At 49.7% G+C, this 57,671-nt stretch carries 47 protein-coding genes and 1 tRNA gene (1 of these 48 running past the window's edge); 10 read left to right on the top strand and 38 right to left on the bottom strand.

Features of this window, described 5'->3' with window-relative positions:
- A protein-coding gene (ntdP, locus tag EKM73_RS07820; RefSeq protein WP_125701406.1) for a nucleoside tri-diphosphate phosphatase crosses the window boundary here: on the bottom strand, positions 1–438 show its 5' portion. Its footprint begins 114 nt before the window's first position; 438 of the gene's 552 nt are visible here — the first part of the coding sequence; the start codon lies at positions 436–438; its stop codon lies off the left edge, out of view.
- A gap of 168 nt (positions 439–606) precedes the next feature.
- Between ntdP and EKM73_RS07815 the strand changes: the two genes are divergently transcribed.
- Positions 607–852, top strand: a complete 246-nt coding sequence (locus EKM73_RS07815) for a YdeI/OmpD-associated family protein (RefSeq protein ID WP_125701405.1) — start codon at positions 607–609, stop codon at positions 850–852.
- Between the two features lie 167 nt (positions 853–1,019).
- Here the strand turns inward: EKM73_RS07815 and EKM73_RS07810 are convergent, their stop codons facing one another.
- Both EKM73_RS07810 and recX read right to left on the bottom strand, forming a co-directional pair.
- Positions 1,020–2,198 carry a serine hydrolase domain-containing protein gene (locus tag EKM73_RS07810; protein ID WP_125701404.1) on the bottom strand — a complete coding sequence of 393 codons (1,179 nt, stop codon included), beginning with the start codon at positions 2,196–2,198 and terminating at the stop codon, positions 1,020–1,022.
- Between the two features lie 35 nt (positions 2,199–2,233).
- Positions 2,234–3,034, bottom strand: a complete 801-nt coding sequence (gene recX / locus EKM73_RS07805; RefSeq protein WP_125701403.1) for a recombination regulator RecX — start codon at positions 3,032–3,034, stop codon at positions 2,234–2,236.
- Between the two features lie 196 nt (positions 3,035–3,230).
- On the opposite strand from recX, the gene EKM73_RS07800 reads away from it, so the two are divergent.
- Positions 3,231–3,683 (top strand): flavodoxin, encoded by a 453-nt coding sequence (locus EKM73_RS07800; protein WP_125701402.1) that lies wholly within the window; start codon positions 3,231–3,233, stop codon positions 3,681–3,683.
- A 165-nt stretch (positions 3,684–3,848) separates the two neighbouring features.
- On the opposite strand, the gene EKM73_RS07795 is transcribed toward EKM73_RS07800, so the two are convergent.
- From EKM73_RS07795 to wecB, 3 genes are read right to left on the bottom strand one after another with little or no spacing between them, the layout of a single operon-like run.
- Positions 3,849–4,760: a YihY/virulence factor BrkB family protein gene (locus EKM73_RS07795; RefSeq protein ID WP_125701401.1), complete on the bottom strand. Its 912-nt coding sequence runs from the start codon at positions 4,758–4,760 to the stop codon at positions 3,849–3,851.
- A gap of 24 nt (positions 4,761–4,784) precedes the next feature.
- Complete coding sequence (locus EKM73_RS07790; RefSeq protein WP_020089709.1) at positions 4,785–5,636, bottom strand: nuclease-related domain-containing protein; 852 nt, start codon at positions 5,634–5,636, stop codon at positions 4,785–4,787.
- Positions 5,629–6,762 (bottom strand): non-hydrolyzing UDP-N-acetylglucosamine 2-epimerase, encoded by a 1,134-nt coding sequence (gene wecB, locus EKM73_RS07785; RefSeq protein ID WP_125701400.1) that lies wholly within the window; start codon positions 6,760–6,762, stop codon positions 5,629–5,631. Before wecB ends, EKM73_RS07790 begins: the two co-directional genes overlap by 8 nt.
- 551 nt (positions 6,763–7,313) lie before the next feature.
- Between wecB and EKM73_RS07780 the strand changes: the two genes are divergently transcribed.
- Complete coding sequence (locus EKM73_RS07780; RefSeq protein WP_125701399.1) at positions 7,314–8,255, top strand: glycosyltransferase family 2 protein; 942 nt, start codon at positions 7,314–7,316, stop codon at positions 8,253–8,255.
- A 262-nt stretch (positions 8,256–8,517) separates the two neighbouring features.
- On the opposite strand, the gene EKM73_RS07775 is transcribed toward EKM73_RS07780, so the two are convergent.
- The 4 genes from EKM73_RS07775 to EKM73_RS07760 all read right to left on the bottom strand — a co-directional run bounded on the left by EKM73_RS07775 (position 8,518) and on the right by EKM73_RS07760 (position 11,087).
- Positions 8,518–9,873, bottom strand: a complete 1,356-nt coding sequence (locus EKM73_RS07775; protein WP_125701398.1) for a gluconate:H+ symporter — start codon at positions 9,871–9,873, stop codon at positions 8,518–8,520.
- Between the two features lie 160 nt (positions 9,874–10,033).
- A complete protein-coding gene (locus EKM73_RS07770) occupies positions 10,034–10,486 on the bottom strand; it encodes a universal stress protein (protein WP_020090358.1) in 453 nt (150 codons plus the stop codon).
- A 91-nt stretch (positions 10,487–10,577) separates the two neighbouring features.
- Positions 10,578–10,838 carry a hypothetical protein gene (locus tag EKM73_RS07765; RefSeq protein ID WP_125701397.1) on the bottom strand — a complete coding sequence of 87 codons (261 nt, stop codon included), beginning with the start codon at positions 10,836–10,838 and terminating at the stop codon, positions 10,578–10,580.
- A 24-nt stretch (positions 10,839–10,862) separates the two neighbouring features.
- Positions 10,863–11,087 (bottom strand): hypothetical protein, encoded by a 225-nt coding sequence (locus EKM73_RS07760; RefSeq protein WP_125701396.1) that lies wholly within the window; start codon positions 11,085–11,087, stop codon positions 10,863–10,865.
- A 311-nt stretch (positions 11,088–11,398) separates the two neighbouring features.
- Between EKM73_RS07760 and EKM73_RS07755 the strand changes: the two genes are divergently transcribed.
- Positions 11,399–11,935, top strand: a complete 537-nt coding sequence (locus tag EKM73_RS07755) for a hypothetical protein (RefSeq protein WP_125701395.1) — start codon at positions 11,399–11,401, stop codon at positions 11,933–11,935.
- Positions 11,936–12,378: 443 nt separating this feature from the next.
- Here the strand turns inward: EKM73_RS07755 and EKM73_RS07750 are convergent.
- The 3 genes from EKM73_RS07750 to EKM73_RS07740 all read right to left on the bottom strand — a co-directional run bounded on the left by EKM73_RS07750 (position 12,379) and on the right by EKM73_RS07740 (position 14,880).
- Positions 12,379–12,451, bottom strand: a tRNA-Arg gene (locus EKM73_RS07750).
- A 56-nt stretch (positions 12,452–12,507) separates the two neighbouring features.
- Entirely contained in the window at positions 12,508–13,863 is a 1,356-nt protein-coding gene (locus EKM73_RS07745; RefSeq protein WP_125701394.1) for a DEAD/DEAH box helicase, read from the bottom strand.
- A gap of 15 nt (positions 13,864–13,878) precedes the next feature.
- On the bottom strand, positions 13,879–14,880 hold the full coding sequence (locus EKM73_RS07740) for a Gfo/Idh/MocA family protein (protein WP_125701393.1): 1,002 nt from the start codon (positions 14,878–14,880) through the stop codon (positions 13,879–13,881).
- Positions 14,881–15,047: 167 nt separating this feature from the next.
- Between EKM73_RS07740 and EKM73_RS07735 the strand changes: the two genes are divergently transcribed.
- A complete protein-coding gene (locus EKM73_RS07735) occupies positions 15,048–15,425 on the top strand; it encodes a DUF4828 domain-containing protein (RefSeq protein WP_125701392.1) in 378 nt (125 codons plus the stop codon).
- Positions 15,426–16,028: 603 nt separating this feature from the next.
- On the opposite strand, the gene EKM73_RS07725 is transcribed toward EKM73_RS07735, so the two are convergent.
- The gene (locus EKM73_RS07725; protein WP_125701427.1) at positions 16,029–16,790 is read right to left on the bottom strand and encodes a GH25 family lysozyme; all 762 of its coding nucleotides are present in this window, start codon (positions 16,788–16,790) and stop codon (positions 16,029–16,031) included.
- Between the two features lie 72 nt (positions 16,791–16,862).
- On the bottom strand, positions 16,863–17,771 hold the full coding sequence (locus tag EKM73_RS07720) for a MurR/RpiR family transcriptional regulator (protein ID WP_125701391.1): 909 nt from the start codon (positions 17,769–17,771) through the stop codon (positions 16,863–16,865).
- A gap of 205 nt (positions 17,772–17,976) precedes the next feature.
- Between EKM73_RS07720 and gntK the strand changes: the two genes are divergently transcribed.
- The 3 genes from gntK to EKM73_RS07705 all read left to right on the top strand — a co-directional run bounded on the left by gntK (position 17,977) and on the right by EKM73_RS07705 (position 22,904).
- Complete coding sequence (gntK, locus tag EKM73_RS07715; protein ID WP_125701390.1) at positions 17,977–19,527, top strand: gluconokinase; 1,551 nt, start codon at positions 17,977–17,979, stop codon at positions 19,525–19,527.
- A 166-nt stretch (positions 19,528–19,693) separates the two neighbouring features.
- Positions 19,694–21,052, top strand: coding sequence for a gluconate:H+ symporter (locus tag EKM73_RS07710; protein ID WP_125701389.1), 1,359 nt, complete (start codon positions 19,694–19,696; stop codon positions 21,050–21,052).
- Positions 21,053–21,572: 520 nt separating this feature from the next.
- Positions 21,573–22,904: an APC family permease gene (locus tag EKM73_RS07705; RefSeq protein WP_225421344.1), complete on the top strand. Its 1,332-nt coding sequence runs from the start codon at positions 21,573–21,575 to the stop codon at positions 22,902–22,904.
- Positions 22,905–23,495: 591 nt separating this feature from the next.
- Here EKM73_RS07705 and fucP read toward each other — a convergent pair.
- The 19 genes from fucP to EKM73_RS07610 all read right to left on the bottom strand — a co-directional run bounded on the left by fucP (position 23,496) and on the right by EKM73_RS07610 (position 48,200).
- Positions 23,496–24,857, bottom strand: a complete 1,362-nt coding sequence (gene fucP / locus EKM73_RS07700) for an L-fucose:H+ symporter permease (protein WP_125701387.1) — start codon at positions 24,855–24,857, stop codon at positions 23,496–23,498.
- Between the two features lie 65 nt (positions 24,858–24,922).
- Positions 24,923–25,318 carry a D-ribose pyranase gene (gene rbsD, locus EKM73_RS07695; RefSeq protein ID WP_020089555.1) on the bottom strand — a complete coding sequence of 132 codons (396 nt, stop codon included), beginning with the start codon at positions 25,316–25,318 and terminating at the stop codon, positions 24,923–24,925.
- A gap of 363 nt (positions 25,319–25,681) precedes the next feature.
- Positions 25,682–27,214 carry a gamma-glutamylcysteine synthetase gene (locus tag EKM73_RS07690; protein ID WP_125701386.1) on the bottom strand — a complete coding sequence of 511 codons (1,533 nt, stop codon included), beginning with the start codon at positions 27,212–27,214 and terminating at the stop codon, positions 25,682–25,684.
- Between the two features lie 686 nt (positions 27,215–27,900).
- Positions 27,901–29,199 carry a pyrimidine-nucleoside phosphorylase gene (locus tag EKM73_RS07685; protein ID WP_125701385.1) on the bottom strand — a complete coding sequence of 433 codons (1,299 nt, stop codon included), beginning with the start codon at positions 29,197–29,199 and terminating at the stop codon, positions 27,901–27,903.
- 41 nt (positions 29,200–29,240) lie between these two features.
- Positions 29,241–30,197 (bottom strand): sugar-binding transcriptional regulator, encoded by a 957-nt coding sequence (locus EKM73_RS07680; protein WP_125701384.1) that lies wholly within the window; start codon positions 30,195–30,197, stop codon positions 29,241–29,243.
- A gap of 94 nt (positions 30,198–30,291) precedes the next feature.
- Positions 30,292–30,999, bottom strand: coding sequence for a purine-nucleoside phosphorylase (gene deoD, locus EKM73_RS07675; protein ID WP_020089551.1), 708 nt, complete (start codon positions 30,997–30,999; stop codon positions 30,292–30,294).
- Positions 31,000–31,022: 23 nt separating this feature from the next.
- Positions 31,023–32,210 (bottom strand): phosphopentomutase, encoded by a 1,188-nt coding sequence (locus EKM73_RS07670; protein WP_125701383.1) that lies wholly within the window; start codon positions 32,208–32,210, stop codon positions 31,023–31,025.
- A 29-nt stretch (positions 32,211–32,239) separates the two neighbouring features.
- Entirely contained in the window at positions 32,240–32,929 is a 690-nt protein-coding gene (deoC, locus tag EKM73_RS07665; RefSeq protein WP_125701382.1) for a deoxyribose-phosphate aldolase, read from the bottom strand.
- A gap of 351 nt (positions 32,930–33,280) precedes the next feature.
- Positions 33,281–34,648 (bottom strand): 23S rRNA (uracil(1939)-C(5))-methyltransferase RlmD, encoded by a 1,368-nt coding sequence (gene rlmD / locus EKM73_RS07660; protein WP_125701381.1) that lies wholly within the window; start codon positions 34,646–34,648, stop codon positions 33,281–33,283.
- A 63-nt stretch (positions 34,649–34,711) separates the two neighbouring features.
- Positions 34,712–35,725 (bottom strand): diacylglycerol kinase, encoded by a 1,014-nt coding sequence (locus tag EKM73_RS07655; RefSeq protein WP_125701380.1) that lies wholly within the window; start codon positions 35,723–35,725, stop codon positions 34,712–34,714.
- A gap of 17 nt (positions 35,726–35,742) precedes the next feature.
- Positions 35,743–37,164 carry an Asp-tRNA(Asn)/Glu-tRNA(Gln) amidotransferase subunit GatB gene (gatB, locus tag EKM73_RS07650; protein ID WP_125701379.1) on the bottom strand — a complete coding sequence of 474 codons (1,422 nt, stop codon included), beginning with the start codon at positions 37,162–37,164 and terminating at the stop codon, positions 35,743–35,745.
- Positions 37,164–38,633, bottom strand: coding sequence for an Asp-tRNA(Asn)/Glu-tRNA(Gln) amidotransferase subunit GatA (gatA, locus tag EKM73_RS07645; protein WP_125701378.1), 1,470 nt, complete (start codon positions 38,631–38,633; stop codon positions 37,164–37,166). Before gatA ends, gatB begins: the two co-directional genes overlap by 1 nt.
- Before the next feature lie 3 nt (positions 38,634–38,636).
- Positions 38,637–38,945: an Asp-tRNA(Asn)/Glu-tRNA(Gln) amidotransferase subunit GatC gene (gene gatC, locus EKM73_RS07640; protein ID WP_125701377.1), complete on the bottom strand. Its 309-nt coding sequence runs from the start codon at positions 38,943–38,945 to the stop codon at positions 38,637–38,639.
- Between the two features lie 435 nt (positions 38,946–39,380).
- A complete protein-coding gene (locus EKM73_RS07635; protein WP_164508894.1) occupies positions 39,381–40,553 on the bottom strand; it encodes a CamS family sex pheromone protein in 1,173 nt (390 codons plus the stop codon).
- Positions 40,553–42,586, bottom strand: coding sequence for an NAD-dependent DNA ligase LigA (gene ligA, locus EKM73_RS07630; RefSeq protein WP_125701375.1), 2,034 nt, complete (start codon positions 42,584–42,586; stop codon positions 40,553–40,555). The genes EKM73_RS07635 and ligA overlap by 1 nt, the downstream gene beginning before the upstream one ends.
- Positions 42,587–42,609: 23 nt before the next feature.
- Complete coding sequence (gene pcrA / locus EKM73_RS07625; RefSeq protein WP_125701374.1) at positions 42,610–44,835, bottom strand: DNA helicase PcrA; 2,226 nt, start codon at positions 44,833–44,835, stop codon at positions 42,610–42,612.
- A 448-nt stretch (positions 44,836–45,283) separates the two neighbouring features.
- Positions 45,284–46,459 (bottom strand): ATP-grasp domain-containing protein, encoded by a 1,176-nt coding sequence (locus EKM73_RS07620; protein WP_125701373.1) that lies wholly within the window; start codon positions 46,457–46,459, stop codon positions 45,284–45,286.
- 107 nt (positions 46,460–46,566) lie between these two features.
- A complete protein-coding gene (locus EKM73_RS07615; RefSeq protein WP_125701372.1) occupies positions 46,567–47,142 on the bottom strand; it encodes a xanthine phosphoribosyltransferase in 576 nt (191 codons plus the stop codon).
- A gap of 149 nt (positions 47,143–47,291) precedes the next feature.
- The gene (locus EKM73_RS07610) at positions 47,292–48,200 is read right to left on the bottom strand and encodes a 1,4-dihydroxy-2-naphthoate polyprenyltransferase (protein ID WP_125701371.1); all 909 of its coding nucleotides are present in this window, start codon (positions 48,198–48,200) and stop codon (positions 47,292–47,294) included.
- Between the two features lie 105 nt (positions 48,201–48,305).
- Here EKM73_RS07610 and EKM73_RS07605 point away from each other — a divergent pair, with 105 nt between their 5' ends.
- A complete protein-coding gene (locus EKM73_RS07605) occupies positions 48,306–49,283 on the top strand; it encodes a polyprenyl synthetase family protein (RefSeq protein WP_125701370.1) in 978 nt (325 codons plus the stop codon).
- 762 nt (positions 49,284–50,045) lie between these two features.
- Here EKM73_RS07605 and cydC read toward each other — a convergent pair.
- The 4 genes from cydC to EKM73_RS07585 form a co-directional block, all read right to left on the bottom strand.
- On the bottom strand, positions 50,046–51,782 hold the full coding sequence (cydC, locus tag EKM73_RS07600) for a thiol reductant ABC exporter subunit CydC (protein ID WP_125701369.1): 1,737 nt from the start codon (positions 51,780–51,782) through the stop codon (positions 50,046–50,048).
- Positions 51,779–53,515 (bottom strand): thiol reductant ABC exporter subunit CydD, encoded by a 1,737-nt coding sequence (cydD, locus tag EKM73_RS07595; protein ID WP_125701368.1) that lies wholly within the window; start codon positions 53,513–53,515, stop codon positions 51,779–51,781. Before cydD ends, cydC begins: the two co-directional genes overlap by 4 nt.
- A gap of 174 nt (positions 53,516–53,689) precedes the next feature.
- Positions 53,690–54,700, bottom strand: a complete 1,011-nt coding sequence (cydB, locus tag EKM73_RS07590; RefSeq protein ID WP_125701367.1) for a cytochrome d ubiquinol oxidase subunit II — start codon at positions 54,698–54,700, stop codon at positions 53,690–53,692.
- Positions 54,693–56,147, bottom strand: coding sequence for a cytochrome ubiquinol oxidase subunit I (locus EKM73_RS07585; protein ID WP_125701366.1), 1,455 nt, complete (start codon positions 56,145–56,147; stop codon positions 54,693–54,695). Before EKM73_RS07585 ends, cydB begins: the two co-directional genes overlap by 8 nt.
- Before the next feature lie 287 nt (positions 56,148–56,434).
- On the opposite strand from EKM73_RS07585, the gene EKM73_RS07580 reads away from it, so the two are divergent.
- Complete coding sequence (locus EKM73_RS07580; protein WP_125701365.1) at positions 56,435–57,382, top strand: NAD(P)-dependent oxidoreductase; 948 nt, start codon at positions 56,435–56,437, stop codon at positions 57,380–57,382.
- Positions 57,383–57,671: the final 289 nt, after the last annotated feature.

Here is a 57,671-nt window from a genome sequence, read left to right as displayed (position 1 = left end):
CTTCAAAATCTGATCGGTTTCTTCGCCATACTGCCACCGTTGACTGAAATCTTGATATTCATCAACGTCGAGCAAGCGTTTCTCACCATCTGGAAAGACCTTTACGTCGAGATCATAATCAATATATTTGAGCGCTTCTTTATCCAAAACATACGGGGAAGCCAGATTACAGTAATACGACACCCCGTTATCCCGAATCATCGCAACAATATTGAACCAGTAATGCTTGTGGAAATAAACGATAGCGGGTTCTCTTGTCACCCACCGCCGCCCATCGTCTTCAGTGACCAACGTGTGGTCATTAACCCCGATGAGGGCATTTTCGCTTGTTTTGAGTACCATCGTGTCGCGCCAAGTTCGATGCAAACTTCCGTCGTGCTTGTAGCTTTTGATCGTAATGAAGTCGCCTTCCTTAGGTCCTCTAGCTTCGCGCGTCATGTATTAACCCTACTTTCTAAGTAACGGGTAACTATAAAAATTCAATCAATATTATACCAGATTCGGCCGTATTAATGAATAGGCACCGCCACATTCCTGAACAAAATCCTTGGGTGACCCGTAAATTTAAGATAAACTCAAAGAATCAATGACCGAGGTGAATACTTAATGACGCAAGCTCCCCTGAGTACTTTTGAACCCATGATTCCTCAAGTCGCCGACCTTTTGGCCGATGACCCCAAACTGACTGCCTTCTTTGCCGACCTGACCGTTGGTTACCAACGCGAATGGGCCCGCTACATCTTCGGTGCTAAAGCGGACGACACGAAAGCCCGCCACATCGCCGATATGCGAAAAATTCTGGCTGCCGGCTACAAGTCCAAACGCGCCTATGGCAGTTGGCCTAAAGATTAATCTAGGACTCTTTAGAGTGATTCCAACCCGCTTCTTATGATCAGCCTGTAGACTAAAAACAGACACGATAGCCGCCTCTGCCACCCAAGTTGGTATTCGCGGTACTAGCGTGTCTGTTTTTAATTTTGCCCAAATCTAAATAATCTCATCAATCAATAGCAACGCACTTACTTACCGAGCTCACCAGCCTGCAAGAGATTCCAAATCTGAATGGCTGGTGTCTGTGACAGCTGGTTGACCCGGTAGTAATTACTCAGAAGTACCACACCATCCGTGCCGTCCTTGCTCAGCAGTGAGGTCGCTTCATACCCGTAAGCGAGGCCGTGAGTCCGGACGTAGCCTGGGTAGACATACATCCCGCCACCGTACATGGAAGCCGTTCCCGGTGCCAACAAGACGTTGACGTCACTTTCCGGATAAAGCTTGCCTTGCAACATGTTGCGCTGAGCCGTGTAGAGGTCGCGTGCAGACATGTAGACCTGTCCCGTACCGAACTGATAGAACATCGACGCCTTGGATTCCCCAAATTGAGACCCATAGTTGGCGGTCACATCCGCATTGTTGGCATTCTGATACCCCTGTGAGTACGTCGCCTGATCCGCCATGTTAAAGACGAATCCGGTGTGCTTCAGCCGCCAAGCATCGGTAATGTTCTGCGTGAAGTAACGCCGGTAACTCTCGCCACTCGTCTTCTGAATGATTCCGGACAGCAGCATGAAGTTAACAGGCGAGTAATCCCACTTGCCAATCTGGGCTGGTCGGCTGACCACATTGGTTAGAATAAAGCGAATCATGCCCTTTTCCGAGTGGAGCTTGTTGGGAAAAGCAGGTAGTGTCAAGCCACTCTTCATGTCCAGCATATCCCGAAGCGTAATCTCATTGGAACCGGCAATCGTCGGGTAGTATTTCGACAGGGGGTCGGTCAGTGACAGCTTGCCCTCACTGGCGAGCTTCATGATCAGACCCGCCGTAAATGACTTCTGAACGGACGCCAGCTGGTACACGCTGTGAGCCCCGTTCTTCTTGTGGGCCGCTGCATCCGCGTATCCCCAGCCCTTTTGATAGATGACCTGCTTGTTATGAACCACTAATGCAGTTCCCACAAAACGATTGGCTCGGAGAACCGCATCGATTTCCCGGGTGGCCGCCGTTGGCTTCGCCTTGACCACGACCTTCTTCACAACCGGCTTTTTCTTCTTCGGCTTGACTTGCCGGACAATTGAACTGCTACTCGTCTTCGTTTCCGCCTGCGTCTTGGCCTGGTTATTGAACCACCAAGCTAGCCCCCCGCTGAGACCCAAGACCGTGGCAAATGCCAGCACCGTTCCCATCACTTTCGAATTCATGGTAACTCCCCCTTACCCTTTACTTCCGTACGGACCTATTCAGCCGATTCCCCTAAATCAGCCAGCCATTGACTAATGTCATCCAGTTTGAAGCCCTTGCGATACAACATTTGTTTTGTTTTATACTGCCGCTCCGAGGGACTGAGTGCTCGGTAACGGCGCAGAAATTTTTCACCCTGCTTGGCTAGTAGCGCCTGCTGCTCGTCCACGTCCGGCGTCAAATCCACAGCATCGAGCATCGCCTTGATCTCATCGCCGCCAAAGCCCCGGGCCATTAATCCCTGGCGCATCTTCTGTTCCTGATTACGCGACGAATTATGCTGATAACGCTTCGCTAACTTCTCCGCAACGGCCGTCCCCACGGTCACTTGCTCTTCCGGCGTATACAGGGTCAAGGCAGCGTCAATCACCTTTTCACCAACACCTTTCTGCCGCAAATGTTGGCGAATCACCCGCGGTCCCTTGTCACCCGTATGCATCACCGTACGCACGTAACTGGCAGCGTAATGGGCATCATCAACCAGTGTAAACTCGCGCAGCTTCTTTAACGTCTGTTCGATGGTCTCTTCGGGAATCTCCAACGTCACCAACTTGTCAGCAACTTCCCTCTCGGTTCGTAGCTGGTGGGACAAGTAATCCAGCGCGCGATTGTAGGCCTTCGCCACATCATCGGCAGCCGTCAGTTGTTCTTCCAGTTCCTTGTCGATTTCCATCCCCTTGTACAGACGGAAGTCGACCAACACACTCTCACTCACGGGAAACGCATAGTGCCCGTCAACATAAATGTTGAAGCGGCCACTGCGTTTCTGCGCTTCAATCATGGTAATTTCGGCCATTCAGGTCACATCCTTTTCTCGTCTTCTGTCATCATTTTACCAGTTCTCGCATCAAGGTGACGACCCCAACCGCGGTTTAGTTAGTCAATCATCTTTTCGACAGCACCATCATCCCCACACGTCACCATCTCTAGTCACCATCACAATAGCCTGCTATAATTAACGGCAATCAATACATCTAAAGGAGTGAACGATTTTGCTAAAAGCACACGTGGTCTTTGCCACAATTACCGGCAATAATGAAGACGTTGCCGACATCGTTACCGAAAAATTAGAGGATTTGGGCTGCCAAGTCACTGAAACCGAAATCTCTCAGACCGACGCCGCCGAATTCAATCAAGCCGACCTCTGCGTGGTCTGCGCCTACACCTACGACGAGGGTTCCCTACCGGACGAGGGTCTCGACTTCTATGAGGACCTGCAGACGTTAGACCTGAGTGGCAAAACCTTTGGGGTCGCTGGCTCTGGGGACACCTTTTACGGGGAGTACTATAACACGACCGTCGACCACTTTGAAGCAGCTTTCGCCAAAACCGGGGCCACGCAGGGCGCTCCTAGCCTCAAAATCAATCTTGAGCCCGATCAAGCAGCTATCGAAGAACTCGATACATTTGCTACCCAACTGGTCGCCCACACGCAACAAGCTTAATCACTAGCAACGATATTCAGTGACATCACCACAATGCTACCGAGTCTAAAAGCTACGACTCATCAAACTTTTCGGAGTTGACGAGTCGTAGCTTTTTGATTGCTTTTAACGAATAGCTTTCTGCATCGCGTTTGCCAGCCTGAGCAATTCACTTGGCAAACACATTTAATCACCTTTGTTGTTACGCTTAAGCCGATTTCGCAGAATGTAGGTAAAGACCGCTTGTTCTTCAATGGTTCCCTCAACCAAGTCCTGAATGGCGGCATTTAGCACCGCACCAAACATCAGGATTAGGGCCGTAAAGTCCAACCAGAACATCAAGACAATAAACGTTCCAATCGTCTTATAACTATCGATATTGTGGACGAAAAATTTTAAATACCAACTAAATGCCTGTGAAAGCAGTAACCAACCTAATGTCGCCGTTAAAGCTCCAGGCCAAACATAGCGTAACTTCAATTTCACGCTGGGAACGAAGTAAAACAGAATCATCAGAATAAAGAACGTCATCACAAACGTGACCGGCCACTTCGCCGCATTGACGTACGCCAGAATTTGCGTTGGCAAATGCAAGAGTGGTGTCAGCCGCTCCAACACGATCTGTCCCACACTAAAGAACAACATCATTAAGAATAGAAAGGCAATCAGTGCCACCATCCAGAAGAATGCCATCACTCGATTGACGATGGCATTTTGCTTGCGCACGACCCCATACGCCCCGTTGACCGTCCGCTGAAATGCCGCAACCGCCCGAGATGACGACCAGATAGCGACGATTACCCCGATTGACAGCACACTGCCGCTTCGGTTATTCAGGAATGAATGGATGATCGGTGCTAGTAGATCGTAGACGTTTTCCGGAATGAACGGTTCGATACTGTTCATCACCGTACTTGTTTCAATATGAAAAAAGGGCAATAGACTTGCTAAAACCAATAATGCTGGAAATAATGACAAAAGGGTATAGTACGCTAATACTGCCGCCGAGTCGGAAACATTCGCCATTTGATAGTGTTTACTGATGGTTTGGATGATCCGGTTGATTCCCGCTAAATGCGGGCGCCATTTCTGCCACACGAGCCATGGCCCCTTTCACTAGATTTAGAACGACCCGTAATCCTCGGCGAATTTCAGGGTACCAATCATTTTCTCCAAGGTCTTACGACTGAACCGGACCCGTTTGGCCTGACGAAAGGCTTCAATAAAGGTCGCCAAATCGTCATAATTAGCCACCGCCGTACAGTTGTAGGCATCATGGGCGTTCAGTTTTGTCTTGTTTCCAACCACTAACGAGTTACTGTGATTGTAACGGTCGTAGTAATTATAGTAAACCAACGGCTTCACAAAGTCGATGATTCGATCGTTCTTATTTTCCAATTGACGGTGCATCGTAATTTCACTATTGATGTAGCGCACCAGCAATTTAGAGGACAACTCCGCCTGGGTAGCCGGATTACTGATTCCAGTGTGGAGCGTGATCGACCGTTGTCCGCGACCTTCTTGTTCCAGACTCATCGTGTAGCCTTGCGTCAAGGATTCGTTTTCTTCCGACAAGTTAGGCAAGAAGAAACGATCCAAGTGATTGGCCAGGGCCTTCGGAACTTCTTTCTCGCGCCCGCTCAGGTTGACGCCGGAGAAGTCATCCAGACTGGATGAAAAGATTTCTTCGGACAGATCATGAAAGATCATACCGCGCCAATACTTACTTTCCACGTTAATTACGCCAAAAGAAGTCACTAACAGATTGTCGATCTGCATGACCCGCCACGAGTCTCCCTCATTCATTTCCTGAGTCACAGGATTCTTAACCTTGTTGGCAAAGTGCACGTTACGCAGAATCTTATAGTCGAAACGTTCGTGATGTTTTGCAGCGCTCTGATGAATCTCCCGCATAATTTCATACAACTGTTCAGTCGTCTTTATTTCGGCTCGATCGTACGCCGTTTCACCCATTAGCATTTCCTCCATTGAATTTTTCTTGAATCGCCGCCAAAATGTATTCTGACGCGTGACCATCCCCATAAGGGTTTTCGGCCTGCGCCATCTTATCGTAAGCAGCTTGGTCACTTAATAAACTTTCCATTGCTGCCGTGACACGCTTAGGGTCGGTTCCCACCAGCTTCAGCGTTCCGTTGGTGACCCCTTCCGGTCGTTCAGTGGTGTCCCGCAAGACCAGTACCGGCTTGTTCAACGATGGTGCCTCTTCTTGGACACCACCGGAATCGGTCATGATGAAGTAACTCTTAGCCGACAAATTGTGGAAATCAACCACGTCTAACGGATCGATCAGGTGAATCCGATCCATGCCACCCAACTCCTCGTGAGCTACCGTTTGAACGGCCGGACTCAAGTGAACTGGGTAGATCACTTCCACGTCAGGATGCGCCTCGACTTCTGCCCGCACAGCCTTAAAGACGGCGTGCATCGGTGCCCCTTGATTCTCGCGACGATGCATCGTCATCAAGATCAGTCGGTGACCAGGCTGTACTTCGTCTAGAACCGCGTGATGGTAGTTGGCATCCACCGTCTGCTTCAAGGCATCGATCGCCGTATTCCCCGTCACATAAATATGGTCAAGTGGATGGGCTTGCTTCAACAAGTTTTCCTTAGATAACTCGGTCGGCGCAAAGTACAGGTCGCTCAAGATGTCGGTCAGTTGCCGGTTCATTTCTTCTGGATATGGTGAATACTTGTTCCAGGTCCGCAATCCAGCTTCCACATGGCCCAACATGGTCTGGTGGTAAAAGGCACTGATACTAGCCGCAAACGTCGTGGTCGTGTCGCCATGGACCAGCACAATGTCGGGTGCTGCTTCCGTGATAATGCCATCGAGCTTAGTCAGCACCCGCGTGGTAATGTCACTGAGCGTCTGCTTCGCCTTCATGATGTTCAAGTCATAGTCCGGCTTGATTTTAAAGATGTCCAACACTTGGTCAAGCATCTCACGGTGTTGTGCCGTCACCACCGTAATCGGTGTAAATTCAGTTGGCCGTTGTTGCATGGCTAGAATGATTGGGGCCATCTTAATGGCTTCCGGACGGGTACCGAACACCGTCATTACTTTGATTGGTTTTGTCACTATGTTCCCTCCAAATTAACGTTGATTGATTAGGGTCAATTATAGCAGAACGCCGCCCGCCATGTTACGGATTAACCGCTTTTCACCGTGAATTATCAGAATCCCGCAGGAAAACTTGTTACTGGACGCATTAATTTGTAGCCATCGCGTCTCACCCTTATATTTGCAGTGCCCAACCATCGTTACATTAACAATCTCAGACCTACAACTAGCTTCTCCATATCCAATCGGCTAGACTAATAAGCGACAGTGACCTGTGTCGAAATATTTGAAGGGTTACAGAAGACTTTACCCGAAGATGGCGGCAATCACAATCCTTTTCGTATCTAGTGAAACAATAGTCATTGTAACCGACTAATTCGGCATCCATTTATTTGAAATAACACTCAAAAAAGTGATGCAAGACCTGTGTGCCGCAGTTTACACGTCTTCCTCGACCCATGCCCGTCATCTCCCCTGACAGAATTGACTTCTGCCTGTAAGAAAAATTTAATGGTAAGCCCCCAATATTTGAGGTAAGATGGTATCGTTGTGTGAAAGGAATGTCTGCGATGAAAAAGCTTAGTCTGGTCGTTCCTTGCTATAACGAGGAGGAGTCTATTCCATTATTTTACCGAACCGTTAGCAAGGTGATCGATTCCATGAATACCCCTACTCCAACGGTAACGCCGGAGTATATATTTGTGGATGATGGTTCCAGCGACCACACCTTAGAAGAAATGAAGCAATTACACCAAGATCATCCGGAGATCGTCCACTTTCGGTCGTTCTCCCGGAATTTTGGGAAGGAATCGGCGCTCGCCGCAGGGTTACAAGCCACTACCGGGGATATGGTGGCCGTGATGGACGTCGACCTTCAAGATCCACCAGAGCTCCTGCCAGAAATGGTTGATCTGATTGAAAACAGAGACTACGACTGCGTTGGAACCATCCAACAGGAACGTCGCGGTCAGAGCCACATTCGGGCCTTTCTCTCCCGGAGTTTCTACAGCATTATCAATTGGATCTCAGACGTGCGGATTGAGCCCAACGCCCGCGACTACCGGTTAATGACCCGGCAATTTGTGGATACGGTTCTCTCACTACCTGAATTCAATCGCTTCTCAAAGGGTATCTTCAGTTGGGTCGGCTTCAAGACGACCTACCTGACCTACGAGAGTCAGCCCCGCGCGGCCGGCACGACGCATTGGAATCTGCGGCAACTATTTGCCTATTCCATTGAGGGAATCATTGATTTCTCCAATGCGCCATTACGGTTAGCCACGTGGGTCGGCAGTTTGTCGTTTTTTGCCTCGATTGTCGCCCTGATTTTCGTGATCATTCGGGCCCTGACCGTTGGCGGTTCCGTTGCCGGCTGGCCTTCCATGGTCGCTATCTTCTTGGCAATCGGTGGAATTCAACTGTTCTGTCTCGGTATTCTGGGGCAGTACATCAGTAAGATCTACCTGGAAACCAAGCACCGGCCAAAGTACATCATTCGTGAAGAAAAGTAGAATGCTTAAGGGAATCAGTCGTGGACTGGTTCCCTTTTTCTGTGTGCTCGAAAAAATGATGTATCGTGTATTTTTCATCTAGACGCTCTCTCCACAATCATTCGATCCCATGCGACAATCGAATCCTTATATCTTTCAATCTGCATACTGTCTATCTTCAACTTACCGTTCTAGAACAGTGCATCGCAGTAGGTGACCATAACCTTCTGCAAAGTAAAAGCCCCATCACCTGAATTTTCCGATGATGGGGCTCATTTCAAATCTAGTTAATAATTGCGTTCATCAGCATAACCATGCCCAAACCAACGACAGAAATAACGGTTTCCAACGTCGTCCAAACCTGGAACGTCTGCTTAACACTTAAATCAAAGTATTCTGAGAACATCCAGAATCCAGCGTCGTTCACGTGTGAAGCGGCCAATGACCCGGCACCAATGGCCAGAGCGACCATGACGGGATCGGCACTCAACGTGGTCATCAACGGTAAGACCAGCCCAGCGGCGGTCATCCCGGCCACCGTAGCGGAACCCAAAGAGATCCGCAAGATAACCGTGATCAACCAAGCCAACAGGATTGGGGAAAGGCTGGAGTGCATCATTAATTGTTGCACGGCCTTCCCGACCCCACCATCGATCAGAACTTCCTTAAAGGCAGAGCCCCCGGCAATAACCATCAGTAACATGGCAATCGACTTGATGGCATCTTCCAGGGTCGCACTGATTTCCTTCATCGTTCGTTGACGGTGGAAACCCATGGACCAAATGGCAAACAGCAAGGCCAATACCATGGCAATGACGGGGTTCCCCAACATCGCCACAATGGCATCGAGACCGTGTGGATTCTTGGGTGCTGCCCCACCATCGACTGACAGCTGGTAAACCGTCGCCGCAGCCATGAAAATAACTGGGAACAGTGACGTTACAACGGACAAACCAAATCCAGGCGTTTCGTCGATATCAAATTCCTTAACTTCCCCGAAGGCAGGTAAAGAACGTTTGATGACGAATAGGTCTGGATTGAACCGCCGAATCACGCGCGTCCAGATAGGACCAGCAACGATCACACAAGGAATCGCCACGATGATCCCAATCAGCAACATTTCACCAATGTTGGCGCCCAAGACCGTCGCAACGGCCGTAGGTGATGGTTGTGGCGGCAAGAATCCTTGCGTGGCGGACAGTGCCGCGGCCATGGAAATCCCCAGATAGAGGAATGGCACTTCGGCTTCCAACGCAACCGCAAAGACGATTGGCGTAACCAGAACTAACCCGACTTCGAAAAGTAAGGAAATCCCGATCAGGAAGGAAGCGACTACGATGGCCACTTGTAAGCGTTTCTTTCCAAACACGTTAATCAAGGTCCGGGCGATCCGGTAAGAACCCCCGGCATCGGCAACCAACCGGCCAATCATGGCCCCGAAACCAAACACGATAATCAGTTCGCCCATGGAGCTACCGATTCCGTCCTTGATGGAGTTGGCGATGTTGGCTGGGTTCATGCCCAACCCTAATGCCACTAAGATCGACGTGACAATCAGTGAAACGAAGGTATTCAATTTTACTTTAATAATTAAAAAGAGTAACAGTAAAATACCCAATAATAAAACGACGAACTGCATGCTTTTCTCTCTTTTCCTATGCTCGATTCAGATTCTCCCACCCAGTCGGAGTTGGGTGAATCATTTTGCATAAGGTACATTGTATGAAAAAAAGTTTCCCAATGCAAGGGCTTACTTGTATATTATTTTCACATGCAGTTGGTTAAAGCCTTATCTGACGCTATCGAACAATCATTACGGAAACTGGAGAATATTTTGCCATGTAGGCTGCCTGGCTCCCAAAATACTTCCGAACGCCAGTCTGAGACAATGACCCAATGACCAATAAATCTGGTTGCACTTCCGGAATAATTGTCTTCACGATGGTTTCACCGGGATCCCCTTCCCCGATAATAATGGTGACTTTATTAATGCCGAAACGTTCGGCTAATTTTTGATATTGTTGTAAGTGTTTCTGTAAGTCCGCCCGTTGCCCGTGCACATAGTTTTTGCTCAAGGCTTGGTAAATATTCATGTTATCCGATTCCAACACGGAACAAATGACCAGCTCACAATCGTCAAACTTGGCCCGATTCATCGCGTAGCGGAAGGCTAGCTGTGCATCAGGTGAATCGTCTACCCCAACTAAAATTCGACTAAATTTCTTAGGATTCATTGATTCTGAATTTTCCATCGAAAATCCTCCTCTTGTTTGAATATCTTTATTATAAAGGAAAACGGTACCAAACGCGAAAATTACTAGAAACTTTCCGTTCAATACCGTTTTAATTTTTAGTAACTGGTGGGTCGTTACGGCCCATCACTTGTTTGAGTGCACGTAGGCCCCAGAAGATCAGCGTCCAAATAACCCAGTATGCGACTAGAATTCCCACAAATAAGGCCCAGACCCGCCAGTCGTGATACCGCCATAACCAGACGACCGTCAAGTTGCGGTGCTGAAACAGGCCAATCAAATCCTTAAGGACCCCGAAAATCAACGACAAGGCTAACCAACTGCGGGCGTCACCCATGGCTTTACGAAACATCTGCTTCCTCCCCAGGAATCATGATTAATCTTTCTTGTTACCCTTCCCCTGAAACATGCCCCAGCTCTTCATCCAGCCAATCAGGAACATGACAATGTAGAACGCTGCGGCCACCGTGGAGAATACGGCAAAGACTTTCTGAATGATCCCCACCCCACCAGAGGCTTGGGCACCGCTGAAGAACCAGAAGTACCAAGACAGAGCTGACCAAAAGATAGCTCGTAGTAATAACTTAAAACCAACACCCATGTTAAATGACCCGCTCTCTTAATAATTATTTCTTCTATATGTATAGGGACAACCTAATTCATAACATTTTATATTACGTTATCGTTAGTGATAACAAAACTTATCTTATATTCTGGCACGAATAATTTTAAATGTAAAGCGCTTTTATTAACGGCGACCGCGACTTCGCCAACCGTGTTATTCCGTTACACTATTTATAGCCTGGTCAGGACTCGAACCCTCACAAACCATTGCTAAAGGAATTAATTAAAAAATAATAATGATATATAGTAATAAGTTTGATATGATTAACCTAAAAGGAGGTCATTATTTTGCATTTAAAGAAGCTGTTGCTCTTCACTATCTCCTCATTGGCCTTACTCCTCCTAACGCCCACCAATGCGGACGCCAAAACATGGCATTATTCTGTCACACCATCCAATTCATTCTCTCACAAAACGTATGCCCAAGCGTATATGTACGGCAACAACGAGTATATGGCACTCTACAAGACTAAGCAGAACGCACAGACTCAAGACACCGATACTGGCCGAATCATCAGCAACAGTAAGAAATTCTATGCCCGGAAGACTTCAAGTAAGCGCGTCTACGAGGTCATCTATCGGCATCAGTATTATTACGTCAATACTAATGACACCCGACTTTACCGTTACAACACGTGGCGCAGCGGTCACAAACTGATTTCGACAGTCAAGCCCAATCAGCCTAACAAGGTCATGTTGAAGGCCAAGACCCAGGTCTACCGCAATCAATATTGGCTGTATAACTATAGTGGTCAGAATTTACCGCTCTACAACTGGTATCGCCTTGCTGATACCGGCAAATGGGTGGTTGATGCTTCGAAGTAGCCAAGTCAACTGAACATTAGAGATTACCAAAAGAGCTAGGATAACGTTCGTTGACGTTGTCCTAGCTCTTTTCTTGTGGTTGTTAATCGGTTTCAGTAATTCTCTATTGCTGAAACGTGTGCCAGAAGGCAGTCAGTTCCGCTTAACCCCGCTAAGCCAAAAATCCAAACCCGGGATTCCCGTCTTATTGCCGTGCGCCAACGCTCTATTGCTGAAACGTGCATCCCCAGGCAGCTGGTTGCGCTTAACCCCGCTAAGCAAATAATCCAAGCCCAGGATTTTTTACTTAGCGACGTGCTCCGACTCTCTGTTGCTGAAACGTGCGCCAGAAGGCAGTCAGTTCCGCTTAACCCCGCTAAGCCAAAAATCCAAACCCGGGATTTTCACCTTAGCGACGTTAATGCTCACTGACTAATCGCCTTCTGGCGCACTCTTTTCTAATATGTCCCCACCCGGACTCGAACCGGGATCATTCGCTTAGGAGGCGAGTGCCCTATCCTGTTGTGCTATAGGGACAATATCAATAATCCGCTTTTAAGTTTACCACGGATTATTTGATTTCAAAAGGTTAATTACTGTTGTGATTGTTGTGCATCGCGGTCGCGCCACTTTTTACGCATACCCTTATTCTTGGTATGGCGGTTCTTATGCTTCTTTTTCTTAGAAGGATTGGGTTCCTGCTTGGCACGCGGAGCATTGGCACTGGCCTTGCCCGTTGGCTTTTCACCTGCGGCTGCTGGCTTACCCGCACCCTTAGGCGTTTTGGCCGATGCAGCGGCACTTGGCTTGGCGGTTGCTGCCGTTGCTTGTGGTGTCACCGCAACTGGTTTCTCAGTCGTCAATGTTCGCCCACTGAAGTACAGCGGTACCAAGTCATAGTCGGTATCCTTCAAGAGTTTCTTGAGGTCCCGTAAATCATGGTCATCCCCGAGACTGATAACCTGTCCCGGTTCGCCCATCCGACCCGTCCGGCCAACCCGGTGAACGTATTCGTTCACGGAAGTTGGCAGATCATAGTTGATAACGGCCGGCAGCTTAGGAATATCGAGCCCCCGTGCCGCGACATCCGTCGTCAACAATAAGCGTGTCCGACCTAACCGGAAGTCCTGCAAGGCCTTTTCCCGTTGCACCTGACGAAGATCACTGGTCAGACTCGCCGCAGACATGTGCTCATGATAGAACCGCGTTGCCGTCTGCCGTAAGGTGTTGGCTTGTTTGAAGAAGACCAATGCCCGGAAGTTTGGCATCGCGAGCATCCGCTTCAGCATCTGGTCACGCTTACCCATACCGACTTGTAAAAGGCCATGCCGGACGACGCCCTGGGTATTATCCTCCTGACGGACGTCAATCCGGGTCACAGACTGTCCAAACCATTGCTCGAGTTCGTGAAGAATTGGCGTATCCGTTGCGGAGAAGAAGCCCAATTGAACATCGGCTGGCATGTCCTGGGCGATTGACCGCACCGTATCCAGAGTATCCCCCGTCAACAGGTCATCGGCCTCATCGACGATCAGTAGGGAAACCAGGTGTAGCTTTAGTTTCCGGTCGCTGACCAGATTCAAGACCCGGCCCGGCGTTCCGACGATGACTTCTGGCCGTTTTTTCAAGCGTTCCGTTTGGCGTTTGACGTTGGCCCCCCCGGTCAGGGCAACCACCTTCAAATCCAACAGTTTGGCCCAATCACGCATGACCCGACTGGTCTGAATGGCCAGCTCCTGGGAGGGTTCCAACACAATCAGTTGGGTGCCGTCCCCGGGTAACAGGTTGGCTAAGGCCGGTAGCGTAAACGCCACGGTCTTCCCCGAACCCGTTGGCGCGAGGCCCAAGACGTTCTGGTCTCCCGCTAGCGGCTCATAAACTGCCGTCTGAATTGCGGTCGGTTCAGTGTAGCCCAAGTCTTTAAAATGAGCCTCGAATTGTTTTAGCATTTATTTTCCTCTTTCTTAGTGTTGATCGGCTGGGAACTTCAAGTTAGCGGAGACCCGCAGATCGAATAATACTTGGTTGACCGTCAAACTCCACTGTAACCAGCGTTGGTAATCGGCCACGTTCTGCTTATCATCTGGTGCTTCCAGAATCCGGGCAAAGTCCTCAGCTTCCGGTAACATTGGGTTGGCCAATTCGGCAGAGCTCAAGTCGGTGGCCTTACCACTAGCATCACGTTCTTCAACGTGGGTCAATTCGCCAGCACTGTCGATGGTGATAGTTTCCTTCAGCCCGTAAATTTCGGATAAGGCGTAAGAGTTGCTGGTCTTCCCGAAGTTCACGGTCACATCGAAGTCACCATAGCGTAGCATTGCCAAGCCCTTACCATCGGCACCGGTTGCAATGATCGTTGGGAAAAAGGCCACGTGTTCAGGTTGGCCAAACAACGCGATGGCCAAGTAAATTGGGTAGACCCCCAAGTCTTGAAGTGCCCCACCGGAGAATTCCTTGGTGAAGACATTTGGTTGTTCACCATCCAAAACCTTATCGTAACGAGAGGAGTACTTCATGTAAGTCAAAGCGGCCCCTTGAACAGTTGGGAGTGCCATGAGCGCCTTACTGATGGCCTTGAAGTTTGGTGTGTGGACGTGCCGAGCCGCTTCAAAGTATTTCACGGCTGGATGCTGCTTGAGTTCGGCCATGATTGCAGCCATTTCCCGTCGGTTACTGAAGGCTGGCTTCTCAACGATGATGGAAATATCCCGGTCAATTGCAGCCATGGCTTGCTTAAAGTGCAAGCTGTTTGGTGACGCAATGTAGACCACATTCAAGTTGGCCTGGTCTAACATGGTTTCATAATCGGTATAGCTCTTCTCGGCCTGGTTCTTCTGAGCGAAGGCGTCCGCCGTTTCTTGGTGCCGGGAGTAGACCCCAGCCAGCGTGTAGCGTTTCGATAAAGCTACCGCCTCGACCAATTGTTGCGTAATCCAGTTCGTCCCTACAGTTCCAATGCGAATCATTGCAATCCCTCCATCGATTTTCTAGCGTTAACTTTATTCTAACAGTCGCATCGCGTTAGGCATAGCAATAGAATTAATTTTCTTTGAAATCTGGGAGAAAAAGCCCCAGTTTTCTGTCCAGAAATGTTATATTGAGAGTAACTAATAATTCAAGGGAGGGATTACCGGTGAAAGGTCGAGAACTCGCATTATTTGGCGTTTCACTCGTGGCTGGTTTAACAGGTGGATTCTCATTACGTAGAAAGAAAAAGCCCCAGCCCAGTGAGTCGCCGTTGTTTTATGTCGGTACGTGGCAGTTCGTTGACCCCCATAACCAGCGACGTCACCGGTTAGAAATTAGTCCTAATCTTGACGTGCAGATCGATAACCATCAGCTACAGGTGTCCGTAAAGAACCTCAACGACCAACAGCTTACCTTTCAGGATAAGTTTGGCTATCACTTAACCATTCACGCCAACGAACACCAACCAATTTCCTTTTTCGATGAAGCCGACGATTGTACTTACGCGATGAAACCACTGGCATCGACAGATCAGCCTTCATAGACTGGTACCCATGTCGTGTGTTAAATACTTAACGAAGCCGTAGCCCCAGATTTGGAGGCTGCGGCTTTTGTTTGATTTGTGTAAAATCGGATAAAAATTGTCACCTGCGGCTGGCAGGGGTTCTGCCGCTATGGGGACCGCTTGCAGCCAAAGTACGGGCTTCCAGCTCGGTTTGAAACCTCGCCAAATTCAGGCGAGTTTCCAAACACGTCCCACGCAGTAAGGCCGGGAAGAATCAACCACCCGGTCTAACACCGTTGTCACGGCTGGCGCCACCCCTGCCCTCCTCCGGCTAAGTAAGTTTTTGCCGTTTAACGCAAATAAAAAACAGTAGCCAAGCTGACTACTGTTTCAATACATATTAATTTTCAAGAACACCAAGTCTTGCAATTATCCTGCAGTTTAAGGCGGAAGTCGCCCCTGAAGATGCTCAGCCGTGGGAATTATCTAAGTGGCGACATAGCCACTTAGATAATTGGTGTCTTTGAAACGCGCTTCTTTGCGGTTCAAAGACAAGCTCAGAGACCGCTCTTTGGCTCTGAGCGTCCGCCCACAGCGTCCCGGCATCTTCAGGGGCGACTGAGAGCCGAAATTTAGGATAATTTACTTGGTAAAGGCGTGCCAGTCGCGGCGGGTACCATTGAACACCGACTTAGCCACCGGCAGATCCTGCCCATTCTGGGTAACCTTCCCGTTGGCATCGTATTCGATCAGCTTGACCTGTTGCGAATGCCCTGACAGCTTACCACCGGCGGTCCAATAGTCCTGGTTGGGCAAGACTGGCCTTACAAATTGTGTCAATACGGACTTGCTAGCAAAGATGACTACGCCCTGATGGTACTGGCTATTGAGCAGCTGTACCAACGTTTTGAGTTTCTGCCCCTCTGTTGCCATTTCCGTATTGCTACTGTTATATTTACCGTAGTAACTAACCGCTACCATAATAGGTAAGGTTCCTGAATTTCTCTTAACTGTTCTTTTAAAGTGATTGAACTGGCGTTGTGCCGAAGTGGTGAAACTAAAGGTGTGGGCCACCCCAACCTGAATGTCTGCCCCTTGGGACCGCGAATAATTATCGCTAAAGTCATCGTCGGTATAGGTCGCTCCCGACGTCGCTTGCAGGTAGACAAACGTTTCACTCTTTGCCAACTGCTGAAAGTCTAGGTAACCACTGTCCTGATTGACCGTGACCCCGCGAACGGGATAGCTGGCCACCTGAGCGCGCTGGTGAGCGTCCCATCGGAACCAGCCCCAGCCGCCCCCAAGAATGAGCAGGACTAAGGCCAACACGATAAACCAGCGGCGATACCGGTGGCGGCGCCGAAACGTGTTGTCATATATGGGTTGATAGTCGCGTCGTTTCACCGTCAATCACCATTCTCCTTCGTCAGGTATTCACCCCCTATTGGAGGTATGCCGTCCATTATACCATGACTGCTAGGAATCGTAACGGGTCTGTTCGATAACGTCTCTGACCCGGGTCAAAACGGGTTTAGTACGTGAAGAACTGCGCAAGACGGTCATCATAAAAAGACTGTCGAGGATCGTCATTTGCGAAATCAACGAGTACATCCCCTCTGAACGGTACTTGACCTCATCCGTGAGGGAGAGAAATGTGACCGCTGCTGCCTGAGCCAGTTCGGAACCGCTGTAGCTGGTAATGACGATAATGGCCACCCCGTTACGTTTGAGCTCCCGTACAATCTCCAAGGTCTCATGGTTTCGACCTGAGTGAGAAATCACAATCGCACAGTCCTGGGCCGTCATTCGGGCCGCCTGCATCAGTTGAATATCGTAGTCGGGATGGTAAGTCACGTTCAGTGGTGTCCGCAAGAACTTGTGGTAGCCATCGAGAGCCGCTACAGCAGAGCCGCCCAAACCAAAGAAAGCCACCGTCTTAGCATTGATAATTTTGATAACAGCTCGCGCCAAATCATCCTCGTTCAACGCTTCGTTTGTTGCCCGTAAAGAATTTATGGAAAAGCGAAAGGTTTTGTTCGCAATCGTTGCAAGTGAATCCCCCTCGGCTAATTCTGGAAAACTATTCTGTTGCGGCGTCATCTCGGCTGCGGTATGGGCCAGAGCCATCGTAAATTCCCGATAGTTCGAGTAGTCCATCCGCTTGACGAAACGGGAAATGGTCGCGGTCGAAACCCCCGTGGCACTCGCTAATTCCTTAATCGTCATTTCACTGACCACGGCTGGGTTATCCAACGCCAACTGGGCCACCTTTTTTTCCGTTCGAGACAACTGATCATACGTCCCCCGAATCTTTCCAATGGTTGAGCGTGCGATAGTCGCCGCCCCCTTCCGATAATTTTCAAAAAGATTACCTTTTGTAAACATTTTACAACATTTCACTTGAAATGTGAAACTTCTTTTCATATAATAGTCGAAGCGGAAATTTTACATCTGCGCACTGAACGCTACCGTTTAACAGGTGTCTTGGTGTTTCACGAGCATTGTCGTTGCGTTCTAACGGACGATGCGGTATCGTTCAAAGCAGGATGATTTTTTCATTTAATAATCGCACCACGAAAGGAAGAGCACAATGGACTACATGATTGGGGTCGATATTGGCACGACCAGCGTTAAGACCGTTCTGTATGATACCACGGGTAAGATGCAGGGCTACTCCAACAACCTTTATCCCCTCTACCAGGATGTACCGGACATGGCTGAAGAAGATCCAGAAGAAATCTTCTCCGCCATCATTGATGGTTTGACGACCGTCTTACGGAAGGCAGACTTGAAGAACGGCGACCTACACGGTGTCTCCTTCTCCGCAGCAATGCACAGCTTGATTCTGCTAGATGAGAATCACAAGCCACTGACGCGGGCCATTACCTGGGCAGATAACCGGGCCGTAAAATACGCTGATGAACTCCGTGAGAACGGCGTTGGTAAGCAACTTTACGAAAAGACTGGGACGCCAATTCACCCAATGACCCCCCTGAGCAAGTTGATCTGGTTACGCAATGAACAACCAGACCTCTTCAAACAAGCACGTTGGTTCGTGGGTATCAAGGAATACGTCATCTACAAGTTATTTGGCGTGTTGCAAGAAGACTACTCCATTGCCAACGCTACGGGGCTCTTCAATATCTTCAACATGGACTGGGACGACCAAGCCTTGGAAGTCGCCGGGATTACCCGCGACCAATTGCCAAAGCTGGTTGATACCACTGATCAAATTACCGGCATGAAGGCTGATTACGCCGGCGTTATCGGTATGGACGCCAACACGCCATTCGTCATGGGGGCTTCCGATGGTCCCCTGGCTAACTTGGGGGTTAACGCCATCGATCCCGGTGTCGTTGCCGTAACCATCGGGACTTCCGGTGCCGTGCGGGTCGTTACTGACAAGCCCAAGATCGATCCTAAGGGCCGGGTATTCTGTTACTACCTGTCCAAAGATCACTGGGTCGTTGGTGGGCCAGTCAACAACGGTGGGATCGTCTTCCGTTGGGTTCGTGACCAACTCTTCGCACCAGAAAAGTTGACCGCAGAACAGATGCACGTGGATTCTTACGACCTCTTAACTGAGATTGCTGAAAAGATTCCAGCCGGTTCCGACGGTCTGATCTTCCATCCCTTCCTGGGTGGCGAACGGGCCCCAATCTGGGACGCCAACGCGCGTGGTTCCTTCTTCGGTCTGACACGGACGCACTCGCGGGCCCACATGGTGCGGGCTGCCCTCGAAGGTATCGTCTACAACCTCTACACGGTCATGTTGGCCCTGGAAGAAGTTGTCGGCAAGCCTTCTAGCATCCAAGCAACTGGTGGTTTCGCCCGTTCTGCTCTCTGGCGCCAAATGTTGGCGGACATCTTTGAACAAGATGTGACGATTCCTGAGAGTCCTGAAGGGACTGCCTTGGGTGCCGCAACCCTAGGGATGTACGCCTTGGGTATGATCGACGACCTCTCCGTTGTGAAGAACTTCATCGGGGTCGCTAACGTTCACCATCCAAACCCAGACACCTACAGTGCCTACCGGGCCTTGGTGCCAATCTACATCCGTCTGAGTCGGCAACTGCAATCTGAATACAAGAACATTGCCGAATACCAACGGACACATGTTGATATTTCCAAAGAGAAATAAGTAAGCCCCTGAAATTTTCAGAAAGTAAGCTAACATACAATTAAATTTATGAAACGTTATTGTGGCGATTTCAAGATGAATCGGTTACAATGATGTTTGCTTACAGTGAAGAGCCGGTGCTGATGCATCGGCTTTTCAAAATTCTAAAAATGAAAGGGCTTACCTTATGGAACTTATAGCTTTAGTCATCGGGGTCATTTTTTTATTGGTTTTAATCATCAAGTTTAAGATCAATACTTTCGTCTCCCTGATTTTGACCTCCGTTCTTACAGCGATTCTGCTGGGGATGGACTTAACCAAAATTGCCACGACCGTGGAGGCTGGGATTGGGAGCCAACTTGGCGAACTCTCCTTAGTCTTCGGATTTGGTGCCATGCTGGGTCGGTTAGTCGCCGATGCCGGTGGGGCCTACGTTATTGCTACCACGTTGATTGACAAATTCGGGAAGAAACGCCTGCAAATGGCCATCATGCTCGCTTCATTTATTCTGGGTATCGCGCTCTTCTTTGAAGTTGGGATGGTTCTGTTGATCCCAATCGTCTTTGCCATCGCTATTGAAGCCGATGTGCCAATCCTTTACTTAGGGATTTCCATGGCGGCTGCACTGTCCGTGACCCACGGATTTCTGCCCCCTCACCCAGCACCTGTTGCCATCGCGGCGATCTTGAACGCTAACGATGGGAAGGTTCTGCTGTTCGGGTTAGTCGTCGCCATTCCGTGTGCCATTGTTGCCGGGCCTATGTTTACCAAGCTGGCCCAACGTTACGCCCCCGCCGCTTTCGAGCGTAAGGGGAACCTGTCGTCACTGGGTGAAATCAAGACGTTTAAACCGTCCGAATCACCCAGCTTTGGGCTCTCCGTGCTGACATCTCTGTTCCCCGTAATCCTGATGGCCATCACGACCATCTACAAGATGACGGTCGACGGTGGCGCAACGCCCACCAAGAATGCCTCCCTACTCGACCAAATCGTCGCGCTGATTGGGGACCCCGCAATTGCCATGCTGATCTCACTAATGGTAGCGATGTTTACCATGGGTTGGGGCCGGAACCGCAAGACCTCAGAAATCATGGAATCCATCGAAAACGCTGTGAAGTCGATTGCCATGTTGCTTCTGGTTATCGGGGGTGGTGGCGCCTTCAAGCAAGTCCTGATCGACGGTGGTGTCGGTAAGGAAGTCGCTAAGATCTTCATCGACTCCAACATGTCCCCACTGATTCTGGGGTGGCTGGTCGCCGTTGTTCTCCGGGTAGCCTTGGGTTCCGCAACCGTGGCCGCACTGACTGCCGCTGGGATTGTTGCGCCACTGATGGCACAAGCTGGCGTTGATCCCGCATTAATGGTGCTCGCTATTGGAGCTGGGTCATTGGCCGCCTCTCACGTGAACGATGCTGGGTTCTGGATGTTCAGAGAATACTTCGATTTGACGGTAAAGCAGACCCTGAGTATCTGGACCGTGTTGGAAACCGTAATTTCCGTCGTGGGTATTCTGATTGTCCTGCTACTGAACATGGCTTTCCACTGATCCGTTTATTGGTCAAAAATAAAGGTTATAAATTAACGTCTATTTCTGCAAATGGTTGGCAATCCAAACTATTGGATTGCCAACCATTTTCGTTCGTCCGATACACTGGGAAGAGCCGATTTCAAAATAATTATTTAAATATCAACGACCATCCTCCTTTCAAGTATCGACTTACAATCGCTTATAATAAAATTCATACCCTGGTCTATATTGCTTATGGATTGCCGTTGTGGCATACTGGCAAAAAGCCTAAGTAATGATCAATCGGAAGTAATTCATCTCATGCTAATGTTCACCCTGTTCCGCATCACGCCAATGATGATTGGCCTGCCGTTAATCGGCAACGGGCTTGGTGATTACTGGCTTCTTCACCAACGCATCAGATGCTGAGTTCACAAAATACTGCATCTTCTCATAATTGCCTATTTTCTCCCTAAAAAACTCCCGCAATCCCATACGATTCCTAAAGTTCCGTGCTATAATGGTTAAATCTAAGCATTTGAGAGGAAAAGGAGTCTTTATTTTGGCAAAGGAGTTACGCCGCGAAATCGGCACGTTTACCGCCCTCGCCACCGTCATGGGAACTGTCATCGGTGGAGGGGTCTTCTTCAAGACCGCTAGCGTGGTGGCCGCCAACCATTCCGCTAACATGACCCTGGTCGCCTGGATTCTTGGGGGCCTGTTGACCATCTGTGCCGGTTTGACCAGTGCAGAATTAGCTGCCGCCATTCCCCGAACGGGTGGCGCCATGCGCTATCTAGAGTACACCTACGGCAAACCAGTGGGCTTCCTGATGGGCTGGGCCCAGATGTTGGTCTACTATCCAGCAAACATTGCGGCGCTGTCGATTATTTTCGGCGTTCAGTTCGTGAATCTCTTTCACTTGGACAGTGCCTGGAAGCTTCCCGTCGCGATTATCTGCGGTCTGAGCATCACCGGGCTTAACTTTCTCGGTGCCCGGGTTGGTGGTCGCGTTCAGTCGATTGCCCTGATCTTTAAATTAATCCCCATCGTGGTAATTGTGGTCTTCGGGCTCTTTGCCCCGGCACACACCGCTATTCAATTCTGGCCCATCACGACTGGTGATCACATTGGTTTCGGTGGGGCCTTCGCTTCCAGCCTACTTGCCACGATGTTTGCCTACGATGGCTGGATCAACATCGGGAATATCGCCGGTGAAATGAAGCATCCCGAACGCGACTTGCCGCGTGCAATCGTGTTGGGTCTAGCCCTGATCACCGTGGTCTATACACTGATTAACTTGGTATTCTTACGTACACTCCCAGTAGACATGATTGCCGGCAATCAGAACGCTGCGGCCGACGCGGCCATGAAGCTCTTCGGCCAATTCGGAGGTAAGCTCGTCACCATCGGCATTCTGATCTCCGTCTATGGCGCCATCAACGGCTATACCATGACCGGGATGCGGGTACCTTATGCGTTAGCAACCGAGAACAGTCTACCATTGTCGAAATACTTTGGTCGTCTATCACGTCGGACCTACGTCCCCTACTTCGCCGGCATCGTTCAGTTTGGGATTGCCCTCTTGATGATGTTGATGGGTAGCTTTGATATTCTGACCGACATGTTGGTCTTCGTGATGTGGCTCTTCAACTGCCTCATCTTCGTGGCCATCTTCATCCTGCGCAAACGCGAACCGGAGCTCGCACGACCATACAAGGTCCCCGGATTCCCCATTGTCCCGCTGATAGCGCTCGTTGGTGGCATCTTCATTATCGTCACCACCCTCGTCACGGAAATCGGCTTAGCCGTCACTGGACTGGCCTTAACCTTGATAGGTTTACCGATTTACTTTATCCATCAACGTCGGCGCCAGAACCGCGTTGAATAACGTTAAAACGAGTCAAACCGCTAGTCATGATTCTCAATTGAGACGATGACTAGCGGTTTTTGATTACCTTAATTGCTCTACCGTAAACTGTCTTCATTGATGGTGCTGCGGTGCTCTAAGAAGCTATGAGGATAGGTTAAGGATCTTAATGTTTCAACGCTAGTCCAAGCCGTGAGGGTGGTGAAAATCGACTCAGCCGTGGGACTCAGCAATCCAGTCAATTTACGTTAATTCTGATTCATACATGGGGCCTTATTTCTAATACATGCAGAACCTACTGGCTGGTTATTGGCGATATTATCTTCAATTCGACACACTACCTTTAGCCGCAGGAGGACAGAGATGGAGGCAGCTGTGTCAGTGGCGTTAGACACGATGTTCTTCCGGGTCTTACCCCACGGGACGCACTTGGAAACTCGCTGAACTTGGCGAGGTTTCAAGTCGAGTCGGAAGCCCGCCCTTGGGCTGCAGACGGCCCCACAGCAGACGGAATCTCTGGCAGCCGTAGGCGAATGGTTTGGCCCATTGAAGCATAAAAAAAGCCAGTCGGTAGAGGGACCGACTGGCTAATGTTAACTGATAAATTTAAAATTAGTGTTCTTGCATTTCTTCTGGGTGCTTCTTTTCGAAACGGTGTTCGATGAAGAAGTACAACGTGATCAATGCGTAGCAAAGCGTTGGGACAACGAATGAGAACTGCATTGAACCAGAGAAGTCAGAAACCAAACCTTGGATGGCTGGGATAATGGCCCCACCGATCAAAGCCATAACGATGATGGCCCCACCAGTTTCCGTGTAACGCTTTTCATCGATAGCATCCAACGTGTGGGTGTAAATCGTTGGCCATTCTGGACCGAAGAAGAAGCTGGTCAGGATAGCCGTGTAAACGGCAACCATGCTAGGAATCGTAAAGGTAACGATTAATGACAACGTCCCTAACAGGGAGAACCAAGTCAAGACACCAGTGATGGAGAACTTGCTCATGAAGACGTTAGCGACCAGCTTACCCACGAACCAAGCAATGTAGCTGTAGATCATGAAGGTTGAAGCTGCACTATCGGTAATGTGGTGATCCAAGTTCAAGGCCAAACGAATGGTGAAGGACCAAACCGTCGTCTGTAAACCAGCGTAGAAGAATTGGGTTAATACACCCTTCATGTAACGCTTGTTATGAGACAGGTACTTGATCGTTTCGCCCAAGCTAGGACGGTCTTCAACGGCTTCGTCAGAACCCTCAACCGTCTTGGTAGCCTTAGCGCGAGGCATTGGTGATAAGGCAAAGATGATGAACATCACAACCAGCACAATCAAGATGTACTTGTAAGGACGCAACGTCAATTGCAGCATCTTTTCACCGTAAGCTAACCGGGCGGCACCGTGCATCGTGCTCATCTTGTTAGCCAAGTTATCAACGGAACCGAAGATCAGGTACTTCCCTAAGACGATCCCCATGATGTCACCAAGTGGCACTAAGGTTTGAGAGAAGTTCAACCGCATCGTGGCGTTGGCTTTCGGTCCAAGCATTGAGCTGTAAGTATCACAGGACGTTTCCAAGAAGCTCAACCCGATAGCAATCGCGAAGATAGCGACTAAGAACATACTGTAAGTTGCCAGGTGAGAAGCTGGGAAGAATAAACCACAACCCACGATGTAGAAGATTAGCCCGGTCATAATAGCAAATTTATAACTGTTCTTTTTAATAATTAATGAGGCTGGAATGGCAATCAAGAAGTAACCACCATAGAAGGCACTTTGAACGAAGGCCGTAGCAGCATCGTTCAACATGAAGACCGTCTTGAACTGGGTGATTAAGATATCGTTCAAACTAGCGGCCGTCCCCCACAATGGGAAGATCAGTGACACTAGGATAAATTGGAAAAGCGGGGTTTTGCTCAGATAGCCATCAGCTAACTGGGTCCAACCGTGCTTTGATTCAACTGCGTTTGCTTGCATGGTAAAGACTCCTTTGTAATGAATTTAAAGTTAAGTAAAACGTTTTATTAAGCCTAAACGATAAATTAGAACGTTACGCCTGATTCAAGAATGATATTAGAGAATGGCGTCATTTCACCAGTCCGGACGAAGGCGTGCGTTTGCGCTAAGTCCTTCTTCAACTGACTGTGAGGCATGTATTCAATCTCGACGTTAGGCAACAATTCCTTGATGGCAGCCAATTGTTCTGGGTTTTCCGTCTTAATTTCATCGGCTAAGTAAATCTTTTGAACTTCAAGTTCAGCCAAGATGTTCTTCAATACGTCTTGGAAACTTGGGAGTTGCTTGGTTAAGGCCAAGTCAATTTTCTTAGTCCCCATAGGAACAGGCATCCCTGCATCACCGATACTTAACCAGTCCATGTGGCCCATGCCGGCAATTACCGTAGATAATTCGGAATTAATAACGGTCGTCTTTTTCATCAGATATTTCTCCTTTTTAACTAAATTGATCACTGGTACACGTGCAACCCTTTTCCAACTAATTCTCGAATCAACCGGTTGTCCGGCTCTATTTGACAAATTAATTGACTAAAAATCGTATGTAAACCGTTTTACGTTTAGCGACATCGTTTACATTATCATAAAGTTAAAAGGCTTTCAAGGCCCATTTACCAACTTGTGAAGCAATTCATTTTCAGAAAGCGGTCAAAAAAAGCCAACCCGGTTACCCGTGGTTGACTCATTTAGGTGCAACTAATAGCGTAATAACTGGCATCTCAAAATGAAAACATTTTTCATAAGATTGCTAAAATTTGCTATTTTATTTCCAAATTTTTTTTAAATTTATTTTGATTGTCCATAATTTAATGGTGTAGGACGCTCCGGCAGATCCGGGAACAGTTGCCGCAATAACGCCTCCGGTTCCTTGCCCACCGTATCCCGCTCTTGCAGGACTTGCGTGATGCCGTCGAAGGTAAACATGAACATATCCTCACCATCCTCATCACGAACCTGATAGAACTTCACGCCCAATTGAAGAGCGACCATGATCAGACGCTGGGTGTCTTCACCCAGGCGTGGCATCTGCGGCAACAGTTGATCCGCGGTAATCCGCTTGTGATACCACTCTCTGGCAACCCGTTGACCATACGCCATCAGACTCCCCTGCTTGACGTGCGTCAACAATTTGGCCGCCGGCGTCAGTTCGGGATGCATCAGCACCTCTTCCAAATCCTCAATGGCACCCCACTGCTCATTGTGGGCCTGCAGTTGATCGGCCATCGCCCGCATTTCACGGAAAATACGCTGACCGTTAGCCTGAAACTGCGTAGTTTCGAGAGGATGTTCCAATGCAACGGCTTGATTCCGTTGCCGCCCCGTTGCCAATAATTCTAGAACATTGGCCGCGGGTAACGGTTGAGTCATCAGATAAATCATAAATATCTTCAAAAAGTACAACGCATGCCGGCTGACGCCATTGGGCGTGAACGATGTGTTGTCAAAATCCCGGAGCTCCAGGTACTGAATCCCGCCGGTTAGGAAATCCTGGGCATTAGCTCGTCCCTTCAAACGAACCGGACCATAGAATTCGTGGGCCGAAAAATACGTTCCGGCATCGATCATCCGCTGCAATTGCGCCAAGTGATCTGGCAACGAGGCGTAGGTTACCTGCTCCTCTGGCCGGTTGACGAAGCCAAAGCGACTGTTGCGAATACTCCGGACGGGATCGGCTAATTCTGGCGGCGTCGTTTCAAAGAATCCCTTCTCGGCAATTGGACTAGCCCCAAAGAGGTACGTCAACAACCACTGGTACCGCACGAAGTTCTGAGCAATACGGAAATACAGGGCATTCTTGAAGGCCACCAGCGACTCAAACTCGTCAGTATAGTGACTAAAGAGGCGGTGAATCACGGGATCGGGAATACTGTAGTTCACGTGAACCCCGGTCACACAGCCATGTTGCAGGCCATACTTCTTGACCAGGTATTCCCGATAAGGCTTCATCGCTGGCCGATCGAAATGATCCGCAATAAATTGCAGGTCGCTATCGTCCATGACGGGCGGCATACTCAGTGGCCAGATGCGGTCATTCCCCTCGAGGGTGCGGTAAGCCACCGTTTGCAAGGTATCCAACTGATCCAGGGTGCCCCCAATATTAGGATTGGGATCGGTGATGACCTCCAACTGACTTTCACTGAAGTCCGTTTGGAAGTATGGGTGAAAAGTCCGTGAGCCAAATTTGCTGGGATGCGGACGACGACTCAAACGGCCATGCTGATCAATTCGCTGTTCTTCAACTTCTAATCCCACAAGGCTGTGATAAAGCTGTTCTGATAAGTTTTCTTCATGAATAACCGCTAATAAATTGTCCAGCATGGCGGTAACATCCCCTGACGTTCAAATGGTTTTACTGATACCTAAAGTTTACCCAAAAAAAGCCGTACTGTCACTGATATTGTCCGTTTTCAGTGAATTTAAATTTGTTGGTTTTCTTGACTATACTCTTTTCCAAGTTTTCGTTAAATTATCCTGAAGAAATCGACCAAAGCTTTGCCGATTTTTAACCTATTCAGGACGTCACAGCTGATATTGAGAACATCATTCACTTATCTCGATGACAAAGTATTTGCAATGTTGGCCTTTCTTCCTATTAATTACTCGTGTATTAAAACGATTATTTGCGTTATTTGGTTATTCAGTGAGACAGATTCTCGAAAAAATACATTAGTACTAAATAAGGGCGTAAAAAAGAAGCCAGCTCGCAGGAGTTGGCTTCTCAGTTACGTGTGTGGTTGTTAAGTTATGCATGACTGGAAAATCTGAGATTTAGAAACTTGGAACTGTTCGAGGCGTGGTGCCAAGTTAGCTATCGCGTTAATCCAAGAAAGGTGCTCAGCCCTTGTTATTCCTGAATTTAGATAAGCTCGCCCTTCATGCCACGTTGCCGAAACGTGCTCCAGCAGGCAGTCAGCTCCGCTTAACCCCGCTAGGCCAAAAATCCAAACCCGGGATTTTTAACCTAGCGACGTTAATGCTCACTAACTACCGCCTGCTTCCACACTCTACCTCACAGTCTCATGAATCAGCGTCAGTGGTTCGGCTGAGTCACTGATTTCAATGTTGGCGTATAACAGATCCTTGATGTCATCGACGTTTTCGCGGTCGCTGTAGATGGTCAGTAGTGAGTCGCCAGCGGCTACCTTGTCGCCGACCTTCTTGCTCATCATGATCCCAACGGCGTAGTCCAACTTGTCGTCAGCCTTTTGCCGGCCACCGCCAAGTAACATGCTGGCAACACCCATTTCGTCAGCTTCAACCCGACTAACCACACCGGCTGTCTTGGCTGGTAATGGAATCTTGTATTTGGCCTGTGGCATGATTTCTGGATGGTCAACAACACTCCGGTCCCCGCCTTGGGCGGCAACCATGTCACCGAATTTCTTCAGGGCAGAGCCATCCGTAATCGTGCCTTCACACATCTTACGTGCTTCCGCCATGCTGTCGGTCTTGCCAGACATCACAACCATGTAGGAGCCAAGCGTCAGTACCAAGTCGGTAATGTCGGCAGGCGCTTCACCCTTCAGAAGATCAATGGATTCCTTGATTTCCAAGGCGTTCCCAATGGCATTCCCCAAAGGTTGATTCATATCGGAAATGATGGCCATGCAGTTCATGCCGACCCCTTTACCGATACCAACCAAGGCCTTGGCGAGTTCCCGTGAATCGTCCAGCGTCTTCATGAAGGCCCCGGAACCAGTCTTCACATCGATGACCAGTGCATCCGTGCCAGAAGCAATCTTCTTACTCATGATGGAGCTGGCAATCAACGGAATAGAATCAACCGTGTCGGTCACATCCCGCAAGGCGTAAATTTTCTTATCAGCAGGCGCAATGTTCCCGGTTGCCCCAACAATGGCTAAACCTTCGTTTTGAACTTGTTTGATAAAGTCCGCTTCGCTGATTTCCACTTGGTAGCCTGGAATCGCTTCCAATTTATCCAATGTGCCACCCGTGTGCCCGAGGCCCCGGCCAGAGATCATTGGAACGGGAATTCCCAGAGCAGCAACGATTGGTGCCAATGGGATACTGGTCTTATCGCCGACCCCACCGGTTGAATGCTTGTCGACCTTGATGCCGTCGATGCTTGATAAGTCCAAATGGTCCCCAGACTTCATCATGGCCATCGTCAGCTCAGAACGTTCTGCATCGGTCATATCCTTGAAGTAAGTCGCCATCAAAAAGGCACTGGTTTGGTAATCAGGAATTTCACCGGAAACAACGCCGTCCACGAAAGTTTGAATCTCTTCCTTGGTCAATTCGCCACCGTTACGTTTCTTATCAATAATGTCAACCATTCTCATGTTTCAGCCACTCCATTTCTAATTGGATGCGGTCACCACGGCTAGGCCGTCGGGGTAACCTTAAGTAGTTGTGCTGCTGCGTGTTGATCAATAATCAAGCAATTCGGGTAACCACCTCTGAGGGCCGCCTTGACCGCCGGTACCTTGGCATCGCCAGCCGCCACCAGAATCGAATGTTCCTTCTGACGGAGATTGTCGAGGTCGATACCGATTGTCCGTTGATTCAACTGTCGATCGACGACTTCACCATTTTCGTCGATGTAGCGAGAGAAGATATCTCCCACCGCATGGGCCTGCAAGAAACTCTTTTCCCGTTCCTGCAGGTACTCCAGTTGAAAGACCAGCGCAGAGTTCCGGACGGTTCCCACGGAATAAATCGCAATATTGGCTTTTCTCCCCAACTCGAGCAGGTACTGAATGTGTCGCTCAGCTTCCACCAATTCCTTAGTTTGTTGGTGATCAAAGATGACCGGCAGCGGTAAGTATTGGGGCACGGCGTGAAAGGCATTGGCAAAGGCGTCAATACTTTCGTACGCGTAGGTGTGCTCCGTGGCATAACTCACGCTTCCCTTGAGTTGGATCACCTCGACACCCGTTAAGGTATCGGGCTGTAGATTCGAACCAATTGCATAGATGGTCTTCCCCCACCCAATCCCGATGATGTCGTGTTCGGACACGATTTCTTCGAGATAGTGGGCTGCATACTGACCGACCGTGTTGAGTAGCTCACTGGCTACCGTTAACTGGGTCGGCACCACGTGAACTTCCACGTGATAGGCCTGGGTCAGTGCGCGCTCCAGTGTTTGAACGTCCTGGACCGGGTCCACAATCTGAATCCGGACTAGACCCTGCTCTCTGGCAAACTGTAGCAAGCGCGACACCGTTGGGCGAGAAATGCCGAGCTGGTGGGCAATCTGACTTTGACTCTGGTCCGATTGATAGTACATCTTAGCCACGGCTAAGCTCTGTGCCAGTCGTTGTGCCGTCGTCTCCGCCATATACTTGCCCTCCTTGTAATTTTTAAACGTGTTACCAGACTAAAAATGGTGGCCGCTAGCGGTTCTTAAAGCGCTGCGGCCACCAACTTCAGGGTTACTCTGCAATGGCAGCTTCCAAAGCAACCTTGATCATATCGTTGAAGGACGTTTCACGCTCTTCGGGACTTGTAGATTCACCGGTAACCAAGTGATTACTGATGGTCAGGACAGATAAGGCCTTGACGTGGTACTTCGCGGCGATCAGGAACAGTGCTGCTGATTCCATTTCGGTCGCGATCACCCCATAGTCGACCAACTTTTGCCGGTCCATTTCATCGTTGTAGAAACGGTCTTCGGCCAGAATGTTCCCAACCTTAACCGGAATCTGCATGTCCTTGGCGGCGTGGTACGCGGCGTCCAGCAACCCAAAGTCACTCAACGTTGCGTAGTAGATGCCCCCGCCAAAGACGTTGTGAATAATGGCGGAATCCGTCGTTGACCCCTGTGCCAGAACCACGTCGCGGACGTGAACGTCTGGACTCATCCCGCCGGCCGTGCCGACCCGGAAGAGTTTCTTGGCACCGTAATCATTGATCAATTCGTGAGCGTAAATGGAAATGGACGGAATCCCCATCCCAGTTCCTTGAACGGAAATCCGGTGACCCTTGTAAGTTCCGGTGTACCCGAAGGCATTCCGGACCTTGTTGTAGCAGACTGGATTTTCTAAGAACGTTTCGGCAATGTACTTCGCCCGTAATGGATCACCAGGCATTAAGACAGTATCGGCGATGTCGCCCATTTTTGCTTCCAAATGGTTACTCATGATGGTTTTCCTCCTCGGTTGCGCTACTTCAAGTCAGCTAAGAAACTGTGGCCTTCGTTGTTGCCAGCCACGCCAAAGTTATCCAACACAGTTGCCCCAAAGTCTGAGAACGGTGACCGGATACCTAAGCTTCCACCCTGCTTAAAGCCTGGGGAGTAAGCCAGTAATGGGACAAATTCACGGGTGTGGTCCGTCCCAGTGTAGGTTGGGTCATTCCCATGGTCGGCGGTGATCATCAACAGGTCATCGTCATTCATGTTCGCCATCACCGTGCCGAGCCGTTGGTCAAAGTCCATCAAGGCTTGACCAAAGCCCTTAGGGTTCCGGCGGTGACCGTACATGGCATCGAAGTCCACCAGGTTCGTGAAGCAGAAGCCGGTAAAGTCTTCTTGCATGACGTGATCCACGTGGTCCATCCCGTCCATATTACTTTCGTTATGGTAGCCTTCGTCAATTCCATGACCGGAGAAGATGTCGTTGATCTTCCCAACACCGACCACGTGAATGCCAGCGGCTTGCAGGCGATCCATGTCGGTCTCACCGGTTGGTTCCAGCGTGAAGTCACGCCGGTTAGCCGTCCGCGTAAAGTGATCGGCATCTGGTCCAACGTAAGGCCGGGCAATGATCCGGCCAATCAGGTATTCTGGACCATTAACCAATGAACGGGCGTATTCACAGATTTTGTAGAGTTCATCCAATGGAATGACTTCTTCGTGCGCTGCAATCTGCAAGACGGAATCACCAGATGTGTAGACGATCAGATCGCCCTTAGCCATCTGTTGTTCCCCTAATTCAGCAATAATCTTGGTGCCAGATTCGGGACGGTTACCGATGACTTTGCGACCAGAAAACGTTTCCAATTTCTTGATGATGTCAGCAGGAAAGCCGTTAGGGAACGTGTCGAGGGCCTTACGAACGGGCAGACCCATCATTTCCCAGTGGCCATCCATGGAATCCTTACCGGCAGAGATTTCTTGCATTTTACCGTAATAAGCGTGTGGCGCATCGACTGCGGGAACACCCTCGATTGGTGTATCCCGGAGATTGGATATCCCCAATTTAGCCAGGTTCGGTAAGGCTAGCTTACCCGCGTAGTAGTGACCAACGTGACCCAGAGTATCGGCCCCGGCGTCACCGTACTTCGCAGAGTCCGGTGCGGCCCCCGTTCCAACAGAATCCATAACTAAACCGAAAATGCGTTTAAACTTCATATCCGTATCCCCACTTTCACAAACTTATTTTAGTAACCTGACTTCGTCCCAGTAGCTTCACCAGTCAAAATAGCAACGGTTGCGCTGACACCTAAACGACTAGCACCAGCATCGATCATAGCTAAGGCTTCGTCCTTGCTGTGAATCCCACCGGAAGCCTTAACGCCTAAACGGTCACCCACAGTTTCACGCATTAATTTAACGTCTTCGAGCTTGGCACCTGCGGTTGAGAACCCAGTAGAGGTCTTAACGAAGTCGGCACCAGCTTGTTCACTCAACTTGCATGCGCGAATGATTTCTTCGTTGTTCAATAGGCAAGTTTCCAAGATAACTTTGAGCAGCTTACCCTTGGCGTGAACGGCTTCGGCCAAGGCGAGAATGTCCTTGCCAACCTTATCATTGTTACCGGCTTTTAATTCACCGACGTTGATAACCATATCGATTTCTTCGGCACCATCATCGATTGCTTTGTTTGCTTCGAAAACTTCACTATCGGTTGCCATGGCCCCTAGTGGGAAACCAACAACGGCGATAGGATTGACGTCGCTGTCCTTCAATTGCTCAGCAACGAACGGAATCCAGTAGGAGTTAACACAGACGGAAGCTGTATCAAATTGCTTGGCTTCGTCACAGGTTTGCTTGATGCTAGCCTCGGTGGCATCGGCCTTTAAGTTAGTGTGATCAATGTATTTTGCTAATTGTGCAGTCGTTAATGTCATAATATGAAACCCCTTTCATTTATCACAATTAGCATAACGGATTCCTGCACGTTTGTAAAGTAAAATCTTGAAATTCTGTTCAGCAACCCCGTTAATTGTGTTACGGTGCACAGGTTGAAAATGCTTTCTGGTAAACCGCTTTACGTGTTGGAAGCAAGCTTTCATTACAGTGTCACGTGTGCAAAAAATGGCCAATCTCGTATCGGCTATGTACCTTTGGTAAGCTGAGGTATATTCAAAAAAAGACTGTTTTTGGACCCACTTTGAGCAAGTTTCAGTATTCTCCGACCTAATTTTTGCGAAAAAAAGGCCTCAGCAATCGCTCACTGAGGTCTTCATTATGTTAAAAAACTACTTTTTCACTAAAACCGTAACACTTTCCACGTGTGGTGTCTGTGGGAATTGATCGACGGGTTGGATTGGGCCGTCAATTTCGTAGCCGAGTTCTTGGAACCGGGCCACGTCACGGACCAACGTTGCTGGGTTACAGCTAACGTAAACGACCTTCTTAGGTCCCATCTTAGCGGTGGAATCAATCAGGCTTTCTGCCAGGCCCTTGCGTGGTGGATCGACCACGACAACGTCGGGCTTGATACCATCTTCTTGCCACTTGGCCATTTGGAATTCGGCCTTGTTGATTTCGAAAGTCACGTTGCTCAAATGGTTCTTCTGAGCGTTGACCTTAGCATCTTCAATGGCTTCGGAGACCACATCGACCCCGTAGACTTGCTTGGCATGCTTAGCCAAGGCCAGTGAAATCGTCCCGATCCCACAGTAGGCATCGATCACAGTTTCTTCACCGGTCAGACCAGCCTTGTCGATGGCCATTTGGTACAGCTTTTCGGTCTGTTGCGGGTTCACTTGGTAGAATGACCGGGCCGAAATGGCGAAGGTCAACCCTAACAGGCTATCCTCGATAGTAGGCTTGCCGTACAGCGTCCGCGTCACGTTACCCATGATGACATTCGTCTTCTTGGCGTTAACGTTCAGGACGATGCTGGTGACCTCTGGTAAGGCCTGGTGAATCTGATCGACCAATTGGGCCTGACTTGGCATCTTCTGCGTCCGGCTGATCAGCACAATCATCATTTCATGACTGTAATAACCACGCCGAACCATGATGTTGCGGATAACACCCTTGTCACTGATTTCATTGTAGGCTGGAATCTCAAATTGACGGAGAATGTCGCGCACCTTGACAATGGCAGCGTCAATGGCTGGATCTTGAATGTAGAAGTCCGTCAAGGGGATCAAGTCATGGCTGTGTTGCCGGTAGAAACCGGTCTCCAGTTGACCCTTGATCATCCGAACAGGGACTTGCGCCTTGTTCCGGTATTGGGTAGGATTTTCCATCCCCAACGTTGGGGCAACCTCAACATCTTGGTGGTCCTTGCTAAATAATTCAGCAATCTGGTGTTGCTTGAACTTCAATTGGGCTGGGTAAGCCAAGTGTTGCAGAGGGGCAATCCCAGTTTGGCGGTACGTCTTGTCAACGTCCGTCACCCGGTCTGGTGATTCGGACTTCCAGGCGATTGCCCGGGCAAAACCATAATGGCTTTGAACTTTAGTGACCTGAATCGTCAGTTCTTCGCCAGGTAAGGCATTTTCGATGAACAATGGGAAATCGTCCACCTTAGCCACACCCATCCCCTGATAAGTCAGGTCGGCGATCGTGACGTCGAGGCGTTCATTCTTTGCTACTGGTGCTTTAGTTTTCATGTGTACTCCTTAATGAGAAAGGGACTTTGCCACTAAATGTTCGTGCAAAATCCCTTCAGTATCTTAATCTTCCGTTTGACGTTCGCCTTCGGGCAGGCTTTCGACCTGCTTGACGAAGCGCTGTTCTGCTTCCAGAACTTCCGGTGATTCACTAGTAACCGCCGAATCTGGGATAGCGTCTAGGTTGGCGTACATCTCAATGTGTTGACCGAGGTTTCGGAACTTCATTGGGGCATCGCCACCATACTCGCCATCCAAGTTGATCATCATTCGATCCTCGACCGGCTTGGCGATCACCTTGCTGGTCTTCTTGTAAATGATGTGGGGGTCGTTGATGTGCTTCCCCCCGTTCAAGACTAAGCCCATCAACCGGAGAATTTCCGGCATGCTGGCCGTCTTGACGATGATCATGGTGAACTTCCCATCATCCAACGCGGCATCGGGCACAATCTGCTCGAAACCCCCGATGGAATTGGTCAGTGCCAAGAGAAACATGGACGCCTTACCGCGGAAATGACCACCGTCATAGGTCAAGTCCATATCAATGGGCTTGATCCGTGGCAAGAGCTCGGCACCCTTCAACAGGTATGCCAGATAGCCGAAGATGGACTTCAAGTTAGATGGGACGTCGTAAGTCAGCTCCGTTAGTAGTCCCCCACCGGCGATGTTGATAAAGTAAGTCTCACCCGCCTGACCGATATCCATCTTGATGGTCTGATCCTTCAGGACAACCTTCGCTGCCGCCAACGGATCTTCGCGCGGGATGTGAAGCGCCCGGGCATAATCATTCGTGGTACCGGCAGGAATAATGGCCATTTTAGGACGATGCGGCAATCCAGCAATCCCGTTGACAACTTGATTGATCGTCCCATCGCCCCCGGCAGCCACGATCAACTCAAAGCCAGCTTTCGCCACTCTGGTCGCTTCGTTTTGTGCCGAGTTAGGATCGGCTGTGGTGGCAAAGGCACTCGTTTCGTACCCCGCCTGTTCAAACACCGCTAGAATATCAATCAGGTCTTTTTTCAGTGCTTCACGCCCTGAAGTTGGATTATAAATGACCCGTGCCCGTTTACGCATGATGTGCCTCCATTGCTCTATTGCTGTAATGCTGCCATCAACAATTTGTTAACGACTTGCGGGTTAGCTTGCCCGTGCGTTTGCTTCATGATTTGACCAACTAAGAACCCAACGGCCCGTTTCTTACCGTTGTTAAAGTCTTCGATGGATTGTGGATTTGACTGCAAAACATCGTCGACGATTGGCTGTAACCTAGCAGGATCTGACAATTGTACCAGGCCGTTCTTCTCAACGAATGCCTTAGGTTCTTCACCATTGGTAATTGCCTTGAAGACCTTCTTGGCCATCTTGCTAGAAATCGTCCCGTCAGAAATCAGGTTGATCATGCCAGCCAGGTTAGCTGGTTTCAGCTTCGTGGCTTGTAAATCAACGTGGTTGTCGTTCAGGTAGGCGTTAACGTCCCCTTGCAGGTAGTTAGCGGCCATCTTAGGATCTGCCTTCAACGCAACCGTCGCATCGAAGAAGTCAGACATTTCCTTGGTCTGGGTGATAACCATGGCGTCATAATCCGTTAAGCCAAGCTCGTTAACGTAACGTTCACGCCGCTTAGTTGGCATTTCTGGCATGGCATCGCCGAGTTCCTTGATCCAGTCATCACTGATGTTCAGTGCTGGCAAGTCGGGTTCTGGGAAGTACCGGTAATCATCAGCGCCGGCCTTGACCCGCATCAGAATGGTTTCACCGGTCTTTTCGTCAAACCGCCGCGTTTCTTGTTGAACCGCGCCGCCAGACATCAAGACTTGTTGTTGCCGCTTTTCTTCGTACTCCAACCCACGTTGCACGTAGTTAAAGGAGTTCAAGTTTTTCAGCTCAGTCTTGGTCCCGAACTTTTCTTGACCGACAGGCCGAACGGAAATGTTGACGTCGACCCGCATGGACCCTTCTTCCATCTTCACGTCGGAGATCCCGGTAAATTGGATACGTTGACGCAGTGCTTCCAAGTAGGCGTAAGCTTCAGCAGGTGAAGCGATATCTGGCTTAGAAACGATTTCAATCAACGGCGTCCCTTGCCGGTTCAAATCGACGTAAGAATAGTCACGTTCATGGGTGTTCTTCCCGGCATCTTCTTCAATATGCATTTCAGAAATACCGATCTTCTTCTTCACGCCATCAACGTCAACTTCGACCCAACCGTCATGACCGATAGGCTTGTCGGATTGGGTAATCTGGTAAGCTTTAGGATTATCAGGATAGAAGTAGTTCTTCCGGTCAAAGTGCGTGTGTTGTTCAACGGTCGCATGTAAGGCCAAAGCCGCAATGATTCCGTCGGCAACGACGCCCTTGTTAGTCGTTGGTAGAACACCAGGATAACCAAAATCAATGACGTTGGTGTTGGCGTTAGGGTCAGCACCGTAAGCAACGGGGGATGGGCTAAAGATCTTTGAATTTGTCTTTAACTCAATGTGGACTTCTAGTCCAATCGTAGTTTCAAAGTTCATTAGTTTTGACCTCCTAACGTTGGTACTTGCAAATGAAAGTCCGTGCTTTGCTCGAAGGCGTACCCTGCTTTGTACAGCGTGCTTTCATCGAATGGCCGGCCAATCAATTGCATCCCGACTGGCAAGTTGTTGCTAAAGCCAGCAGGTAGTGAGAGTCCTGGTAACCCAGCCAAGTTGACTGGAATCGTCAGGATATCGTTCATGTACATCGTGATTGGATCCTTGATCTCAGCGCCCAAATCAAATGCAGGCGTTGGTGCAACGGGTCCCATGATGAAGTCGTGGTCTTTCAAGACCGCTTTAAAGTCATTAATGATGACCGTCCGGACCTTGGCAGCCTTTAAGAAGTAGGCGTCATAGAATCCAGCGGACAGAGAGAAGGTCCCTAACATGATCCGACGCTTAACTTCGTCGCCAAAACCTTCGGAACGGGACTTCACGTAGACGTCTTCCAAGTTCTTAACGTCCTGTGCCCGGTACCCGTAACGAATCCCATCGAACCGTTGCAGGTTAGATGAGGCTTCGGATGAAGCGATGATGTAGTAAGCAGCGACCCCGTACTTGTTGTGTGGTAAGGAAACTTCGTCGACCGTGGCACCTAACTTGCGGTAAGTGTCAGCGGCAGCCAAGATGGCGTTCTTCACGTCTTCGTCGACCCCTTCGGCTAAGAATTCCTTAGGCAAACCAATACGCAAGCCCTTGACGCTAGTTGCGTCGTTTAAGTCCTTGGCAAAATCAGGAACTGCCTGGGTTGAACTCGTCAGGTCATGTTCGTCATGCCCAGCAATCGTGCTTAAAATCGTGGCGTTATCCTTAACACCACGCGTCAATGGCCCGATTTGGTCCAGACTAGAACCAAAGGCAATCAGACCCCAACGGGAAACCCGACCGTACGTTGGCTTCATCCCAACCACACCGTTAAATGCGGCAGGTTGCCGAATGGAACCACCGGTATCGGTTCCTAAGGCAGCAACCACTTGACCAGAGGCCACAGCGGCTGCGGAACCACCAGAAGACCCACCGGGAACCTTGGTTTGGTCCCAAGCGTTCTTCGTTTGCTTGAAGGCAGACGTTTCAGTCGAACCACCCATGGCAAATTCATCCATGTTGGTCTTCCCAACCGTGATCATTTGCGCATCGGCTAACTTGGTCGTGACCGTAGCGTCGTAGATTGGATTAAAGTTGGTTAAAATCTTGGAAGCAGCCGTCGTCGTTAAGTCCTTGGTGACGATGTTGTCCTTGATGGCAACGGGAATCCCAGCTAAAGGCTGGTCTTCCTTGATGCCAGCAGCATCGACCTTAGCAGCTTGATCCAGTGCAGCGTCTTCGTTTAAAGCTAAGAAGGCGTCGATCTTTGGGTCAGTTGCCTTGATGTTGTCGAAGGTTGCCTGCGTCAATTCCTTAGCACTAAGCTTCTTAGCGACCAAGTCGGCGTGGAGACTGGCGAGATCTTGTTTAAAGTAATTCATCTGTTAGTTATCCTCGCTTTCGTCAATGATGGCCGGCACTTTAATGAAGCCGCGAGCGGCATCTGGTGCGTTCTTAAGCAGTGCTTGGCTCTGCCCCCAGTTATCGGCGACATCTTCACGCATAACGTTTAATTGATCAGATACATTGTTCGTTGCTTCAACGCCGTCAGTATCAACTTCGCTGAGCGTTTCAAAAAGGCCAATAATGTCATCAAGTTGGGGCGTGAAAGCATCCAACTGGGCATCCGTAAATTCAAGTTTTGCCAAACTGGCAACGTGTTGAACTTGGTCTCGATTAATTCGATTAGCCATCAATATCCCTCTTTCTAATTTATCCGCATTCACCGTTTATCCCCAACTTACTTGAAGATAAACATACATTAATATTCTACCATATATCCGCAGTACACCAAAGATTCTGACAAGAAAATGGTTGTTTTTCTGTGACCTCATTTAGATTCCGAGGTAACCGGACTAGAATGCGGCTGGCTTTCAACTCGAAAAAAGTTGTCTTGAACTTTTCTCCGGGATGTGGCTACCGCCGAATGCCCATAATAACAGTTAGTCCGCCCGATAACAACACATTTGCGCCTAACTTATCACTTTCTGGTACAAGTGAGTCATGCCACTATCCGCCCACCAAATCATTATCATGTGAAATAATATGGCGCAGATAAGACAAAAGTCGCGGTGCCCCTCGTCAAAACGACGAAAGGACTCCGCAACTTTGTTTAAAATTCATTTATTTTAGTAACTGTTAAAGACGTGACTGGTAAACTTCTTTGCACCACTCGCACGAGACAGGAAGCTCTGCGTCCCATCGGTCGAGGAAACCGTAATGTCAATCGGCACCCCGGATGGCAGATACTTCTGAGCCGCCGTTTGGAGATACTGCGTAAAGCTGATGATTTCCGTTTGACTGTAGAACTGGATGGTGATGTTGACGTGCATCCCCTGTAAGTTCTTACCGTCGTAACGCGCTTGGGCTGTCACCCCACTCAGGTTCGGGAAGAAGTTCTCGACCTGCGTCTTAAAGTTCGTAAAGGAACTCTCGTCGTTACTGTTAGGACTGCTTGAACCACTCTCAACTGGGAAGACGTAGTTCTTTTCACCAAGCGGTGTCCAGCTCTTTACACTGGTTGCGCCGGCCTTATTATTCGAGTACGCCATGAAGGTTCCACCGACCAAGCTATCGTTAGAGGCTTGCCGGTAAACGGCGATCACAATCGGCACGTTCTTCAACGCGGACTTCTTCCGCAGACGCTGAAGCACCGTGTCGGCTGCCTTCTTGGCATACGCCTCGCCAGCAGCCTTGCTGATCTTCGTCTCATAGGTTGCCCCATACTGGGTCTTCTTGTAGTAGTCAACCGAGTTTACGGCAATCCCAATCGTCACGCCGCTCAGTGAAAGCTTGTTGTCCTTTTGCGTCATGTAATCCTGCTCTTCAAGGGCTTGGATGTAGACGGGATTCCGCTTGCTTGGCGAGGTTGAACCGTTGCTAGCAGGATTCAACCCGTCTGGATTAGATTTAGACTTCCGATCCAACCAGTTCTGGACGGTTGAAGAGCTCAGGTACTGGCCTTCTTGGAACACGTACTTCTTCGTTGAGAAGACCTTCTTTGAGACACTGAGCATCCCATTTTCAAAGCTCTTCAAGTTATACGTGTTACCAGAATCCTGGCTGTTCGTGACCCCACGAGACTTACTCGTCTGGTAGTGTCCACTCTTGATGACACCTTCATAGTCCCCGTCCGTCGACTGACCGGTTAACTGGGTGCTCCCAGATTTACCACTACCGCCAGAACTCGAAGACATGCTGGAACTACCTAAATTACCACACGCAGCCAAAAATAACGGAACCGCAGCTAACGCGATAAAAGTTCGTAACCGTTTCACGACTTGTTTCCTCCTAAAGGTCATCATTTATTCTCATTCATTGCCGCCTGCAATTGGGCTTCATTCCAAACGGGAACGTTTAGGCTCTGAGCCTTAGTGAGCTTGCTACCAGCCGCCTCACCAGCAATCAACAGGTCTGTCTTCTTCGAAACGGACCCAGTTACCGTGGCACCGTGCTGTTCTAACCATGCTGTGGCCTCTGGTCGGGTCAGCTCTTGAAGCTTCCCCGTCAGAACCACGCGTTGCCCAGCGAACTGACCCTCAGTATCAACGGGCGTTCCCGCGCCACTGGTATAGGTCAGATTAACGCCAAGATCCGCAAGCTCACGCATCAAGTCTTGGACCTGATCACTGCTAAAGTACGTCACCACGCTATCGGCGATGATGCCACCAATGGTATCGATGGCCGCAATCGTCTCGCTATCGGCAGCCATCAAGCTGTCGAGATCACCAAATTCTGCCGCAATGGAACGGGCAGCCTTGGCGCCAACGTGACGAATGCCCAAGCCAAATAGCAAACGTTCTAATGAATTATTGCGACTATTATCGATTGCTGTCAAGAGGTTTTGGGCTGACTTCTCCCCAAATTTATCTAAAGTTAATAATTGGTCGGCAGTCAACCGGTATAAACTGGCCACGTTGCTGACTAATTTCCGGTCAAATAACTGGGCCACAATCTGCGGACCCAAGCCGGCAATGTTCATCGCATTCCGGGAGGCAAAGTGATTCATCCCCTCGGCTAACTGCGCTGGACAGTTAGGATTGATACAACGCAAGGCAACTTCCTCATCCAAGTGAACCAGCTCCGCCCCACAGGAAGGGCAGTGCGTTGGAATTGGGTAAGGTTCGGCATCTGCTGGACGTTTAGCCGCGACGAATTGCGAGATCTCGGGGATGATATCCCCCGCTTTGTGCAATAATACCGTATCACCAATCCGAATATCCTTAGCCTCCAAATAATCCGGATTGTGCAGGGAGGCCCGAGCGACCGTGCTCCCAGCCAATGCGACTGGGGTCATCACGGCAGTTGGCGTGACGATGCCCGTCCGGCCCACGGTCCATTCGATATCCAAGATTTCCGTCTGAACTTCCTCGGGTGGAAATTTGTAAGCAATCGCCCACCGGGGCACCTTGACCGTGGCACCTAATGACCGTTGCAGAGGCAATGAGTTCGCCTTGATGACGATTCCATCGATACCGTACGGCAGGTCGCTACGTTGTTCCTGATAGCGGTCAATATAGGCACCGACCTCAGACATGTTGTGCGCCACCTGATAGCTAGGATTAGTCGTGAAGCCCAATTCAGCCAGTTCATCCAGCAAGCCACTCTGCGTTCGCGTATTGAGCGGTTCGTAGTCAGCAATGTTATACATAAACGTTGCGAGCTGGCGATCCGCCGTCACTTGAACGTCCAATTGTCGTAAGGAACCAGCCGCGGCATTCCGTGGATTGGCAAATGGCGCCTTACCAGCGGCTTCTCGCCGTTCATTTAACGCCAAGAAGGCCGCCTTGGGCATGTAGCATTCGCCCCGCACGTCAATGGTCAACGGGCGGCTCAACGTTTGTGGAATTGACTTGATTGTCTTTAAATTGGCCGTAATGTCCTCGCCAATCTGACCGTTGCCTCGCGTGGAACCCTGAACGAACTCCCCGTTCTCATAGCGTAAAGAAATAGCCAAGCCATCGATTTTTAATTCACAGTTATAGTCAAAGTCCTCTTCAACGTTGGCACGAAGCCGATCATCAAATTCACCCAACTCCTCTAGTGAGAAGACGTCGCCCAATGAAAGCATTGGAATCTCGTGTGTGACCTTGGGTAAATCTCCCCGCGTTGTCCCACCGACCCGCTGTGTGGGTGACTCCGGCGTCACAATATTGGGAAAGGCCGTCTCCAATGCAACTAGGCGTGCATAGACGCGGTCATAGACGTCGTCCTCTACGGCTGGTGCATCCGCATCGTAGTATTGTTTCCCCCACGTTACCAATTGGGGACGCAATTCGGCCGCTTCGGCTGCGGCCTGTTCTTCGGTTAAAGCGTTAATGGGTTTATCAGTCATGTTAGCCTCCCACGTTAACTTTTTTAATCAACTCGCTTGATTGGTGCAAAGGCAGCTAACAGCCGCTTAACACCCTGTTCTGGAAACGCAATATCCAGTTCGGCATCTTCCCCGGTACCACTAACCTTGACCACGGTTCCGATACCCCACTTCTTATGACTGGCCTTGTCGCCAATACTCCAGGCAACCTTACCAGCACCCGTGCCAGTAGGTTCGCTGACCCGACCGGTCTTGCCGTGATATGGTGTGGCAACGGCACTAGCCGTTCGCCGTGCAAATGGCACGTCTCTGCGGCTTGGTGTTAAGCCGGCCTTGCTTTCACTGTAGTCCAAGTGCAACAATTCTGGTGCAATTTCAGTAATGAATCGTGATTCAGGGTTGTTCTGACGCCGACCGTAAAGCATCCGCGAGTACGCATTGGTCAGATACAACTTCTGCTGAGCCCGCGTAATCCCAACATAGGCCAGCCGACGTTCCTCTTCCAACTGATCATCTTCGAGCATTGCCCGTGATAATGGGAAGATCCCTTCTTCAAGCCCCATCAGGAAGATGACTGGGAACTCGAGCCCCTTAGCGGCATGGAGCGTCATCAACGTGACCTCAGCCGGTTCTTCTTCGACATCATCTTGTGCGGAGACCAAGGCCAAATCAGCCAAGAATTCAACCAAGCGGTCTTCATTCTCATCGTGATCTTCGTTGTCCCAGCCATCATCGAACTTTTGCGTAACGGACAGGAATTCTTCAATGTTTTCGATCCGGGTCTCGGCTTCCAACGACTTGGAGGCCTTCAATGCGGCCATGTAGCCCGTCTGATCCAGTAATTGACTGGTAATGTCAGAGACGGTCGCCGTGGCAGCGGCGTCCTGGACTGCCTTGATAGTCAGTCCAAACTTTTCCATGGCGTTGCGAATTCTCGCACCCAGGTTCGTTGCGAGGCTGACGTTTTGTGTCGCTTCCAGTTCGGACCAGCCATTAAAATCAGCAAAGTCACGCAACTTGGTCAAGCTCGTCGCACCAATTCCCCGTTTAGGTTCGTTGATGATCCGTTCCAGACTCATTGAATCGGCTGGATTAACGATCAACGTCAGGTATGCCAAGACATCTCGAATTTCCTTACGGTCGTAGAACTTGTGGCCCCCGACCATGGTGTAAGGGATGTTAGCTTTAACCAGTGTTTCTTCAATCACCCGTGACTGGGCATTGGTCCGGTACAGGATGGCAAAGTCACCGTAATCGTGATGATTCTGTTCACGTTCTTCCTGAATCTTAGCCACCACGTAATGCGCTTCATCATTTTCATTTTGCCCCCGATAATAGGAGATCGGGTCACCCTCTGGATTCTCGGTCCACAGGTCTTTTTTCTTCCGGTTCACGTTGCGTTGAATCACATCGTTTGCGGCCTTCAAAATGGTCTTGGTCGACCGGTAATTCTGTTCCAACATGGTGACGTGTGCGTCGGGATAGTCGTGCTCAAAGTTCAGAATGTTTTCCATGTTGGCCCCTCGCCAACCGTAGATACTCTGGTCCCCATCCCCAACGACACAGAGGTTGTTATACTTCTTAGCCAGCATATTGACCAGCATATATTGCGCGTCGTTGGTATCCTGATATTCGTCCACGTGAATGTACTGGAACTTGTCTTGATAGTGCGCCAAGACTTCCTTTTCATCGTTAAATAGCTTGATCGTCAACATGATTAGGTCATCAAAATCCATGGCCTGATTGGCTTTCAATTGTCGTTGGTAGCTTTCGTAAACATCGGCGACCGTCGTCTCAAATGGATTGCCTGCGGCCTCACGCATCATTGCCGGCGTCTGTAAGGCATTCTTGGCATTCGAAATTGCCCCCAGGACAGACCGTGGATCAAACTTCTTAACATCTAAATTCTGGTCCTGTAAAACCCGCTTGATCAGTGTCCGTTGTTCACCGGTATCGGCAATCGTAAACGCCCGGTTGTAGCCCAACTTGTCAGCATCTCGCCGCAAGATTCGGACACACAACGCATGGAACGTGGAGACCCACACGTCGTTACCGTCAGGACCTAATAGCTTGGCCACCCGTTCCCGCATTTCCTTAGCGGCCTTGTTCGTAAAGGTAATCGCTAGGATGCGCCACGGCATAACGTTGTTGTGCTCGATCAAGTAGGCTACCCGGTGCGTCAAGACCCGCGTCTTCCCACTACCGGCACCCGCCAATACTAGAAGGGGCCCCTCAGTCTGAAGGACAGCCTCCGTTTGTTTATCATTCATGCCAGTTAACAATTCTTCTCCTGCCACCGTGAACACAATCCTCTCTGTAGTTAGTCCTGACTATTATAGCAAAATTCCGGGGTTGACGACACCGCCAGGGCCTAAATAAGTCATCCCCTTTTACCCTTGAAATCACTGGGTTCCGTGCCCCTAACCGCCCGTCATTTGCCAACGTCGGAATTTAAATAATTATCAAATTTTAGATTTTAAAGAAAGCTGTGCCCTTACTAAGATGCGCACATACGTTCCCTTTTTGTCATCTATCATTGTAGCAAATATCAGAGGCCACGCCTACCACCCGTAGCTATCTTTTCAAATCTCTTATTATCAGATTAATACTGGCCCAACCAATCTAGGTGTTTAGCCTCAGTAGACAGCAAAACTGCATCTTCCTGGTGCGGTTAACAACCAGGCCAATGCAGTCTCACGTTAGTTTTTAAAATTAAGCTTATTCATTCGTTGTTGTATCATTTGGTGTAGCGGCCGCCACACTGGCATCATCTGACCAGATGCCCGTATCATCTAATTGATCCAGAATTGGCTTGATGCTGTCTCCTTGCACGGCGATATGCCCCATGACATCGTTATCTTCCTGATGCTTCAAGTGATAGAAGGTAAAGTGCCAGTTGGCCTTCAATTGCCACTGCGTCCGCATTGCGGGCAGTTGGGCCGTGGTAAAGGCCGCAGTCACCGCTGGCGTCAGGATGTGGGCCGAAGCCAATGGCAAGCCGGCAATGGCCCGCAGATGTTGATCGAATTCCGTTAAATTAGCAGCGGCTTCGAAGACGTAGCCCGTCTCACTCGGGGCTGGGACGATCTTCTTGACGTAGATGGCACCACTGCTCGTGAGGTAGAAGGATACTTCAAAGACCCCCACGTAGTTCACGTGCTTCGTCACCTCTGTCGCGATCCGCTGAATCTCACCGGCAACGGCATCATCGACCTGCGCTGGCACCCATGTCCGTACGGGCCGGTCGTCTACCGACTGTGTTTCCGTAATTGGAAAGGCTTGGCCGTTACCGTCTTGGTCGCGCGCCACAATAATGGAGTACTCACGATCATAGGCAATTTGGGATTCAAGAATGTAGGTCCCCCAGTCGAGGAGCCCCGCCGCCTTAGCGATATCCGTTTGGGTCTTGATGACCAATTCACGACCTCGAGACCATTCCTTTTGAATCGGTTTGAGGACGCACGGATACCCAATCGAGTTGATGGATTGGTAGACGTCATCGAGATTGATGATCGTCGCATATGGCGCAATATTGACGTTTAATTGTTCGAAGAATGCCCGTTCCAATAGCCGATCTTGCATCATTTCGAGCATGTCCGATCCCTGGGGAACCCGTGTGTATTGGGCCAAGAATTTTACAACGCTAGTGCTGACGCGATCAGAGTCGTAAACGATTGCCGCGCAACTTTCCGCAAAGTGCTGCAATTTATCACTATCTTTGTTACTACCGACTGCTTTAAAATCTGCTAACTGTAACGCTTCACTGGTTTCGTCAGCGCCGTACGCACCGACTCGTAACCCCATCTTGCGGGCGGTAGTCACTAACATTGCGGCATTTGCGCTGTTACCGATCACCCCAATGGTATCTCCAGGATATAAGACCGTGTTCGCCAATTTGCTCCCTACTTTCTAACTCAAATTTAGATGATTGCTAAAAATAATCAGACACTTCAACACTTATTTTAAAGTTTGCGTAGTGAATAAACAAGCAAGGTGTTTAGTTAATCTTCCGCAAAAGTAACCGTGTTATTCTCAAAGGCAGCGATGCTTGCTAGGGCCTCCAATTGAATGCCCGCATCCGTCACCATTTTGTGCCCCTTTTGGAACCGTTTCTCAATCACGACACCCACACCGGCGACCTCAATCTGCGCCGTCTTGGCGATATCGAGTAGTCCCTGGACAGCCTGACCATTGGCCAAGAAGTCATCGATGATCAGCACCCGGTCTTCGGGACTGAGGAACCGACGATCGATAGAAATATCGTTATTGACCTGTTTGGTATACGAATAAACCTTCGCCGTATATAAGTGATCGGTCAGCGTGAGACTCTTGTGCTTTCGAGCAAAGATTACGGGCACATTCAAGTGCAACCCAGTCATCACGGCGGGAGCAATTCCCGAGGATTCTACCGTCAGGATCTTCGTGATGCCAGCGTCGGCAAACCGCCGCGCAAATTCAGCACCCAATTGATTCATGAGTTGTGGGTCTACCTGGTGATTCAAAAAATTATCGACCTTAAGGACGTTTCCCGGTAATACGGTGCCGTCCTGGCGAATACGATCTTCTAAAAGTTTCATGACAACGCGGCCTCCATTAGTCCTTGTTTAGAGTCTCATCCGAGATCGCCGGTTAAGCTGTGAACGACCTCAAAACAGACATGCTTGTTTATATTCTACCCGACTGAACCTTAAAATCACAACGGCCCGGCCCTAAAATTTACGAAGGCTTAACCAATCCATAACCCAAGCAACTCTGCTAAGACCGTGGTCAGCGCTAGGATAGCCAAGTTACGAACCGCCAAAATAAATGTCTGTTTTTTGACCTGAATCCGGAAAAAAGCCGCCACATTTCGGTAAATTAGTGGGATACTGATTAAGGACAGCAGTGACCAGGCTGGCAGATCCCCAATCAAAACACTCGCAATCAATGACAGATACCCGACAATGTAAAACCCAGCAAATAACCATAAGGAATGTCGTTTGCCCAAATAATAAACAATGGTCTTGCGCGCTAAATCAAGGTCTTCCTTTGCGTCACAAATGTTGTTGGCCAACAGTAGCGCGGCAATGGCCATGACGGCAATTCCGGAAGCCAGCAAAACCCGCGCCATGAGTCCGCCGGTAAATTGAGTCGTCTGATACAGATTCAAGTAAACGGTGATTAGCATGATTAGGTAGCCCATGGTAAATCCGGCAAAGAACTCGCCAGTGGGCGTCCCGGATAACGGCTTGGGACCACCCGCATACAGGTAGCCCACTAGGAAACACAGCACGCCCATGACCAGTAACGGCCAGCCGGTGACCCAGACCAGGTAAAGACCAATCACCCCAGCAATCACGGCGAAACTAGCCATCAAAGCAAAGACTCGGTGAATGTGAAGGTGCTGCACGCCAATGATGTTGGTCTTCTTTTTCCACTCGGCGGCCTGATTGCCAGCCTTGGTGTAATCCTGATAGTTATCATTGATATCAACGGCCATATTGAAGAGTAGCATCGCAATAAAAAACAGCGCTGTGACTCCCCAGTTCAGGTGATGGAAGTTGGCCTGAACAAAGATTAGACCCAGTAAAAACGGCCAAACCGACGCAATCTTCGCTTTGATTTCAACTAATTCAAAAAAGATATTGAGTGTCAACGTAATCCCCCCGCAAATAAATTATAATTAGATGATAACCTTTATTTGACAACGTTTCCACTTGCCAGTAAGATAAATTTTAACGTACATATAGTGAGGTGCAGTATGGATCGACAACTTTGGCGGCAATTTCCCCAGGTGGAACCGCAACTCGTCGCGCTACAAGATTACTTGTTAGCCGCGGTCCAGTTAGATAACCAACCCATCCACAGCAAAATATTAGCTCTACTCAACGCCGGTGGTAAGCTCCTACGCCCCGGTTACTTTTACCTATTCGCCGCATTTGGTGATGCGGCCACGCCAGCACAGCTTCAGGCTGGTGCCGCAGCCCTGGAAATTCTCCACGTAGGCACGCTGATTCACGATGACGTCATCGACGAGTCTCCCACTCGCCGTGGGATTCGCACGATTCAGATGAAATACGGACAACGTAACGCCATCTACGCCGGTGATTTCATGTTCACCGCCTACTTTAACCAGGTGCTCAAGTCTACCGACGACCGTGACCTGATTCAGAATCACATCGATGCTATGCACCGGATTCTTCAGGGGGAACTCAGCCAGATGGCACTGAACTACCGCGAGGACGTGAGTGTAGACGCCTACCTCAAGGAGATTGCGGGCAAAACGGCTGAGCTCTTTGCGCTGAGCTGTTACCAGGGCGCCCGGTTAGCCGGTGCCCCCACTGCCGTCACCGAAGTTGCCCGTGAAATTGGGCTGACGATTGGAAGTGCCTATCAGATTCTAGACGATATCCTAGACTACGCCGGTAATCCCAAGAAGACACGCAAACCGGTGTTAGAGGATCTGCGTTCAGGCGTTTACTCCTTACCACTAATTTTGGCAATTCCCAAGGCACCACGCGATTTTCACCGACTGCTGAAAAAGAAACAAGACATGACGACTGCAGATATCGAACAAGTTCAGAATTTAGTGACACAATACGATGGCGTCGGTGCTGCCCGCAAGTTAGCTACGGACTTGACTGACCAGGCTTTGGCCCTGATTGGCCGTCTACCCGCAAGTCAGGCAGCGACTGATCTCGCCAGCTTGACGGGGATGCTCCTTCGCCGCGATCACTAGTTGGTATGGTCCACTATACAGGAGTCAGCTAGAGAAGCCAGGATAATCGTACCTAGCCCCTTAGTTGCCTGCAACGCCAACTGTTTCTCCGTGAAATGAGACAATAGCTTTCAAGATCACCGGCACATTATGCTGGTGATCTTTTAGTTTGTCTGCCGAACGATACTGTCAAACGATCATTGCTGAGATTGCGCGGTTCGTGAGCCATATTATCAGGCGTTTTAACTACTTAAAGGGTGGCTACGATTACTGAGCCGTTCGCTTGCGAATGAACTGGCCATTCCGTATCATGACAGTTGAGCCCAGCAAGTACCACACAATGTTCGCTCTCAGTTTTCAATATCAAGACTCGCCAACCGAATTATCGCAAGTTTCCACACAACCAACAAGCAGTGGCGCAATTCACTTTCTAACATGGAAAAACGTTTCCTTTGTTCCGAGATACAAGCACACACACCCAAACACATCCCATAGACAACGATCCCTATGGGGCCATACAAAGCGCTGGACTCGCTCCACGTTTCACAGGCAACACAGAATCCTCTGGACAACCCACCAGAGGATTTTTTTTAATCAAAAAGAGTGCGACAAAAGGCGGTGAGCTGGTGAGCATTAAGGTTGCTAACCGAATAATCCCGAACTTGGCGTGTTTGGTTAGTAGTTTTAAGCGGAACCGGCTGCCTTTTGGCGCACGTTTCGGCCATATAAGATAGCAAAGGAGCCTGGGATTTTGTCCCAGGCTCCTAAAATCCACAACGCTATTTACCGGCCCCGATCCAAATCATACAGCGACTGGAACCGCGGATTGTCCCGATATAGTTCTGCGGGCGTCCCCTGCATGTCGAAGTGTCCGTCCTCAATAAAGCGGACCTGATCGACGTGGTTGATTCCCGCCAGATGGTGCGTTACCCAGATAATCGTCTTATCATGCAGGACATCAAACACCGTATCCAGCAGATGCTGCTCGGTAATGGGATCCAGGCTGACGGTGGGTTCATCCAAGATAATAATTGGCGCGTCTTGCAACAAGATTCGTGCCAGAGACAATCGCTGCCGTTCCCCACCGGAGAAGCGACTACCGGCCTCTTGAACCTGGGTCTGATACCCCGCCGGCAAGCGCGCAATCAAGTCATCCAGTTCCACGGCCTTGACTGCCGCCATAACCTCTTCATCGGAGGCGTTGAGGTTCCCCAACCGGACGTTATTCATCACCGTCGTATTGAACAGATACGGCTGTTGGTCGAGCACCCCAAACAATTGGGCTCGCTGATCCTGTAGTCGAGCAATCGGCTCTCCATTCAAGGTAACCTGACCGCTCGTCGGTGTTTCATCGCCCAGCATCAGCTTCAATAACGTACTCTTCCCAGTTCCGCTTGGCCCCAACAAGGCCAGCTTTTCTCCGGGATGCAGCGTTAACGATAGATCGTCGATAACCTCACGTGAGGCTCCCGGATACGTGAACTTTACGTGATCCAGCTTCAATTCGTTCAGCTCACCAATCGTCGTCTGTTCGACCTGCTTCGGTTCATTTTCATCCAACGCGTTGACTCGCTTGATGGAATCCTGGTAGACCGGCCACTCGCTGACCCCCTGGCTCATATCGGCAAAGGGCTCCACGGTCGGAAACAGTGCCAGCCCAAAGGCAGCGACCCAGTTGGCCTCCGCTTGATTGTGGGTAAACATGACACCGGCCCACCATACCAGCAAGATGACCGCGGCACCAAAGATAAATTGAATGGCAAAGTTGCGCCACCACTGGAAATGATGATCGGCCCGCCGCAACGAGGCAATCTCATCGATTGGCGCGTCCTGTTGTGCCAGAAAGTCGTGACGCCGACCAGAAATCAGCCAGTCACCTAAACCCAGCACAGCATCTGTCAATTGGGTGTAGAAGGTCCGCTGTACCTGTCGGGCTTGAAACTCTCGCCGACCGTTAACGGCCACGGACAAGAGTGGCATCACAATCACAATGACCCCCAGCAGGATCAGCATCAATAGCCCAAAGGCCCAGTTAAAGTAGCCGATACCGATGACGACGAAGGCGTAGAGCAACCAGCCAATCACCAAGGGAAAGACCGTCCGCAAATACAGGTTCTCAATGTGGTCAATGTCCTCGGCGAGGATGCTTAGGACATCCCCGGTCTGGTGCGTCTGCCGAATCGCCACGGCCTGCTTCTCAACGGCCTCATAGAGTCGCTTCCGAAAGTCTGAAACGATACGCAGCACCCAGTTGTGGCTGGTCAACCGTTCCGCATAGCGAAAGGCTGGCCGCCCGATCCCGAAGGCCCGGGCTAAAACGATCGGCACATAAATCATCAAGATGTTGTAGGGATGCGTGGCCGCCCGGCTAATCAGATAGCCGGAGTTAAACATCAGTGCGCCCCCACAGAAGAAGGTCATGAAGCCCAGGAACAGAACCAATACCAGTAGTTTCTTGTAACGACGGAGATAGGGCATGACCCAGTGATCATTTTTAAATGTCGCAAAGAATCCCTTCATTTGACCGTCGCCCCTTCCATTTCAGACCGCAACCGCACGTACGCGCCGCCCTGTTGCTGAAGTTCGGCGGGCGTCCCTTGCTGGACAATCTCGCCGTGATCCATGACTAAGATATAATCCATTTCATTCATCCAATGTAGCCGGTGGGTCGCGAAGAAGACCAGATGGTTGTCGAAGACCGGTAGCATCGTCTGCTTTAACTCAACTTCCGTCTCAATATCCAAATGCGCCGTGGGCTCGTCGAATAATAGGATTCGCCGCGAATCGTCCAGGAAGGCTCGGGCCAACGCAATTCGTTGGGCTTGCCCCCCACTGACGCCCCGCGCGCCTTCACCAATCGGTGTCTCTAACCCAGCCGGTAATGTGGCGATCCAGTCAGTCAGACCAGCCTTCGCCGCCGCTGCGGTAATCGCATCATCACTCGCATCGGGCGCGTAGAAGGCCAAGTTATCGCGCAGGCTGGCATGGAAGAGATACGGTGCCTGTGGAATATACACAAAGCTACGTTGCCAAGCCTGTTGGTCGAGGTGTGGGACAGTTGTCCCTCGCACCTCAATCTGGCCGTCAGCCGGGCTCAAGAAGCCCCCTAGCGTGTTGATCAGTGTAGATTTCCCAGAACCGGAAGCCCCGATGATTCCCACCTTTTGAAAGCCATGAACGTCAAAATTAATATCCTTCAACGTCGGCTTGTCAGCATCACCGTAGCTGACATTGACGTGATCAAATTTGATCGCATCGTTCGCCTGCCAAACGGGGTCCCGTACGGGCAACAAGTCCCGGTCAGTCGGTGTCTCCCGCTGTAAGACGTCCAGCACCGCTGTCAGGGCGTTCTTCCCGTTTAGCGTCGCGTGATAGTCATTCGCAAAGTTACGAATTGGCGCAAAGTAATCTGGTGCCAGGGTCAAAATGATTAAGGCTGGCAACAATTGAATCGATCCGTTCATCAGACCAAAGCCTAAGAAGACGGCAATAATGGCGATGGACAACGTCGTGAAGAAATCCAAGGCAAACGTCGAGGTCATCGCAATCGTCAGGGTCGACATCGTCTTCTTCCGATAGTCCTCACTGACCTGATAGACGTTGTTGGCATAGGTCTTGTTCAATCCCAACTGCTTTAACGTCGGTAGTCCACGTAGGGTATCGACAAAGTGATTGGATAGCCGCTGGTAGCCCGCATACTGCCGGTCGGCTTTGGCCTGCGCCGCGAGTCCCAGAATAATCATGAAGAAGATAATTAACGGGTAAATGGCTAACAGGAACAGCGCCTCTTTCCACTGGATCAAGGCTATGTAAATCAACACGATCCACGGCGTCAGCGACAGATCCAGCACCTTGCCAATAATCAGCATCAAATACGTCTGAATCTTATCGATCCCTTCAAGCCCCATCGTGACCACGTTCCCGGTCCCCTTCTGTGCAACGACGCTGGGACCGAGATCAAACAACTTGGCCATGAACTGCTTCCGCAAGGTCTTCGTCGTCTTCTCCACGAACGGATACAGGAGCCAATTCTGCGCTAGCGTTAGGAGATGACGAGCCAGAAAGGCCACGGCAAACAGCGCTAGTGGCGCCACAATGGTCCGCACGGATTTCATGTGCCACAGGTTCACGATGGCAATCGACAGGTATCGCGCCTGAAAGATAATCATGAAAGCCTGAATGAACGTCAAAACGGCCATGACCGCTGCGGCCGGCTTGACGCCCGGAAATTTAAAAACACGTTGATCAATCACAATAACGCCCCCTCTAAACAAGTAAGTCTTACTGCTATAATACAGCTTTAACCGTTACATTTCGAGCGCTTACATCGCTGATATCAGACATTTTAAGCGTCCTCATCACCCACCTTCATGCCACTCAAAAAGGACGCCGCCCAAAGACGACATCCCCGATTGCTTTCATTTAAGCTAAGCGCTCTGCTTTGGTGAAGCCAGGCGCTTGTAGAAGACCCAGTAACTCCAGATGAAGTAGATCAGCACGATCGGTAGAATACTGAACGTGAGAATCGTCATCAGGTGAAGCGTGTACGGTGAGTTTGAAGAATTCTTGATCAGTAGCGAGTTGGCCGGGTTGTTGGCGATCATGACCCGTGGGAATAACCCATTGAAGATCAGGACAACCACACTAATCAGCGATAACCCACTGCCGACAAAGGACAGCCATTCGTGGTTCCCCAGAACACCCCAGTAAGCCAAGGCGGTGAAGATGACCAGTGCCACGACGATTGCCGTGGTGGTCATTGGCTTCTTGGCGAAGAAGTCGGTGGAGAAGAATAACAGAACGGCGAAGAGCACTTCCCCAGCGAATAAGACGGGGTAAAGAATCTTGTTCCAGGCCAAGGCCCGGTCCCGCAAGCCGCCAGAGGTCTTCAGGCGGATGAAGTTCAAGCCGTGAACCAGACTCAAGACGGTCACAGCGACCCCACCAACGAGGGAGAACAGGTTCACGTAATCGCCAAAGTGAGCGGTCATGTCACCATTCTTATCGATTGGCATCCCGGCAATCATCGCGGTGAACAGCATCCCGAAGAGGAAGGCTGCACAGAAGCTCCCGATAGTCGAGGCCCATTCCCAGAAGCTCCGCCAAGTATCCGTTTTCATATTTGCCCGAAACTCGAAGGACACGCCCCGGAAAATCAGGGCAGCTAGAATCAAGAATAAAATCAGATAGAAACCAGAGAATAAGGTGGCGTACCACATTGGGAAGGACGCGAACATCGCCCCACCGGCAGTGATCAACCAGACTTCGTTACCGTCCCAGTGTGGGCCGATGGTCTTGATGACCACGTCCCGTTCGTCACTGTTCTTGGCGAAACTCTTCACCAACATCCCGACACCGAAGTCGAACCCTTCAAGGAAGAAGAAACCACTAAACAACACGCCAATGAGAATGAACCATACAAGCTGCAGGCTAGTCATGGTTGAACGCCCCCTTCGAGTAAGGATCTAACTCTTTCGTATCACCAGCTGAGTAGCCGTCGGTGTTCTCGGCATCCGGACCAGCCTTTAACGTCCGGTGGCAGAGGATAATCATGACGAGCCCCATGATGGCAAACATCGCGAAGTAAACGATGTTCGTTGTCAGCAGTGAGGCCACAGATACATTCGGCGAAACCGCGTCGGCAATGGTCAACAGGCCATAGACGATCCAAGGGTAACGACCAAATTCAGTGATAAACCAACCAGCGGTGTTGACAACAAACGGTAACCACAGGCACAGTCCCATGATGTAGAGGAACCAGCGCTGCTTCATAATCAATTGCGATCGCTTACGGTTAAAGATCAAGCCCACGATGGCGAGTAAGGCGAACAGGGCCCCAGCACCTGACATGATTCGGAAGCTCCAGAACAGCGTCTTAGTTGGGACGTAGTAGTTCATGTCGCTCCCAAACTTCTTATCGTACTTCGCGTGCATATCTTTATTGACTTGATTCATGCCTTTAACGGTCCCAGTCGTCTTGTGATAACTTAATAAGTTCAGAACGTAAGGCACATCGACGGACCAAGTGGTCTTGTGTTGCTTCGTATTGAAACCAGAGACAGCGGCCCATTCACCCTTGTTGGTTGAGTTCTTGTAGAGCCCTTCCATGGCGGCGAACTTCATGGGCTGGTTGTTGATCAGGTAACGACTCTGCAGGTCACCAGTTGCGATGGACCCCAGAGAGAAGATTAAACCGATAACCAAGGCAACGTTCAATGACTTCCGGTAGAAGTCCACGTGGTCTTTCTTAAGTAAACGCCAAGCACAGCACCCAGCGATGACGAAGGCAGCGGTTACAAAAGCCCCGAAAATAACATGCGGGAACTCATTCCACAGCTGCGGGTTCCCCACCACTTTACCGAAACTGACCATTTGAACGTGACCAGTCTTCTGGTTGATGATGTAGCCCAAAGGATTTTGCATGAAACTGTTGGCCGCCAGAATCCATAATGCAGATAGTGAAGACCCGAACATAACTAACCAAATAAAGAGCGTGTGGACCCACTTATTGAAGCGGCCCCAAGTAAACATCCACATCCCAATGAACGTAGATTCCAAGAAGAATGCAGCCAGGGCTTCAATGGCCAATGGTGCACCGAAGATGTCCCCCATGAACCGAGAGTATTCGGACCAGTTCATCCCGAATTGGAACTCTTGAATGATACCGGTAACTACACCGACGGCGAAACTGTAGAGGAACATTTTGCCCCAGAACTGCGCCATCTTCTTGTAGTCCTCATCACCCTTGATGGCATACATGGTTTCCATGACTGCCACCACGAAGGCTAACCCGATTGAAAATGGAACGAAGAAGAAGTGAAAGACAGTGGTCATTCCAAATTGGAACCGCGCTAGGCCTAGGATATCCAGACCAAGATTTAGCATTTTTCTAACCTCCCCAAACGTTATTAGTGTAAATAAATAATTGCTGTCTTGTGTTCATTATATCTAGTGATAAGTGAATTTTCAATGGTTGCGCCCCAATATCACCAAAGTTGATGGTATATATTCGAAATTCGTGTGTTAATTGTTCGGTGACTTTCGTAACACTTCTGAAAATGTGTGTTATGTTTGCCAACAAATTATGCATGCGCTTTCAAATTTAACGGATAAAAGACACAAAGTCGTGCTAAAATAATAGATAAGTAATAGGTATGAGGAGGTTTTTCATCATGACAGAACGTGTACTTGCCTTACAACCCTTGGCAGCAGAACAACGGGTGCAATTGGAAAAGACTGGTGTCGAGGTCGTCGACGCTAAAAACTGGGAGGCAGCAGCGCCCATCACCATCATCTTTGGCTGGGACAAAAAGATTGGCCCGGCGGCCTTGATGGCGCCAAATAACCAGGTCAAATGGATTCAAACGGTCAGTGCTGGGATCGACTACCTGCCGCTGGACTGGATCAAGGCCCATGACGTCCAGGTGACCAATGCCAGTGGCGTCTACTCACCGGCGATTGCAGAATCGACGCTGGGCTACCTGCTGTACTTTGTGCGGGGCTTTAACGAAGCCGTGAAGAATCAGGCCGGTCACTTCTGGCAGGTGCCTGCACGGGATGATTTGAGCATGCTGGCGAGTCAGAAGGTCGTCATCTACGGTACCGGGAGTATTGGCCAAGCGATTGCGACCTTATTGAATGGCTTCGGCAATCACCCATACGGGGTCAATCGCTCGGGTCACCCGGTAGAGGGCTTTGCGGAAACGACTAACTTAGACAACGATAGCACCCTGCTGAAGGATGCGGACGTGGTGATCAATGCCATGCCAGCGACCAGCACGACCGTCCACTACTTCGACGAAAGCTTCTTCAAGCAATTGGACGGGCTCAACATCTTCGTTAACGTGGGCCGCGGCAAATCGGTCGACCAACAGGCGCTGATGAACGCCCTCCTCTACCAAAACGTGTTGCACGCGGCACTGGATGTGTTTGAAGAAGAACCGTTGGCTAAGGATTCCCGGCTGTGGGATTACCCGAACGTATTGGTTACCCCACACCAAACTGGATTCGCTAAGGAAAATACGAAGCCAATTCTGGATATTTTCGGGAAGAACCTGACGAGTTGGTTGGCTGACGGCAGCTTGTCGGTTAATTTGACGGATGTGAGTTTGGGGTACTAAAACAAAGGAACTTCTTAAATAAGGTGTCATCGCCTAGGAGCGCTAAAAGCCCCTGGTGATGACACCTTATTTTATTTGGTGTAAAAGTTTCGGTCAATTTTTGTCAGATCAAGACTGGCCCCAGTTCATACAGGATGGCAGCCATCCTGTATGTGATATCGCTATCAATAAAGTAATTATATCGCCATCTTTTTTAGCTTTACAAAATTAATGGTTCTAAAATATCTGTTGTTGGTAATCAAACGAATTTGATTACTGGCAACGGATGTTTTTGTATAATCAAAGAATG

Origin of the sequence: Levilactobacillus fuyuanensis (genome assembly GCF_003946395.1) — a bacterium.
Taxonomy (GTDB): Bacteria; Bacillota; Bacilli; order Lactobacillales; family Lactobacillaceae; genus Levilactobacillus; species Levilactobacillus fuyuanensis.
The sequence above is the reverse complement of the archived record's forward strand: the minus strand, read 5'-3'. Positions and strand labels throughout refer to the sequence as shown.

What these genes read in the sequence shown, in the direction of transcription:
- recX (WP_125701403.1), bottom strand. Translation starts at nt 3,034, where the DNA reads ATGGCCGAAATTACCATGATTGAAGCGCAGAAACGCAGTGGCCGCTTC.
- EKM73_RS07770 (WP_020090358.1), bottom strand. Translation starts at nt 10,486, where the DNA reads ATGGAAAATTCAGAATCAATGAATCCTAAGAAATTTAGTCGAATTTTA.
- rlmD (WP_125701381.1), bottom strand. Translation starts at nt 34,648, where the DNA reads ATGAAAACTAAAGCACCAGTAGCAAAGAATGAACGCCTCGACGTCACG.
- EKM73_RS07685 (WP_125701385.1), bottom strand. Translation starts at nt 29,199, where the DNA reads ATGAGAATGGTTGACATTATTGATAAGAAACGTAACGGTGGCGAATTG.
- EKM73_RS07655 (WP_125701380.1), bottom strand. Translation starts at nt 35,725, where the DNA reads ATGCGTAAACGGGCACGGGTCATTTATAATCCAACTTCAGGGCGTGAA.
- EKM73_RS07710 (WP_125701389.1), top strand. Translation starts at nt 19,694, where the DNA reads ATGGAACTTATAGCTTTAGTCATCGGGGTCATTTTTTTATTGGTTTTA.
- deoD (WP_020089551.1), bottom strand. Translation starts at nt 30,999, where the DNA reads ATGAGTAACCATTTGGAAGCAAAAATGGGCGACATCGCCGATACTGTC.
- gatA (WP_125701378.1), bottom strand. Translation starts at nt 38,633, where the DNA reads ATGAATTACTTTAAACAAGATCTCGCCAGTCTCCACGCCGACTTGGTC.
- gntK (WP_125701390.1), top strand. Translation starts at nt 17,977, where the DNA reads ATGGACTACATGATTGGGGTCGATATTGGCACGACCAGCGTTAAGACC.
- EKM73_RS07720 (WP_125701391.1), bottom strand. Translation starts at nt 17,771, where the DNA reads ATGTTTACAAAAGGTAATCTTTTTGAAAATTATCGGAAGGGGGCGGCG.
- EKM73_RS07775 (WP_125701398.1), bottom strand. Translation starts at nt 9,873, where the DNA reads ATGCAGTTCGTCGTTTTATTATTGGGTATTTTACTGTTACTCTTTTTA.
- EKM73_RS07790 (WP_020089709.1), bottom strand. Translation starts at nt 5,636, where the DNA reads ATGGGTGAAACGGCGTACGATCGAGCCGAAATAAAGACGACTGAACAG.
- EKM73_RS07760 (WP_125701396.1), bottom strand. Translation starts at nt 11,087, where the DNA reads ATGGGTGTTGGTTTTAAGTTATTACTACGAGCTATCTTTTGGTCAGCT.
- EKM73_RS07670 (WP_125701383.1), bottom strand. Translation starts at nt 32,210, where the DNA reads ATGAAGTTTAAACGCATTTTCGGTTTAGTTATGGATTCTGTTGGAACG.
- EKM73_RS07585 (WP_125701366.1), bottom strand. Translation starts at nt 56,147, where the DNA reads ATGCTAAATCTTGGTCTGGATATCCTAGGCCTAGCGCGGTTCCAATTT.
- EKM73_RS07810 (WP_125701404.1), bottom strand. Translation starts at nt 2,198, where the DNA reads ATGAATTCGAAAGTGATGGGAACGGTGCTGGCATTTGCCACGGTCTTG.
- ligA (WP_125701375.1), bottom strand. Translation starts at nt 42,586, where the DNA reads ATGACTGATAAACCCATTAACGCTTTAACCGAAGAACAGGCCGCAGCC.
- EKM73_RS07740 (WP_125701393.1), bottom strand. Translation starts at nt 14,880, where the DNA reads ATGATTCGCATTGGAACTGTAGGGACGAACTGGATTACGCAACAATTG.
- EKM73_RS07605 (WP_125701370.1), top strand. Translation starts at nt 48,306, where the DNA reads ATGGATCGACAACTTTGGCGGCAATTTCCCCAGGTGGAACCGCAACTC.
- EKM73_RS07580 (WP_125701365.1), top strand. Translation starts at nt 56,435, where the DNA reads ATGACAGAACGTGTACTTGCCTTACAACCCTTGGCAGCAGAACAACGG.
- EKM73_RS07635 (WP_164508894.1), bottom strand. Translation starts at nt 40,553, where the DNA reads ATGACCTTTAGGAGGAAACAAGTCGTGAAACGGTTACGAACTTTTATC.
- EKM73_RS07780 (WP_125701399.1), top strand. Translation starts at nt 7,314, where the DNA reads ATGAAAAAGCTTAGTCTGGTCGTTCCTTGCTATAACGAGGAGGAGTCT.
- EKM73_RS07680 (WP_125701384.1), bottom strand. Translation starts at nt 30,197, where the DNA reads ATGGCGGAGACGACGGCACAACGACTGGCACAGAGCTTAGCCGTGGCT.
- fucP (WP_125701387.1), bottom strand. Translation starts at nt 24,857, where the DNA reads ATGCAAGCAAACGCAGTTGAATCAAAGCACGGTTGGACCCAGTTAGCT.
- EKM73_RS07615 (WP_125701372.1), bottom strand. Translation starts at nt 47,142, where the DNA reads ATGAAACTTTTAGAAGATCGTATTCGCCAGGACGGCACCGTATTACCG.
- cydC (WP_125701369.1), bottom strand. Translation starts at nt 51,782, where the DNA reads ATGAAGGGATTCTTTGCGACATTTAAAAATGATCACTGGGTCATGCCC.
- EKM73_RS07815 (WP_125701405.1), top strand. Translation starts at nt 607, where the DNA reads ATGACGCAAGCTCCCCTGAGTACTTTTGAACCCATGATTCCTCAAGTC.
- pcrA (WP_125701374.1), bottom strand. Translation starts at nt 44,835, where the DNA reads ATGAATGATAAACAAACGGAGGCTGTCCTTCAGACTGAGGGGCCCCTT.
- rbsD (WP_020089555.1), bottom strand. Translation starts at nt 25,318, where the DNA reads ATGAAAAAGACGACCGTTATTAATTCCGAATTATCTACGGTAATTGCC.
- EKM73_RS07745 (WP_125701394.1), bottom strand. Translation starts at nt 13,863, where the DNA reads ATGCTAAAACAATTCGAGGCTCATTTTAAAGACTTGGGCTACACTGAA.
- deoC (WP_125701382.1), bottom strand. Translation starts at nt 32,929, where the DNA reads ATGACATTAACGACTGCACAATTAGCAAAATACATTGATCACACTAAC.
- gatB (WP_125701379.1), bottom strand. Translation starts at nt 37,164, where the DNA reads ATGAACTTTGAAACTACGATTGGACTAGAAGTCCACATTGAGTTAAAG.
- gatC (WP_125701377.1), bottom strand. Translation starts at nt 38,945, where the DNA reads ATGGCTAATCGAATTAATCGAGACCAAGTTCAACACGTTGCCAGTTTG.
- EKM73_RS07765 (WP_125701397.1), bottom strand. Translation starts at nt 10,838, where the DNA reads ATGTTTCGTAAAGCCATGGGTGACGCCCGCAGTTGGTTAGCCTTGTCG.
- cydB (WP_125701367.1), bottom strand. Translation starts at nt 54,700, where the DNA reads ATGACTAGCCTGCAGCTTGTATGGTTCATTCTCATTGGCGTGTTGTTT.
- EKM73_RS07690 (WP_125701386.1), bottom strand. Translation starts at nt 27,214, where the DNA reads ATGCTGGACAATTTATTAGCGGTTATTCATGAAGAAAACTTATCAGAA.